At 63.2% G+C, this 55,156-nt stretch carries 54 protein-coding genes (1 of these 54 cut by a window edge); 25 read left to right on the top strand and 29 right to left on the bottom strand.

Annotated features, from left to right (window positions below; translation table 11 throughout):
* On the top strand, positions 1 to 657 hold the 3' portion of the coding sequence (rluF, locus tag ACNPAA_RS09245) for a 23S rRNA pseudouridine(2604) synthase RluF (RefSeq protein WP_323937911.1). Its footprint begins 357 nt before the window's first position; 657 of the gene's 1,014 nt are visible here — the last part of the coding sequence; its start codon lies beyond the left edge, outside the window; the stop codon is at positions 655 to 657.
* Between the two features lie 86 nt (positions 658 to 743).
* On the opposite strand, the gene ACNPAA_RS09240 is transcribed toward rluF, so the two are convergent.
* The gene (locus ACNPAA_RS09240) at positions 744 to 1,976 is read right to left on the bottom strand and encodes an MFS transporter (protein ID WP_182721805.1); all 1,233 of its coding nucleotides are present in this window, start codon (positions 1,974 to 1,976) and stop codon (positions 744 to 746) included.
* A complete protein-coding gene (locus tag ACNPAA_RS09235) occupies positions 1,969 to 2,478 on the bottom strand; it encodes a nucleoside deaminase (protein ID WP_041212766.1) in 510 nt (169 codons plus the stop codon). Before ACNPAA_RS09235 ends, ACNPAA_RS09240 begins: the two co-directional genes overlap by 8 nt.
* Positions 2,479 to 2,593: 115 nt before the next feature.
* On the opposite strand from ACNPAA_RS09235, the gene ACNPAA_RS09230 reads away from it, so the two are divergent.
* Positions 2,594 to 3,436, top strand: a complete 843-nt coding sequence (locus ACNPAA_RS09230) for a LysR family transcriptional regulator (RefSeq protein WP_201872754.1) — start codon at positions 2,594 to 2,596, stop codon at positions 3,434 to 3,436.
* A 16-nt stretch (positions 3,437 to 3,452) separates the two neighbouring features.
* Here ACNPAA_RS09230 and ACNPAA_RS09225 read toward each other — a convergent pair whose 3' ends face one another.
* The 3 genes from ACNPAA_RS09225 to ACNPAA_RS09215 all read right to left on the bottom strand — a co-directional run bounded on the left by ACNPAA_RS09225 (position 3,453) and on the right by ACNPAA_RS09215 (position 4,648).
* Positions 3,453 to 3,920: a GyrI-like domain-containing protein gene (locus ACNPAA_RS09225; protein ID WP_182721806.1), complete on the bottom strand. Its 468-nt coding sequence runs from the start codon at positions 3,918 to 3,920 to the stop codon at positions 3,453 to 3,455.
* Between the two features lie 20 nt (positions 3,921 to 3,940).
* On the bottom strand, positions 3,941 to 4,096 hold the full coding sequence (gene rsmS / locus ACNPAA_RS09220; RefSeq protein WP_010674200.1) for a pleiotropic regulatory protein RsmS: 156 nt from the start codon (positions 4,094 to 4,096) through the stop codon (positions 3,941 to 3,943).
* Between the two features lie 84 nt (positions 4,097 to 4,180).
* Positions 4,181 to 4,648: an acyl-CoA thioesterase gene (locus tag ACNPAA_RS09215; protein WP_010674201.1), complete on the bottom strand. Its 468-nt coding sequence runs from the start codon at positions 4,646 to 4,648 to the stop codon at positions 4,181 to 4,183.
* Positions 4,649 to 4,821: 173 nt separating this feature from the next.
* On the opposite strand from ACNPAA_RS09215, the gene ACNPAA_RS09210 reads away from it, so the two are divergent.
* Both ACNPAA_RS09210 and ACNPAA_RS09205 read left to right on the top strand, forming a co-directional pair.
* On the top strand, positions 4,822 to 5,472 hold the full coding sequence (locus ACNPAA_RS09210) for a tellurite resistance TerB family protein (RefSeq protein ID WP_042015902.1): 651 nt from the start codon (positions 4,822 to 4,824) through the stop codon (positions 5,470 to 5,472).
* Positions 5,473 to 5,627: 155 nt separating this feature from the next.
* The gene (locus tag ACNPAA_RS09205; protein ID WP_010674203.1) at positions 5,628 to 6,086 is read left to right on the top strand and encodes a GNAT family N-acetyltransferase; all 459 of its coding nucleotides are present in this window, start codon (positions 5,628 to 5,630) and stop codon (positions 6,084 to 6,086) included.
* A gap of 26 nt (positions 6,087 to 6,112) precedes the next feature.
* Here the strand turns inward: ACNPAA_RS09205 and ACNPAA_RS09200 are convergent, their stop codons facing one another.
* Positions 6,113 to 7,561: a PLP-dependent aminotransferase family protein gene (locus ACNPAA_RS09200; RefSeq protein WP_102948230.1), complete on the bottom strand. Its 1,449-nt coding sequence runs from the start codon at positions 7,559 to 7,561 to the stop codon at positions 6,113 to 6,115.
* Between the two features lie 120 nt (positions 7,562 to 7,681).
* Between ACNPAA_RS09200 and ACNPAA_RS09195 the strand changes: the two genes are divergently transcribed.
* From ACNPAA_RS09195 to ACNPAA_RS09185, 3 genes are read left to right on the top strand one after another with little or no spacing between them, the layout of a single operon-like run.
* The gene (locus ACNPAA_RS09195) at positions 7,682 to 9,253 is read left to right on the top strand and encodes a cytochrome ubiquinol oxidase subunit I (protein WP_128297048.1); all 1,572 of its coding nucleotides are present in this window, start codon (positions 7,682 to 7,684) and stop codon (positions 9,251 to 9,253) included.
* Entirely contained in the window at positions 9,253 to 10,380 is a 1,128-nt protein-coding gene (gene cydB, locus ACNPAA_RS09190) for a cytochrome d ubiquinol oxidase subunit II (protein WP_319895240.1), read from the top strand. The genes ACNPAA_RS09195 and cydB overlap by 1 nt, the downstream gene beginning before the upstream one ends.
* A gap of 28 nt (positions 10,381 to 10,408) precedes the next feature.
* Entirely contained in the window at positions 10,409 to 10,522 is a 114-nt protein-coding gene (locus ACNPAA_RS09185) for a CydX/CbdX family cytochrome bd oxidase small subunit (protein WP_010674207.1), read from the top strand.
* 64 nt (positions 10,523 to 10,586) lie between these two features.
* Here ACNPAA_RS09185 and ACNPAA_RS09180 read toward each other — a convergent pair whose 3' ends face one another.
* The 5 genes from ACNPAA_RS09180 to ACNPAA_RS09160 form a co-directional block, all read right to left on the bottom strand.
* Complete coding sequence (locus ACNPAA_RS09180) at positions 10,587 to 11,756, bottom strand: MFS transporter (protein ID WP_010674208.1); 1,170 nt, start codon at positions 11,754 to 11,756, stop codon at positions 10,587 to 10,589.
* 394 nt (positions 11,757 to 12,150) lie between these two features.
* Positions 12,151 to 12,954, bottom strand: coding sequence for a 2,5-didehydrogluconate reductase DkgB (gene dkgB, locus ACNPAA_RS09175; protein WP_043155262.1), 804 nt, complete (start codon positions 12,952 to 12,954; stop codon positions 12,151 to 12,153).
* 67 nt (positions 12,955 to 13,021) lie between these two features.
* Positions 13,022 to 13,312: a putative quinol monooxygenase gene (locus ACNPAA_RS09170; protein ID WP_417891703.1), complete on the bottom strand. Its 291-nt coding sequence runs from the start codon at positions 13,310 to 13,312 to the stop codon at positions 13,022 to 13,024.
* A gap of 153 nt (positions 13,313 to 13,465) precedes the next feature.
* Positions 13,466 to 13,831 (bottom strand): VOC family protein, encoded by a 366-nt coding sequence (locus tag ACNPAA_RS09165; RefSeq protein WP_043155266.1) that lies wholly within the window; start codon positions 13,829 to 13,831, stop codon positions 13,466 to 13,468.
* Between the two features lie 26 nt (positions 13,832 to 13,857).
* Entirely contained in the window at positions 13,858 to 14,244 is a 387-nt protein-coding gene (locus ACNPAA_RS09160; RefSeq protein WP_043155268.1) for a DUF6404 family protein, read from the bottom strand.
* Positions 14,245 to 14,439: 195 nt separating this feature from the next.
* Between ACNPAA_RS09160 and ACNPAA_RS09155 the strand changes: the two genes are divergently transcribed.
* The gene (locus ACNPAA_RS09155; RefSeq protein ID WP_069652739.1) at positions 14,440 to 15,342 is read left to right on the top strand and encodes a LysR family transcriptional regulator; all 903 of its coding nucleotides are present in this window, start codon (positions 14,440 to 14,442) and stop codon (positions 15,340 to 15,342) included.
* A 177-nt stretch (positions 15,343 to 15,519) separates the two neighbouring features.
* Here the strand turns inward: ACNPAA_RS09155 and glpK are convergent, their stop codons facing one another.
* Entirely contained in the window at positions 15,520 to 17,022 is a 1,503-nt protein-coding gene (gene glpK / locus ACNPAA_RS09150) for a glycerol kinase GlpK (RefSeq protein ID WP_201956426.1), read from the bottom strand.
* A 43-nt stretch (positions 17,023 to 17,065) separates the two neighbouring features.
* Complete coding sequence (locus tag ACNPAA_RS09145) at positions 17,066 to 17,914, bottom strand: MIP/aquaporin family protein (protein ID WP_039038615.1); 849 nt, start codon at positions 17,912 to 17,914, stop codon at positions 17,066 to 17,068.
* Positions 17,915 to 18,404: 490 nt separating this feature from the next.
* Between ACNPAA_RS09145 and glpT the strand changes: the two genes are divergently transcribed.
* The 6 genes from glpT to tyrA all read left to right on the top strand — a co-directional run bounded on the left by glpT (position 18,405) and on the right by tyrA (position 26,444).
* The gene (gene glpT, locus ACNPAA_RS09140; protein WP_417891702.1) at positions 18,405 to 19,760 is read left to right on the top strand and encodes a glycerol-3-phosphate transporter; all 1,356 of its coding nucleotides are present in this window, start codon (positions 18,405 to 18,407) and stop codon (positions 19,758 to 19,760) included.
* Between the two features lie 101 nt (positions 19,761 to 19,861).
* Positions 19,862 to 20,620 carry a DeoR/GlpR family transcriptional regulator gene (locus ACNPAA_RS09135; protein ID WP_010674233.1) on the top strand — a complete coding sequence of 253 codons (759 nt, stop codon included), beginning with the start codon at positions 19,862 to 19,864 and terminating at the stop codon, positions 20,618 to 20,620.
* A gap of 450 nt (positions 20,621 to 21,070) precedes the next feature.
* Complete coding sequence (gene glpD / locus ACNPAA_RS09130) at positions 21,071 to 22,558, top strand: glycerol-3-phosphate dehydrogenase (protein ID WP_244812282.1); 1,488 nt, start codon at positions 21,071 to 21,073, stop codon at positions 22,556 to 22,558.
* Positions 22,559 to 22,660: 102 nt separating this feature from the next.
* Positions 22,661 to 23,740 carry a glycerophosphodiester phosphodiesterase gene (glpQ, locus tag ACNPAA_RS09125; protein WP_417891701.1) on the top strand — a complete coding sequence of 360 codons (1,080 nt, stop codon included), beginning with the start codon at positions 22,661 to 22,663 and terminating at the stop codon, positions 23,738 to 23,740.
* A 372-nt stretch (positions 23,741 to 24,112) separates the two neighbouring features.
* Positions 24,113 to 25,186 (top strand): 3-deoxy-7-phosphoheptulonate synthase, encoded by a 1,074-nt coding sequence (locus ACNPAA_RS09120; RefSeq protein WP_010674236.1) that lies wholly within the window; start codon positions 24,113 to 24,115, stop codon positions 25,184 to 25,186.
* A 118-nt stretch (positions 25,187 to 25,304) separates the two neighbouring features.
* Positions 25,305 to 26,444, top strand: coding sequence for a bifunctional chorismate mutase/prephenate dehydrogenase (tyrA, locus tag ACNPAA_RS09115; protein WP_183148687.1), 1,140 nt, complete (start codon positions 25,305 to 25,307; stop codon positions 26,442 to 26,444).
* 114 nt (positions 26,445 to 26,558) lie between these two features.
* Here tyrA and hdfR read toward each other — a convergent pair whose 3' ends face one another.
* The 10 genes from hdfR to ACNPAA_RS09065 all read right to left on the bottom strand — a co-directional run bounded on the left by hdfR (position 26,559) and on the right by ACNPAA_RS09065 (position 39,963).
* On the bottom strand, positions 26,559 to 27,434 hold the full coding sequence (hdfR, locus tag ACNPAA_RS09110) for an HTH-type transcriptional regulator HdfR (protein ID WP_039038620.1): 876 nt from the start codon (positions 27,432 to 27,434) through the stop codon (positions 26,559 to 26,561).
* On the bottom strand, positions 27,434 to 27,790 hold the full coding sequence (locus ACNPAA_RS09105; RefSeq protein WP_010674239.1) for a DUF413 domain-containing protein: 357 nt from the start codon (positions 27,788 to 27,790) through the stop codon (positions 27,434 to 27,436). Before ACNPAA_RS09105 ends, hdfR begins: the two co-directional genes overlap by 1 nt.
* Positions 27,791 to 28,081: 291 nt before the next feature.
* On the bottom strand, positions 28,082 to 28,564 hold the full coding sequence (gene eco / locus ACNPAA_RS09100) for a serine protease inhibitor ecotin (RefSeq protein WP_010674240.1): 483 nt from the start codon (positions 28,562 to 28,564) through the stop codon (positions 28,082 to 28,084).
* A gap of 194 nt (positions 28,565 to 28,758) precedes the next feature.
* The gene (locus tag ACNPAA_RS09095) at positions 28,759 to 29,316 is read right to left on the bottom strand and encodes a DUF1566 domain-containing protein (RefSeq protein ID WP_043155288.1); all 558 of its coding nucleotides are present in this window, start codon (positions 29,314 to 29,316) and stop codon (positions 28,759 to 28,761) included.
* Entirely contained in the window at positions 29,313 to 30,680 is a 1,368-nt protein-coding gene (locus ACNPAA_RS09090) for a DUF1566 domain-containing protein (protein WP_103858821.1), read from the bottom strand. Before ACNPAA_RS09090 ends, ACNPAA_RS09095 begins: the two co-directional genes overlap by 4 nt.
* Positions 30,681 to 30,730: 50 nt before the next feature.
* The gene (locus ACNPAA_RS09085) at positions 30,731 to 33,142 is read right to left on the bottom strand and encodes a proprotein convertase P-domain-containing protein (RefSeq protein WP_102948246.1); all 2,412 of its coding nucleotides are present in this window, start codon (positions 33,140 to 33,142) and stop codon (positions 30,731 to 30,733) included.
* A gap of 29 nt (positions 33,143 to 33,171) precedes the next feature.
* Complete coding sequence (locus tag ACNPAA_RS09080) at positions 33,172 to 35,214, bottom strand: prolyl oligopeptidase family serine peptidase (RefSeq protein WP_417891700.1); 2,043 nt, start codon at positions 35,212 to 35,214, stop codon at positions 33,172 to 33,174.
* Entirely contained in the window at positions 35,214 to 37,364 is a 2,151-nt protein-coding gene (locus tag ACNPAA_RS09075) for a TonB-dependent hemoglobin/transferrin/lactoferrin family receptor (RefSeq protein ID WP_417891699.1), read from the bottom strand. Before ACNPAA_RS09075 ends, ACNPAA_RS09080 begins: the two co-directional genes overlap by 1 nt.
* A gap of 480 nt (positions 37,365 to 37,844) precedes the next feature.
* The gene (locus ACNPAA_RS09070) at positions 37,845 to 39,692 is read right to left on the bottom strand and encodes a DUF3413 domain-containing protein (protein ID WP_005328168.1); all 1,848 of its coding nucleotides are present in this window, start codon (positions 39,690 to 39,692) and stop codon (positions 37,845 to 37,847) included.
* A gap of 43 nt (positions 39,693 to 39,735) precedes the next feature.
* A complete protein-coding gene (locus ACNPAA_RS09065) occupies positions 39,736 to 39,963 on the bottom strand; it encodes a DUF1414 domain-containing protein (protein WP_011705556.1) in 228 nt (75 codons plus the stop codon).
* Positions 39,964 to 40,036: 73 nt separating this feature from the next.
* Between ACNPAA_RS09065 and yejK the strand changes: the two genes are divergently transcribed.
* From yejK to ACNPAA_RS09040, 5 genes are all read left to right on the top strand, one after another.
* A complete protein-coding gene (gene yejK / locus ACNPAA_RS09060) occupies positions 40,037 to 41,086 on the top strand; it encodes a nucleoid-associated protein YejK (RefSeq protein ID WP_417891698.1) in 1,050 nt (349 codons plus the stop codon).
* A gap of 395 nt (positions 41,087 to 41,481) precedes the next feature.
* Positions 41,482 to 42,663 (top strand): maltose/maltodextrin ABC transporter substrate-binding protein MalE, encoded by a 1,182-nt coding sequence (gene malE / locus ACNPAA_RS09055; RefSeq protein ID WP_010674249.1) that lies wholly within the window; start codon positions 41,482 to 41,484, stop codon positions 42,661 to 42,663.
* Positions 42,664 to 42,736: 73 nt separating this feature from the next.
* On the top strand, positions 42,737 to 44,392 hold the full coding sequence (malF, locus tag ACNPAA_RS09050; protein ID WP_043155301.1) for a maltose ABC transporter permease MalF: 1,656 nt from the start codon (positions 42,737 to 42,739) through the stop codon (positions 44,390 to 44,392).
* A 12-nt stretch (positions 44,393 to 44,404) separates the two neighbouring features.
* The gene (malG, locus tag ACNPAA_RS09045) at positions 44,405 to 45,295 is read left to right on the top strand and encodes a maltose ABC transporter permease MalG (protein WP_039038630.1); all 891 of its coding nucleotides are present in this window, start codon (positions 44,405 to 44,407) and stop codon (positions 45,293 to 45,295) included.
* 70 nt (positions 45,296 to 45,365) lie between these two features.
* Positions 45,366 to 46,502 (top strand): ABC transporter ATP-binding protein, encoded by a 1,137-nt coding sequence (locus ACNPAA_RS09040; RefSeq protein WP_010674252.1) that lies wholly within the window; start codon positions 45,366 to 45,368, stop codon positions 46,500 to 46,502.
* Positions 46,503 to 46,627: 125 nt separating this feature from the next.
* On the opposite strand, the gene ppk2 is transcribed toward ACNPAA_RS09040, so the two are convergent.
* The gene (gene ppk2, locus ACNPAA_RS09035; protein ID WP_010674253.1) at positions 46,628 to 47,458 is read right to left on the bottom strand and encodes a polyphosphate kinase 2; all 831 of its coding nucleotides are present in this window, start codon (positions 47,456 to 47,458) and stop codon (positions 46,628 to 46,630) included.
* 156 nt (positions 47,459 to 47,614) lie between these two features.
* Between ppk2 and ACNPAA_RS09030 the strand changes: the two genes are divergently transcribed.
* Entirely contained in the window at positions 47,615 to 48,436 is an 822-nt protein-coding gene (locus tag ACNPAA_RS09030) for an alpha/beta fold hydrolase (protein ID WP_417891697.1), read from the top strand.
* Positions 48,437 to 48,487: 51 nt separating this feature from the next.
* Here the strand turns inward: ACNPAA_RS09030 and ACNPAA_RS09025 are convergent, their stop codons facing one another.
* From ACNPAA_RS09025 to ACNPAA_RS09015, 3 genes are all read right to left on the bottom strand, one after another.
* Positions 48,488 to 49,297, bottom strand: coding sequence for a MipA/OmpV family protein (locus ACNPAA_RS09025; protein WP_043155304.1), 810 nt, complete (start codon positions 49,295 to 49,297; stop codon positions 48,488 to 48,490).
* Between the two features lie 173 nt (positions 49,298 to 49,470).
* Complete coding sequence (locus tag ACNPAA_RS09020) at positions 49,471 to 50,541, bottom strand: AI-2E family transporter (RefSeq protein WP_029314318.1); 1,071 nt, start codon at positions 50,539 to 50,541, stop codon at positions 49,471 to 49,473.
* A gap of 22 nt (positions 50,542 to 50,563) precedes the next feature.
* Positions 50,564 to 50,833 (bottom strand): sulfurtransferase TusA family protein, encoded by a 270-nt coding sequence (locus ACNPAA_RS09015; protein WP_069785094.1) that lies wholly within the window; start codon positions 50,831 to 50,833, stop codon positions 50,564 to 50,566.
* Between the two features lie 127 nt (positions 50,834 to 50,960).
* Between ACNPAA_RS09015 and ACNPAA_RS09010 the strand changes: the two genes are divergently transcribed.
* Complete coding sequence (locus tag ACNPAA_RS09010; RefSeq protein WP_223918331.1) at positions 50,961 to 52,415, top strand: M48 family metalloprotease; 1,455 nt, start codon at positions 50,961 to 50,963, stop codon at positions 52,413 to 52,415.
* 133 nt (positions 52,416 to 52,548) lie between these two features.
* On the opposite strand, the gene ACNPAA_RS09005 is transcribed toward ACNPAA_RS09010, so the two are convergent.
* A complete protein-coding gene (locus tag ACNPAA_RS09005) occupies positions 52,549 to 53,028 on the bottom strand; it encodes a TlpA family protein disulfide reductase (RefSeq protein ID WP_043155310.1) in 480 nt (159 codons plus the stop codon).
* A gap of 60 nt (positions 53,029 to 53,088) precedes the next feature.
* Here ACNPAA_RS09005 and arsC point away from each other — a divergent pair, with 60 nt between their 5' ends.
* The 4 genes from arsC to ACNPAA_RS08985 all read left to right on the top strand — a co-directional run bounded on the left by arsC (position 53,089) and on the right by ACNPAA_RS08985 (position 54,974).
* Positions 53,089 to 53,439, top strand: coding sequence for an arsenate reductase (glutaredoxin) (gene arsC / locus ACNPAA_RS09000; protein ID WP_043155313.1), 351 nt, complete (start codon positions 53,089 to 53,091; stop codon positions 53,437 to 53,439).
* The gene (locus tag ACNPAA_RS08995) at positions 53,436 to 53,810 is read left to right on the top strand and encodes a DUF2069 domain-containing protein (protein ID WP_043155315.1); all 375 of its coding nucleotides are present in this window, start codon (positions 53,436 to 53,438) and stop codon (positions 53,808 to 53,810) included. Before arsC ends, ACNPAA_RS08995 begins: the two co-directional genes overlap by 4 nt.
* A 248-nt stretch (positions 53,811 to 54,058) precedes the next feature.
* Complete coding sequence (locus tag ACNPAA_RS08990) at positions 54,059 to 54,682, top strand: linear amide C-N hydrolase (protein ID WP_234887569.1); 624 nt, start codon at positions 54,059 to 54,061, stop codon at positions 54,680 to 54,682.
* Positions 54,660 to 54,974: a linear amide C-N hydrolase gene (locus ACNPAA_RS08985; protein WP_257709804.1), complete on the top strand. Its 315-nt coding sequence runs from the start codon at positions 54,660 to 54,662 to the stop codon at positions 54,972 to 54,974. Before ACNPAA_RS08990 ends, ACNPAA_RS08985 begins: the two co-directional genes overlap by 23 nt.
* Here ACNPAA_RS08985 and ACNPAA_RS08980 read toward each other — a convergent pair.
* The coding region (locus ACNPAA_RS08980; protein WP_202041671.1) for a zinc ribbon domain-containing protein at positions 54,918 to 55,156 on the bottom strand (239 nt) is incomplete at its 5' end. The genes ACNPAA_RS08985 and ACNPAA_RS08980 overlap by 57 nt on opposite strands.

The raw sequence follows: 55,156 nt of genomic DNA, 5'->3' as shown, positions 1-55,156 counted from the left end.
GGGGATCTGGTGAACAAGATCCTGCGGGCGGGCAACGATCACGAGAAAGAGTACCTGGTGACCGTGGACAAGCCGGTGACCGACGAGTTCATCCGGGGCATGGCGGCCGGGGTGCCCATCCTCGGCGCCGTCACCAAGAAGTGCAAGGTGAAGCGAGAGGCGCCCTTCGTGTTTCGCATCACCCTGGTGCAGGGGCTCAACCGCCAGATCCGCCGCATGTGCGAGCACTTCGGCTTCGAGGTGACCAAGCTCGAGCGCATCCGCATCATGAACGTCAGTCTCAAGGGGCTGCCGGTAGGGGAGTGGCGCGATCTCACCGACGACGAGCTGATCGAGCTGTTCAAGCTGATTGAGGACTCCTCCTCCGAGGCCAAACCGGCCAAGGGGGCTCAGGTTGCCAAGCCCAAGGCGGCTGCGGCCGGCACCCCGGCCCAGGGCAAGAAGCCGCGGCGCAGCGACGATCACGAGATTGGCGGGCGCCCCAATGTGCCGGGTCCCGAGGCCTTCGAGAAGAAGAGCCCCGCAGGCAAGGGCGGGGCGGGCAAAGGGGCTGCCAGCAAAGGGGGGGCAGGTAAAAGCGCGCCCGGCAAGGGGGGCAAACCCGCCCCGGGCAAACCGCGGCCAGGGCAGGGCGGGCGCCAGAAGAAGGGGCGCTGAGCGCCAGGCCTTCCCGCACCCTGATGAACAACACCGGCCAAGGCCGGTGTTGTGCTTTCTGGCCCCCAAGGCCGGTGCTCGCCGGATCAGGCAGGCTTGTGGCCTGCCGTCTGCACAGCCATGGTCTGCTTCGGGGGCAGGCCCATGGCCCTTGGGTAGTGGCGCGGGTTGAGACGCACCACCAGCAGGCTCATCAGGACCAGGGCACCGAGCTGCCACTGCCAGGCGGCGGCGAAGTCACCGCTTGCATGGTGCAGGCGGGCCGCCACCCAGGGGCCGGTAGCCGCCACCATGAAGCCGACCCCCTGCATCAGGGCGCAGAGGGCGCCCGCCCGGCGCGGGTCGGGCAGGTGATCCAGCGCAATCACCATGATGAGGGAGAAGCTCCCCCCAAGCCCGGCGCCGCACAGCAAACACCAGAGCAGGGGGGCGGTCTGGGGAGCGAGCCAGAGGCCGCCAAAGCCCGCCAGCTGCATGGCGATGGCCAGCGCCATCCAGGGACGGCGGTCCAGCCGACCGGCTGCCAGCAGAGGCAGGCCAAGGCCGCTCGCGGTCTGGGCCAGGGCGAGCCAGGCCACCAGCTCGCCCCCTTGCTGGGCGCTCCAGCCCGCCGCCATGTAGGCCGGGGCCAGCCAGGCCACGACGATGCCGTAGCCGCTGTTGATGATGCCAAAACAGGCGATGAGCAGCCAGGTGCGGGGCAGGGGGAGCAGCCGCTGCTCCCCGGTGGGGGCGGGCGTGTTGGCCGGGGTGGGCAGGGGCACCCGCCAGGCCAGCCAGCCGAGGGCCAGCAGCACCGGCAGGCCCCAGAGCGCCAGCGCCCGAGACCAGTCCAGATACTCGGCAAGGCGCGGGGTGAGCACGGCCCCGAGCGCCCCGCCCCCCATCATGCAGGCGGAGAAGATCCCCATCACCAGGGGCACCTTTTGGGCGAACCCCTCCTTGATGAGGCCGGGCAGCACCCCCTGCACCAGGGCCGAGCCCAGCCCGCACAGGGCGGCGCTGGCGATGAGCAGGGCGCCGCTCGCGAGATCGAGGCGCAGGGCGCTGCCAAGGGCGAGCAGCAGCAGGGCCACCCCGAGCAGGGGGCGCGGGCCCGTGCGACCCAGGAGCGCCGGGGTGAGCAGCACGCCGACCCCGATAAGCCAGAGGGGCAGCAGGGTGACCCAGGCCAGGGTATCTACCCCCAGGGCCAGCCTCGCGTCGATGCGAGGGGCCAGGGGGCCGATGGCGGTGAGGAAGGGGCGCAGGTTGAGGGCGATGAGGATCACCAGCACCAGCAAGGCGCCGCTGCCCGGGGGGAGGCGGCGCTTATGCATGGGGCAGGGGACCGTAGAGGGTTTCGGCCGCGATGGGGCTCGCCAGCTTGATGAGGGGCAGGGGCGGCGGGCACAGGGGCAGTCGCAGGGCTGCGTAGGCCGCGCGGCTGTCATAGCCGAAGGGGGCGGCATCGTCGTTGTCAAAGGCGTAGTAGACCGCCTGGATGCCGTTCATCACCAGGGCCGACAGGCACATGGGGCAGGGGTGCCCGCTGGCATAGACGATGGCCCCGGCCAGCGGCCCCTGGCGACTCCCTTCCCGCAGCGCTTCCAGCTCCGCGTGACGGGTGGGGTCCCCCGCCTCCAGCATGCGGTTGACGGCGCTCGCCACCAGCCGGTTCTCCCTCACCAGCAGGGCGGCGAAGGGGCGCCCCCCTTGCTGGCGATGGGTCAGGGCCAGGTGCAGGGCCTGCTCCAGCCACTCCTGATGGCTGGGGGCCGAGGCGGCGGTGAGGGAGTTGAGGAGGCGGGCACCGGACTGGGAAGGGGGTGGCATGGTCATATCCTGGCAAAAAGGGGGAGGACAGCAGCCTAGAGGGTCGCCGCATCATTTGGAAATTAAATGATAAAATGACTTCCAGTGGTTTTATAAATGGAGATTACCCATGGAGCGCCCCCTGCTGGACCCCCAATTGCTGCAGAGCTTCGTCGCCATCGTCGAAACCGGCAGCTTTACCCGCGCCGCCGAGCGTATCCACCTCACCCAGTCCACCCTGAGCCAGCAGATGCGCCGCCTGGAGCAGCAGCTGGGCTGCACCCTGCTCGACCGATCCGGCCGCCAGGTGGTGACCACGGCCCAGGGGGAGACCCTGCTCGGGCTGGCGCGCCGCATCCTGGGGTTGCTGGCCCGGGCGGGGGAGCGGGTGAGCGAGGCGAGCCACCCCCTGCGCCTCGGGGTGCCGGAGGATTTTGCCGCGGGGGCCATGACCCCGGTGCTGGCCGCCTTCGCCCGCGCGCACCCGCAGGTGCGGCTGGAGGTGCAAAGCGATCTCAGCCATGCCCTGTGGCAAGCGTTCGAAGGGGGAGAGCTGGATCTGGCCCTCATCAAGCAGGGGCGCGGCCAGGGGGAGCCCATCGCCCGCTGGCGCGAGCCCCTGGCCTGGATTGACAGCCGGGAGTGGCCCGCCGCCGGGCGCGACCCTCTGCCTCTGGTGGTGTTTCCAAGCGAGGGGCTCTACCGGCGCCAGATGACCGACGCCCTGGATGCCGAGGGGATCCCCTGGCGCATCGCCTACGTGAGCGGCAGTCTCGCCAGCCTGCAAGGGGCGGTGAGCGCGGGGATCGGGGTCAGTCTGCTGCCGGCGCGCTTGCTGCAACCGGATCAGGTGGTGCTGGCTCACTGGCCTGCGGTGCGCTCGGTGGAGCTGGCCCTGCACCAGGGGCCGGGCACGAGCGAGCCCCTCGCCCGGCTGGGGGAGGCGCTGATCGCGCTCTGTGACGAGGTGATGGGGCCGAGGTAGCCCGGGCGGTCAGGGGTCAGGCCAGGGCCTGTTTTGGCACCACGGCGAGCCAGATTTCCACTTCGCCGCTGCCGGTGGCGGCGTCAAAGCGGGCGCCGTAGCGCTCGAAATCCGGCTGCTGGGCAGATTGATAGTCCGATTGCGCGAGCCACGCCAGGGCCTGCCTCCAGGTATGTGGCAGGGTCGCGACATGCCCCTGATGCAAGAAGATGGCGTAGGTCTGGGGGGCGATGCGCATGCGGCCAAGCCCGGGAGGCAGCACCTCCAGGGTGGCGACCTCCACCCCGCAGAGGTATTCGCAGTGGGTGTCGGTGGCGGCGCAGATGACGCCATAGGCGTGCTCCCCGAGCTGGCCCGGCAGGGGAAGCAGGGCGCTGAGGTCGCGCCACTGGCCGGCGAAGTCCCCCTGCTCGAAGGGGTGGTGACGGCGCAACCCCCCGAGGAGCATGGCGCGGCCTTGTTCGATGCGAATGGGGGCTGACATGGTGCCTCCTGCGGGGGCGCTCAGGCCTCCCGACCTTCCTCGAGCTTGCGCTCATAATCCCGGCGAACGATGGCGAGTGCCGCCAGGGCCAGCGCGGGGGCGATGTGGTTGGTTTCCAGCAGTTCAATCAGATCCACCGCGAGCTGGACCTCGGGGGGGGCATTTTCCAGAGACATCTTGGGTTCTCAAGGGCAAGGGTGGTCGCCATTATAGCGCCCGGCGGCGCGAAGACACGCCCCGGCTGCCCGGGGCGGGACGGGTCACATGTGCTGGCGCATCTCCTTGTCCAGCTCCTCGCGCAGGGCCATCAGCTTTTTGGCGTACTGCTGCAACTGCAGATCGCTCTCGCTCACCGGCTGCCACTGGGGCACCGGGGTGGGTTTGCCATGCTCGTCCATGGCCACGAAGATGATGATGCAGTGGGTGGTCTTGCGCCGCTCCGGGTCGGTGGGGTGGCGGCTGTAGACATCCACCGCCAGGTGCATGCTGGTGGTGCCGGTGTGGATCACCTTGGCGTGTACCTCCACCAGCTGGCCTATCTGGATGGGGCGCAAGAAGCGGATGCCCCCCACATAGACGGTGACGGCATAGCCGCCACACCAGCCGGCGGCGCAGGCGTAGCCGGCCTGGTCAATCCACTTCATCACCATGCCGCCATGGACTTTGCCGCCAAAGTTGACATCGGCGGGTTCGGCGAGAAATTGCAGGGTCAGTTCACGGGCGCTCATGGTACTTCCTTATGTCGAGGCAAGGGGGGACTCCTTGGCTGTCCCCCGGGGACAATAGCAGCGGTCGGGGCCTGCACTGATCCAACCAGCGCCTCTTCTTGTCTGCGTCGTCATTCACCTTGAGTTCAGCGCAGGCGGCCCAGCATGACTCATCACGCGAGCGAGGAGGCCCCATGAAACAGATGCTGGAGCAATTGATGGGAGCTGGCAAGGGCTGGCTCAACGACGGTGGTGACACGCGCAAGGCCCAGATGAAGGGCATGGCGCAGGGGGGATTGGCCGCCGGGGCCATGGCGCTGCTGCTTGGCAACAAGAAGATGCGCAAATATGGCACCAAGGTGGCGGCGGTGGGGGGGGCGGCAGCCCTCGGGGGGCTGGCCTACAAGCTCTATCAGGACTGGCAGACACAGCAGTCCACCCCGGCCCAGCCGACCCAGCCCCTTGACACCCTGGAGGGCAAGGCCTTGGATGCCCGCGCCAACCTGCTGGTGCGCGCCATGGTGGCGGCAGCCCGGGCCGACGGCCACATCGATGCCGCCGAGCGCCAGAAGATCCAGGAGTACCTGACCGAACAGGGGGAGCGGGATGCGGCCCGCTGGATTGACGCCGAGCTCTCCCGCCCCCTCGACCCCCATGTCCTGGCGCGAGAAGTGACCGACATGGAGCTGGCGACCGAGGTCTACCTCGCCTCTCTCCTCACCATCGAGGTGGATCACTTCATGGAGCGCGGCTATCTGGACGAGCTGGCGCGGGCCTTGAAGCTGGATGACAACCTCAAGGGGAGCATAGAGCGCCAGGTTGCCCAGCTGGGGGCGCCGGGCTGAGCCCGGGAGTCAGCGGATGCACAAGGCCCCGTTATGGGGCCTTGTCGTTGCCGGGGGGCTGTTGATTGCCGTGACGAGCCGATAAGATGCGGGTTCCAAAGGGTGACCGCCGAGCCTCTTTCCTCGCTGGCGACCCTCACTGCAAGGAGCATCAAGTGGACATTCGCAAGGCAACTGAACAGGATATCGACGCCATTCTGGCCCTGAACCGGCAGATAGGTCAGCTCCACTTCGAGCAGGTGCCCGAGGTGTTCTGCCCCCCGTCCCCGGAGGACAGGGCCTTCTTGCTCGGCGCCATAGCCGACGAGGCGCGTCTTTTCTGCGTGGCGGTGGTGGCGGGGGAGGTGGCGGGTTTTCTCACCGCCCGCATCGACCTCAACGAGAGCGTCCCCTTTCTCAGCAAGCTGCCCGTCTGCCGCATCACGACCGTGGTGGTGGATGAGGGGCTGCGCTCCCGGGGCATCGGCCGGGCGCTGATCGCCCACGGGGACCAGTGGGGCAAGGCGCGGGGCGCAAGCCAGCTGCGCCTGGAGGTGATGGCTTTCAACGAGCGGGCCAGGGCCCTCTACGAGCGACTGGGTTTCAAGGCCCAGTCACAGACCATGGCCAGGTAAGGCGCATTCGCTTGCAAAAGGGCCCGTTACGGGCCCTTGTCGTGTGAGGCGTCTGGGGGGCTCTGCCAGGTTTCCCGTTGCCGGGCGATGAGGCCCGCAAGCCGGTTGAGCGCCGCGTCCAGTTGCGGGCTCCAGGGATGGGAGCTGTTGAGGCGCAGGCAGTGGTTGTGCTGGCCCTGGCTGGAGAAGAGGGCCCCGGGGGCGATGGAGACCCCCTGCTCGATGGCGCTGGCATAGAGCGCCCTGCCATCGAGGCGGGCGTCAAATTCGAGCCAGAGAAAGTAGCCACCATCGGGGTTGGAGATACGCGCCTCGGGGAAGAGGCGCATCAGGGCTGCCCGCATCTGCTGCTGGCGCTGGGCCAGGGTGTGGCGCAGGCGGCGAAAGTGGGCGTCCACCCCGCCCTGGCGCAGCATGTCGGCCAGCGCCAGCTGACTGGGCACATTGGTCGACAGGGTCGACATCAGTTGCAGCCGCTGGATGCGCTCGGCGTGGCGCTTCGCCACCACCCAGCCGACCCGAAAGCCCGGCGCCAGACACTTGGTCCAGGAGCCGCACAGCAGGCTCTCTCCCCGCGCATCCCAATGGGTGATGGGCCTTGGCCGCTCGCGCCCGACATAGAGCTCCGCGTAGACGTCATCCTCCACCAGGGGGACCTGATGGCGGTTGAGCAGCCCCATCAGCGCCTGCTTGTGCTCATCCGGCATGGTGTGACCGAGGGGGTGCTGCACATTGCCCATCAGCCAGCACGCCTTGACGGGGCGCTGGGCGAGGGCCTCCTCCAGCAGGGCGAGATCGATGCCCACCCCGGGGATCACCGGGATCTCCACCACCTTGAGCTTGAGCCGCTCGATGGCCTGCAGGGCGCCGTAGAAGGTGGGGGACTCCACCACCACCCAGTCGCCGGGCTCGGTCAGCACCTGAAGACTGAGGGAGAGCGCCTCCATGGCCCCCGTGGTGATGATGATCTGCTGGGGATCCACCGCCATCCCCTCGCCGGCGTAGCGCCGGGCGATGGCGCGGCGCAGTGCCTCGTTGCCGGGGGGCAGATCTGCCACCGTGCTGAAGGGGTCGAGGCGGCGCATGCAACTGCCGAGGGCCCGACCGAGCTGGGGGTGGGGGAAGAGGGTCGGGTCCGCCACCGCCATGCCAAGGGGCACCAGCTCCCGTGACTTGCTCGCCTGCAGCACCTCGAACACCAGATCGTTGATGTCCACCGAGCCGCTGTAGCGGGCCTGCTGGGGCTGGCTCTCCCGCCGGGCCGTGCTCGCGGCCTTGACGTAGTAGCCGGACTGGGGCCGCGCCAGGATGAGGCCCCGGCTTTCGAGCAACTGATAGGCCTGGAGTACCGTCATGGGGCTGAGGCCGTGGGTCTTGCAGCTCTGGCGGATGGAGGGGATGCGCTCCCCCGGCTGCCAGAGGCCGCTCGTGATCTGCTGTTGCAGCTGGTCTGCCAACTGGCCGTAGCGGGACATGGTGGGCCCAAACTGTTATAGGTGTTTTTCACTATAACTGCATCTGTTATAGGTGTCATGGACCATGGTGTACTTGGCGGGCGAAAACCTGTCCGTTAAATGCAACATAGAGAGTCATGCATGATAAGCCTGGATGATGTGGTCAGCCTCTCCCGAATACAGTTCGGGGCGACGGCGATGTTCCACTTTCTGTTTGTGCCCCTCACCCTGGGGCTGTCCTGGATCCTGGTGATCGCCGAGTCGGCCTACGTGATGACCGGCAAGGTGATTTACAAGGACATCACCCGTTTCTGGGGCAAGCTGTTTGGCATCAACTTCGTCATGGGGGTGACCACCGGGATCACCCTGGAGTTCCAGTTCGGGACCAACTGGGCCTATTACTCCCACTATGTCGGCGATATCTTCGGCACGCCGCTGGCGGTGGAGGGGCTGATGGCCTTCTTCCTCGAATCCACATTGGTGGGCCTCTTCTTCTTCGGCTGGGACAAGCTCTCCCGCGGTCAGCACCTGCTGGTGACCATGCTGGTGGCGCTCGGCTCCAACCTCTCCGCCCTCTGGATCCTCATCGCCAACGGCTGGATGCAAAACCCGGTCGGCGCTGAGTTCAACCCCATGACCATGCGCATGGAGCTGGTGGATGTGGCCGCGGTCATCTTCAACCCGGTGGCCCAGGTCAAGTTCGTCCATACGGTGGCGGCGGGCTATGTGGCGGCCTCCCTGTTCGTGATGGGGGTGAGCAGCTGGTATCTGCTGCGCGGCATGGAGGTGCGCTTCGCCCTGCGATCCTTTGCCATCGCCTCGGGTTTTGGCCTCGCGGCCATCCTCTCTGTCATCGTGCTCGGGGACGAGTCGGGCTATCGCTCGGGGGAGGTGCAGAAGGTCAAGCTCGCCGCCATCGAGGCGGAGTGGGAGACGGAGCCCGCCCCGGCTTCTTTCACCCTGTTCGGCCTGCCGGATCAGCGTGCCGAGACCACCCACGCGGCCATCAAGATACCCTATCTGATGGGCATCATCGCCACCCGCTCCCTGGATGAGCAGGTGACGGGCCTCAAAGATCTGAAAGCGCAGCACGAGGCGCGCATTCGCAGCGGCATGCTGGCCCACGAGGCGCTCGAAGCGATGCGGGCAGATGGCAGCAACCAGGCGGCCCGCGCCACCTTCGAGCGCCACCGCAGCGATCTGGGCTACGGCCTCTTGCTCACCCCCTATGCCAAGGAGATTGGCAAGGCGGACGAGGGGGCCATCGCCAAGGCGGTGGATGACTCCATCCCTCAGGTGGCGCCGCTGTTCTGGAGCTTTCGCCTGATGGTGGGCATCGGCGTGGCGCTGCTGGCGCTCTTTGCCGCCGCCTTCCTGCAGCTGTGCCGGGGCAGGCTGGTGCAATCCCCGCGGCTGCTCAGGGCCCTGCTCTGGTCTATTCCTCTGCCCTGGATTGCCATCGAGGCGGGCTGGTTCGTGGCGGAGTTCGGTCGCCAGCCCTGGACCATCAGCGACGTGCTGCCGGTGTCGGCCTCCGTCTCCCTGCTGCAACCGGGGCAGCTCTGGTTCAGCCTCATCGCCATCTTCCTCATCTACAGCAGCCTGCTGGTGGTGGAGTTGTTCTTGTTGCGTCATGTGATCCGCAAAGGGCCTGCCAGCCTGCAGACGGGTCGTTATCAAGGTGAAGTGTTGCAAAACGGGAGTCCTGCCTGATGGATTACGAAACCCTGAAAGTGATCTGGTGGGGGCTGGTGCTCTTCCTGCTGGTCGGCTTCGTGGTGATGGATGGCTTCGATCTCGGGGTCGGCATGCTGCTGCCCGTGGTCGGCAAGACGGATGACGAGCGGCGGGTGCTGCTCAACAGCGTAGGGCCGGTGTGGGAGGGCAACCAGGTGTGGCTCATCGCCGGTGCCGGCACCCTGTTTGCCGCCTGGCCCCTGGTCTATGCCGCCGCCTTCTCGGCGCTTTACGTGCCCTTCATGTTCCTGCTGTTCGGTCTCTTTTTGCGCCCGGTGGGCTTTGACTATCGCAGCAAGCTGCCGGACCCGGTCTGGCGCCGCTGGTGGGATCGCGCCCTGGTGGTGGGCGGTCTGCTGCCGACCCTGGTGTTTGGTGCCACCCTTGGCCTGGTGCTGCAAGGACTGCCGTTTCGCTTCGATGCGGCCCTTCGCATCCACTATGGCGCCTTTGCGTTCCACTGGCCGCTGCTGTTGACCGCCATGGGGACGGCGCTGGCGCTGCTCTTGCTGCACGGTGCCAGCTTCCTGCAGTGCAAGACCCAGGGAGCCATAGCGGCGCGCAGCGCCCGCCTCGCCCTCTGGCTCGGCCCCCTGGCGAGCGCCCTCTTTGCCCTTGGCGGCGTCTGGCTTGGGGAGATGGCGGGGTATCGCATCACGGCTATCGGCGATCTCAACGGCGCCCTCACTCCGATGATGAAAGAGGTGGTGGCGGTGCCGGCGGGCTGGCTTGGCAACTTTGTCGCCCATCCGGTGCTCTGGGCCGTGCCTGTGCTCGGGCTCCTGCTGCCCCTGGTGTGCGCGCTGGCAAGCCGCCTCGGCAAGTCCGGGCTGGCGCTCGTTGCCAGCGGCGGTGCCTGCGCCGCCATGATGCTGACCGTGGCCATCGCGCTCTTCCCCTTCGTGCTGCCCTCGTCCCTGGATCCGGCCAGCAGCCTGACCCTGTGGGACAGCACCTCCAGCGAGCGCACCCTGCTTATCATGCTGGGGATCGTCGGGGTACTGATGCCGGTCAACATCGGCTACACCCTCTGGGTATACCGGGTGGTGCGCGGCAGGGTCAGCGCCGAGCAGGTGCGCCAGCACGGCCACAGCCTCTACTAATCCGCTTCAACACAAGGATCAACGCGATATGTGGTATTTCACCTGGTTGCTGGGGCTGGGGTTCGCCTTGCTCTGCGGGCTGGTCAACCTGCTCTGGCTGGAGGCGCGCTGGGCTGCCGATGAGGATCTCAAGGAGCCCTGAGCCTCGCATCTTGCCCATGAAAAAAAGGCCGACACAGGGTGTCGGCCTTTTGCTTGCCCGGGGGTCAGGCAAGGGCGGCGCGGCGCTCGCCCGCTTCGCTGACATGGGTGAGGCCGTAGGCCAGCAGCACGATGAGGGCGCCAATCCAGGGGGTGTGCATCAGGCCGAGGTGCTCCACCACGAAACCGCCGACCACGGAGCCCAGCGCAATGCCGACGTTGAAGGCGGCGATGTTGAGGCCGGAGGCCACATCCACGGCATTGGGGGTGTGGCGCTCGGCCTGTTTCACCACCAGTACCTGCAGACCCGGCACGTTGCCAAAGGCGAAGGCGCCCCACACCAGCACGGTCAGTACCGCCAGCACCGGGTGCGGTGCGGTGAAGGTGAGCACCAGCAGCACCACGGCGAGACCTGCAAACAGCAGCTTGAGGGCAGGCAGCGGGCCCATCCGGTCGGCGAGCTTGCCGCCCCAGATATTGCCGACGGCGACCGATACCCCGTACACCAGCAGAATGAGGCTGACCGCGCCGGCGCTAAAGCCGCTCACCTGTTGCAGGATGGGGGCGAGGAAGGTAAACGCCGTGAAGGCACCGCCGTAACCGAGCGCCGTCTTGGCGTAGACCAGCAGCAAGGGTTTCCTGGTAAGCACCGAGAGCTGCTCGCGAACGCTGGAGGCGGCCCCCTTCGGCAGGTTCCCCGGTACCAGCAGCAGGCTGCCCACCATGGCGACGAGGCCGAGCAGGCTCACCACCAGGAAGGTTTCGCGCCAGCCAAAGACCTGACCAATCCAGGTGCCAAGCGGGACGCCGGTCACCAGGGCGACCGTGAGGCCGCTGAACATGATGGCGATGGCGCTGGCCGCCTTCTCTTTGGCCACGAGACCCGTGGCGATGGTGCTGCCCACCGAGAAGAAGACCCCGTGGGCCAGCCCGGTGAGGATGCGGGCGACAATCAGGCTCTCGTACCCGGGGGCCTGCCAGGCCAGCAGGTTGCCGACGGTGAAGAGGGCCATCAGCCCCACCAGCAGCCACTTGCGCGGCAGCTTGCCGGTGAGTGCCGTGAGCACGGGGGCGCCGATGGCCACCCCAAGGGCATAGAGGCTGACCAGGAGGCCCGCCGAGGGGAGCGAGACATTGAGCTGCTCGGCGATGGTGGGGATGAGCCCCACGATCACGAATTCGGTGGTGCCTATGGCAAAGGCACTTAAAGTGAGGGCAAATAACGCCAGTGGCATAACAACTCCTTGGATTGGGACTCCCGACGGGAGAATGGCGCCAGTATGCCGAGGGTGTTTGTTGGTAAAAATGACGGCAACGTCAAATTACTTTTGCCAAATCAGCAGCAATGGAGCCATGGCAGAAGGAGTGGCTGAGGTTGCAGAGACAAGAGTGGGCCGTACAGCGCGAGTTGAATGCAGAGGCAAAGCGTACAGACCGAACTGGGAATAAAGAGGGAAGGGCAGCGGAAGGTTGCAGGGGAGGGGGCCAGCGGCGCGGGTGGCAGTGACGCGCGGTATTGGGGACAAAAAAAGCGGGAGGCATTGTGCCTCCCGCTGGTGCTGAAGAATGTTATTGAGCCTTATTTGCTCCCTTCTCCCCTTGCGGGAGAAGGGCTGGGGATGAGGGGGATCAATCCCAATCCGGCGCAAAGTCTGGGTTGGCGCAGCGCTCACCCCGATCCAGGGTGGCGATGGCGGCCATCTCATCGCTGCTGAGCCGTACCTTCAGCGCAGCCAGGTTGGCGGCCAGATTCTCCCGCTTGGTAGAGCTCGGGATCACCGTCATGCCCTGGGCCAGCAGCCAGGCTAGCGACACCTGGGCTGCCGAGACGCCGTGGCGCTGGCCGATCTCCATCAGCAGCGGCTCGGCGAGCACCTTGCCATAGGCGAGTGGCATATAGGCGGTGATGGCGATGCCGTGGGCCTGGCAGAATTCGACCACCTTGCGGTTTTGCAGCAGCGGGTGGATCTCCACCTGCTGGTGGGCGATGGCGCCCGGCCCCAAAATCTCGATGGCCTGTTTAAGCTGGGCCACGGTGAAGTTGGAGACCCCGATCTCCCGGGTCAGGCCCCGGGCTTTGGCCTCGGCGAGCTGCTCCAGATAGACCGCCATCGTCACCTCATCCTGGGGGGAGGGCCAGTGAATGAGCGCCAGATCCAGATAGTCGGTGCCGAGTTTTTCCAGGCTCACTTCCAGGCTCGGGATCACCTTGCCCGGACCGAACTCGCTGGTCCACACCTTGGTGGTCAGGTAGATATCCTGGCGGGGCACGCCGCTTTCGCTCATCAGCTGGCCCACTTCGGCCTCGTTGTCATAGATCTGGGCGGTATCGATATGGCGGTAGCCAAGTTCCAGCCCCTGGAGCAGGGAGTCGCGAAGGGGCTGATCTTTCAGGCGGAAGGTTCCAAGACCCAGGTTGGGCATCTTCATCATCAAATTCCTCAGGTTAGTGTTTCTACGCTCAAATGATGGGCTTTGCCTGCGCCGAGGGCGGAGGCAGTCAGGCGCGCCGGTAGCGGCTCACGACCCGGTTGGCAAACCAGGGGGAGGCGAGGCTGGCAAAGGCGATGTAGTGGGGCTGCTGCTGGTGGGCGAGCAGGGCGGCTTCACTCTCCCACTCCTCGTACAGCATCCAGCTGTGGAGGCTCTCCAGGCTCTGGTGCAACTGGTAGCGAAGGCACCCCGGCTCTTGCAGGGTAGCGGCGATCAGCGGCTCGAGGGCGGCGCGAAACTGGGCGGCGAATTCGGGTTTGGCGTCAAGCTGGGCAATCACAATCAGGGGGGATGGCATCTGAACCTCCTCGTTAAGACGGGAGTCAGTATGCCCGCCCCAGACTGGGGGATACAGGGCAGCAGTCGCAAAACACTATTGAGGTGAGTGCAGCAATGTGGCCTCCCCATGGCTGGTCGTGGTGCAGGTGGGCCAGGGGAGGGCGGAGTATTATCAGGCGCTGGCCGGTTCGGACCAGACCGCAAATTCATTGCCGCTGGGCTCGACAAAGTGAAAGCGGCGGCCACCGGGAAAATCGAACAGGGGGCGCACTATGATGCCCCCTGCGCCGGCTACCTTGCTCTGGGTCGCCTCGATATCGGCGCTGTAGAACACCAGGAGCGCCCCGCCCTGAGCACTCTGGCTGCACAGTTCTGCGCGGTAGAAGCCGCCATCCAGCCCTTCTCCCTCGAAGGCGCAGTAGTCGGGGCCGTAGTCGGCAAACTGCCAGCCAAAGACGGCCTGAAAGAAGGCCTTGGTGGCGGCAAGATCCCTGGCCGCAAACTCCACATAGTTCAGTTTTTCATGGGCCCTGGTCATAAGGGTTTCCTTGTCGATATCGGTGGTTATTTCGGTTGCCAGCGCTTTTGCGTGCGGCTCGTGGAGTGGGGCAAGGCGTCCCAGGGGGTCAGCTTGAGCTGCTTGCGCCGACACCAGAGCCAGGTCGCCATCAGCAGACCAACCCCTATGCCGAACAGCAGGCTCTGGCGCAGGGCGAATGCCGGGCTCACCTCATCCTGCCAGCCGAGGTACCACATCAACACCCCCCAGATGGCACCTGTTGGCAGACCAAAGGCAAGCAGGTTGACCATAAAACGTTCATAGTGGGGCGGTCTTAGCCGCAGGCCCAGCCTGCGCAGCAGTCTGAGCAAGGGGGGATTGTAGTTGGCGTGCCACACGCCTTTGCTTTCAAGCTCCTGGTGGGCTGCCGCCAACCGCTCTGCGAAGTTCATGATGTTCGTCCTTGTGATGGATTGGTGCCATACGATGCCTTCTTGGCGGCATTGTATCGGCAAAGTGTGGCGGCGGTTTGAGCTGGTTATCACGTTATTTATCTGTGGAAATAAAAAATTTGGTATCCTGCCGTCCTTGCCAACTCCCGGCCATTGCACCTATAAAGACCCATTACTCTTGCCAGGATGACAACAATGAAGACCCATTCCGATGAATTGACCCTGTTTGTGGCGGTGGTGGAGGCGGGCAGCTTTCGCCAGGCGGCGGAGAATCTCGGCATGGATAATTCCGTGGTGAGCCGCGGCATCAAGCGCCTCGAAGAGAAGCTCGCCACCGTGCTCCTCAACCGCACCACGAGGCGGGTCAGCCTGACCGAGGAGGGGAGCTGGTTCTATCAGCGGGCGGTGAAGATCCTGACCGAGATGAGCGAGGCGGAAGGGTTGCTGCTGATGCGCCGGGAGCAGCCGGAGGGCATATTGCGGGTGGACGCCGCCACCCCCTTCATCCTGCATAGATTGGTGCCCATCATCGGCGAGTTTCGCCGCCGCTACCCCGCCATCGAGCTGCAACTGCACAGCTCCGAGGGCTTCATCAACCTGATGGAGCGGCGGGTGGACATGGCCATTCGCATCGGCGAGCTGACGGACTCCTCCCTGCGGGCCCTGCCGCTGGGCCGCTCCAGGCTGCGGCTGCTGGCCTCCCCCGACTATCTGAAGGCACGCGGTACCCCGCGCCAGCCGGCTGACTTGCTGGCTGGCCACGAGCTGCTCGGTTTTTTGCACCCCGATCACCTCAATCATTGGCCCCTATTGAGCGAGGAGCAGGGGGACAGGTTCGCCATCACCCCGACCCTGCGGGCCAGCAGCGGGGAAACCTTGCGTCAGCTGGCGCTGGCGGGGCAGGGGATCGTCTGCCTGTCGGACTTCATGACGGGGGATGACAGGGCGAGCGGGGCGCTGGTGGAGGTGCTGGCCCGCAGCAACAGCGGCGCCTCGCGCCCCATCCATGCGGTCTTCTACTCCGATGCCCAGCGGGACATCCGGCTGCGGGTCTGGCTCGATTTCCTGAAAGAGCAGCTCGGCAACCACGCGCTCTAGGTGTGTTCCGACAGGGCCAATCCCCTCCCGCCCTTCCCCTCCACGAGAGGGAGGGGCCATCTTTTCCCACTCCTCAAGGGGAGGGGGCCGAGGGTCTTGCGAGCGCCAATAAAAAGAGGCCGACATCGCTGTCGGCCTCTTTGCTTTTTTCATCTCAAGGATGCGTCGGTTACCCCATCACTCCTCTTCGGCCCAGCGGCGTGAGCGTTCCACCGCCTTCTTCCAGCCGCTGTAGCGCTTGGCGCGATCGTCGCGGTCCATCTGCGGAATGAACTCGCGGTCTACGCTGAACTTGTCTTCCAGCTCTTCGGAGCTCTTCCAGAAGCCCACGGCGAGGCCGGCCAGGAAGGCGGCGCCCATGGCGGTGGTCTCGATGCGGGTCGGACGCACCACAGGGGTGTGCATCATGTCGGCCTGGAACTGCATCAGGAAGTCGTTGGCCACGGCGCCGCCGTCCACCTTCAGGGCTGCCAGCTTGATGCCGGAGTCCTGCTGCATGGCATCCAGTACGTCGCGGCTCTGGTAGGCGATGGATTCGAGCGCCGCACGGATGATGTGGTTGCGGTTGGCGCCACGGGTCAGGCCGACCATGGTGCCGCGAGCATACGGATCCCAGTAGGGGGCGCCCAGGCCCACGAAGGCCGGTACCAGGTAGACGCCGTTGGTGTCGCCTACCTTGCTCGCGAAGTAGTCGGTATCGCGGGCATCGTGGATGATCTTGAGCTCATCGCGCAGCCACTGGATGGTGGCGCCGCCCATGAAGACCGCCCCTTCCAGTGCGTAGTTCACTTCCCCTTTCGGGCCGATGGCGACCGTGGTCAGCAGGCCGTTGCTGGAGCGAACCGGCTCGGTGCCGGTGTTCATCAGCATGAAGCAGCCGGTACCGTAGGTGTTCTTGGCCATCCCTTTTTCGAAGCAAAGCTGGCCGAACAGGGCGGACTGCTGGTCACCGGCGATACCGGCGATGGGGATGCGGGCGCCGCCGCCACGGGTGGTGTAGCCATAGACCTCGGAGGAGGGTTTGACTTGCGGCAGCATGGAGGCGGGGATGCCCAGCTCGTCCAGCATGCGCTCATCCCACTTCAGGTCGCGGATGTTGTAGAGCATGGTGCGCGAGGCGTTGGTCGGGTCGGTGACGTGCACCTCGCCGTTGGTCATCTTCCACACCAGCCAGGTGTCGATGGTGCCGAACAGCAGCTCGCCGTTCATTGCCTTCTCGCGGGCCCCTTCCACGTTATCCAGGATCCACTTCACCTTGGTGCCGGAGAAGTAGGCGTCCAGCACCAGACCGGTGTTTTCACGCACGTACTCTTCCAGGCCGCGCGCTTTCAGTTCTTCACAGATGGCGGCGGTACGGCGACACTGCCAGACGATGGCGTTGTAGATGGGCTTGCCGGTGGCCTTTTCCCAGACGACGGTGGTTTCACGCTGGTTGGTGATGCCGATGGCGGCGATCTGCTCGCTGTGCAGGCCGCTCTTGGCCAGCACCTCGGTGAAGACGGAGGACTGGGTCGCCCAGATCTCCATGGGGTCGTGCTCAACCCAGCCCGCCTTGGGGTAGTGCTGGGTGAATTCGCGCTGGGAGGTCGCGACTATATTGGCATCCTGATCGAAGACGATGGCACGGGAGGAGGTGGTTCCTTGATCCAGCGCGACGACATATTTCTTTTCAGCAGACATGATGTTCTCCACGTTCTTATTTTCCACGTTGGGGGGACCGCTCTCAGGCGGCGGCCTCTTCTTTATTGGACAGCTTGGCGGCTTCTTCGGTGGCGACGCGGTTGCCCGGGACGCAGGGAGCCAGCACTTTCACATACAGGGCGGTACCGATCTGGGCGCCGACGATGGGGCCAAGGATGGGGACCCAGAAGTAGGGGTTGTCACGACCACCGGTCAGAGCCACGTCACCCCAGCCAGCCACGAAGGCGAACAGTTTGGGGCCGAAATCACGGGCCGGGTTCATGGCAAAGCCGGTCAAGGGGCCGAGTGAGGCGCCGATCACCGCGATCAGGATACCGATGAGCAGGGCGGCGGCGAAGCCTTTGGGGGCGCCGTTGTTGTTGTCACCCAGTGCCATGATGCCCAGCATCAGGACGGCGGTGATCACCATCTCGACCGCGAAAGCCTGCATGTTGGAGAGCAGGGCATTGGGGTAGGTGGAGAAGATGCCCGCAGTGCCGAGGCTCTCGACGCTGCCGCGCACCACGTTGTGGGTCAGCTCCCACTGGGTGAACAGGTTGCTGTAGAGGGCGTAGACCAGGGCGGCGGAGGCGAAGGCCCCGGCTATCTGGGCGATGATGAAGGGCACCACCTTGCGCTTGTCAAAGCCGCAGAAGGTCATCAGCGCCAGGGTTACGGCAGGGTTGAGGTGGGCACCGGAGATGCCACCGGTGACATAGATGGCGATGGCGACACCCAGGCCCCAGGTAATGGAGATTTCCCATTGCCCGAAGTTGGCGCCAGCCAGCACCAGGGCGGCCACGCAGCCGACGCCGAAGAAGATCAGCAGGCCGGTGCCGATAAACTCGGCGAGGCACTCGCCAAGCAGGGTATTGGGTCTTTGTATGCTCATAGTTGTTATTCCTTATATCCACCCACAGTAGGTTTGATGTTCCGTTTTGTTATCTTTCATTCCCATTCATTGCGCCCGAAAACGTTTCTTCTTGTTTTTTGAGCTTGCGCAAACGTTATGCTCGTTTGCGCTCGTTCTTGGACGAGAGAGAAAATAAACCTTCTGCGTCAATTCACCATACCCCCGCCACCGGAAATGTGGGCAAGATCCCATTCATTGCTAAGAAAATGTGACGAAAAGCAACAGTTGTCGGCAATATTACTCCTTAGTGAGTAGCCAAAAGCCACGCCATGCGTGGGCTGACCCTGGATGCGCGTTCACTCACTGCGTCACAATTTTTGTAATAAAACTGCAATATTTTAGCACTCATCACAGATTGAATGTTCACAAATGAGCACAATAGGCTCGCTTGCGAATCAAGACGCGTCTGATCGCCGGCATGAGCGGGGCGTCCTCAACCGCCCAGAACAACAATAAAAGGAAGCAGAACATGCTTAGTCTCTTCAGGCCTGCACCCCATATCGCCCGGCTGCCGGCCGACAAGGTGGATCCCTTCTACAAACGCATGCGTTGGCAGGTGTTCTTCGGGATCTTCTTCGGGTATGCGGGTTACTACCTGGTACGGAAAAACTTCAGTCTGGCGATGCCCTACCTCATCGAGCAGGGCTTCTCCCGCGGGGATCTGGGTCTGGCCCTCTCCGGCGTCTCCATCGCCTACGGTCTCTCCAAATTCCTGATGGGGAACGTGTCGGACAGATCCAACGCGCGCTATTTCCTCTCCGCCGGTCTGCTGCTCTCGGCAGGCATCATGTTCATGATGGGGACCATGCACTGGGCTACCTCCAGCATTGGCATCATGTTCGTGCTCCTGTTCCTGAACGGCTGGGCACAGGGCATGGGCTGGCCTCCCTGCGGCCGTACCATGGTGCACTGGTGGTCACAGAAGGAGCGGGGTGAGATCGTCTCGGTCTGGAACGTGGCCCACAACGTGGGCGGCGGCATGATAGGCCCCCTGTTCATCCTCGGCATGGGCTGGTTCAACGACTGGCGCAGCGCCTTCTATGTGCCTGCGGCGGCGGCGGCGGCCATCGCGGTGATCGCCTTCTTCGTGATGCGCGATACCCCGCAATCGGTCGGTCTGCCCCCCATCGAGGAGTACAAGAACGACTACCCGAAGGATTACAACGAAAGCCACGAGCAGGAGTTCTCCGCCAAGGAGATCTTCATGAAGTACGTGCTGCACAACAAGCTGCTCTGGTACATCGCCATCGCCAACGCCTTCGTCTACCTCATCCGTTACGGCGTGTTGGACTGGGCGCCCACCTATCTGAAAGAGGCCAAGGACTTCAGCGTGGATCACTCCTCCTGGGCCTACTTCCTCTATGAGTGGGCGGGGATCCCGGGCACCCTGCTGTGCGGCTGGATCTCCGACAAGATGTTCAAGGGCCGCCGTGCCCCGGCAGGCATCCTGTTCATGGTGCTGGTGACCCTTTCCGTGCTGGTCTACTGGTTCAACCCGGCGGGCAACCCGACCATCGACATGATGGCCCTGGTCGCCATCGGCTTCCTCATCTATGGCCCCGTCATGCTGATCGGCCTCTACGCTCTGGAGCTGGCGCCCAAGAAGGCGGCCGGTACCGCGGCGGGCTTCACCGGCCTGTTCGGTTATCTGGGTGGCGCGGTCGCGGCCAACGCCATGCTGGGCTACACCGTTGACCACTTCGGCTGGGACGGCGGCTTCATGGTGCTCACCGTCTCCTGCGTGCTCTCCATCATCCTGCTGGCCATGACCCTCAAGCACGAGAACGAGTCGATTGCCGCCAAGGCGGCTGCCCATAAGGCATAAAACGTGATCCTGCCCTTATCGATTGGAAAAGGGATCAGGTACACTGCCAAAGGCCCCGCACCTGCCGGGGCCTTTTTTCGTCTCATCTGCGGAGTGCAAGCGTGAAGCAAACCCAACGACATCTGGAGATCCTGGACGTCCTGACCCGGCAGGGTTTCGTCTCGACCGACGATCTGGTGACCCATTTTGACGTCAGCCCCCAGACCATTCGCCGGGATCTCAACGATCTCGCCGAACAGAACAAGATCCGGCGCCATCACGGCGGGGCCTCACTGCATTCGAGTACCGTCAACACCGCCTACAGTGCCCGCAAGGTGATGCAGCTCAAGGAGAAGGAGCGCATCGCCCGGGAAGTGGCCGCCAACATCCCCGACGGCTCGTCGCTCTTTATCGACATCGGCACCACCACCGAGGCCATCGCCCGGGCCCTGCTCGACCACCGGGAGCTGCGCGTGGTCACCAACAACCTGAACGTCGCCAGCATCCTGACCGCCAAGGATGACTTCACCGTCATCATCGCCGGCGGCGAAATTCGCAACCGGGATGGCGGCATTGTCGGGGAGGCGACCCGCGACTTCATCGGCCAGTTTCGCATGGACTACGGCGTCATCGGCATCTCGGGCATCGACAGCGACGGTTCCCTGCTCGATTTCGACTATCACGAGGTGAAAATCGCCCAGGCCATCATCGCCCACTCCCGCCAGGTGTTCCTGGCCGCCGACCACACCAAGTTTGGCCGCAACGCCATGGTCAACCTCGGCAACCTCAACCAGATCCACGCCCTGTTCACGGATCAGGAGCCGCCGGAGAAGCTGATGCGACTGATGTCCCAGCATCAGATCGCCTGCCATATCTGCTGAGCTTCCCTGCACAGGCATCAGGCCGCCTCGGGGCGGCCGCTTTTTTTCCTGCCCCCTCCCGTCCTGCGGCGTCTCCCTTGCGGCGCCTAAGCGGCCAGTTCCTGGCGCTGATACTCCTTCTTTGACCCCCTGATGTTGCCCCCGCACTCGGGCACCCGGTTTGCACCGATGCTAGGCGCCTGCGAGGGATTCACGCCATCGCGTTCATCACCTTGCCCCATGGGCGCCCCCATCCGGGACTCTTTGTTCTCCTCCCTGCCCGAAATGGCTGTTTCCGGCAGACCTTAGCCTTGCCAGGCCGTCACCGACTGGCAGCATTTTTAGCATTGTGAAAACAATCGCGATCACATTTCTCTCACGAAATGTTCGTTTATTGGTTTTTCATGTTCTAATATGAGCGAAATCAAACATTGCTGTCATGGCAAACACAAAATAAGAAAGTAGGTGAACATGAGCGAACATTATGATCTGGTCGTCGTCGGCGGCGGCATCAACGGGGTCGGCATCGCGGCAGATGCGGCGGGGCGGGGGCTGAAGGTGGCGCTGTTCGAGGCGAGCGATCTCGCCTCTGCCACCTCGTCCAACTCCAGCAAGCTGATCCACGGCGGCCTGCGTTACCTCGAACATTACGAATTCCGGCTGGTGAAAGAGGCGCTGGCGGAGCGGGAGGTCCTGCTCGGCATGGCTCCCCACATCGCCCGTCCCATGCGTTTTCGTCTGCCTCATCGCCCGCACCTGCGTCCGGCCTGGATGATCCGAGCCGGTCTCTTCCTTTATGACAACCTGGCCAAGCGGGACAAGCTCAAGGGGAGCTGCGGCCTGCGCTTCCTGCCGCAGGACGGTCTCAAGAGCGGCATCAACAAGGGCTTTGAATACTCGGACGCCTGGGTCGACGACGCCCGGCTGGTGGTGCTCAATGCCATGCTGGCGCGGGACAAGGGCGCCGATGTGCAGACCCGTACCCGCTGCGTCAAGGCGGTGCGCGGATCCAAGCACTGGACCCTGACGCTGGAGCGGGAAGGGGGCGAGCAATTCACCGTCAGCTGCCGTGGTCTGGTCAATGCGGCGGGCCCCTGGGTCAAGACCTTCTATGACGAGAGCCTGAGCGAGAAATCCCCCCGCGGCATTCGCCTCATCAAGGGGAGCCACATGATAGTGCCGCGCATCCATGAGCGCGAAGAGGCTTACATCCTGCAAAACGAGGACAACCGCATCGTCTTCGTTATCCCCTACCAGCAGGACTATTCCCTCATCGGCACCACGGACGTGGAGCACAAGGGCAGCCCGCGGGAAGCCAAGATCAGCGATGCCGAGATCAACTACCTGTGCAAGGTGGTCAACGCCCACTTCACCAGGCAGATAAGCCCGGCAGACGTGGTGTGGACCTATGCCGGGGTGCGCCCCCTGTGTGACGACGAGTCCGATTCACCCCAGGCGGTGACCCGGGACTACACGCTCGAGCTCAGTGGTGAATCCGACGGCGCGCCGCTCTTGTCGGTGTTTGGCGGCAAGCTCACCACCTACCGCAAGCTGGCCCAGGCCGCCTGCAACAAGCTCAAGCCCTGGTTCAGCCAGATGGGAGAGGACTGGACCGCCTCCTGCCGGCTGCCCGGTGGCGAGTTCGACTGCTCGGTGCGTGAACTGGCGCGTGCCTTTGCGCTGGAATTCGACTGGCTCGACGATCGCAGCGCCCTGCGCATCGCCGAAGCCTACGGCAGCCATGCCCGGCTCTGGCTGAAGGAGGAGCGCGGCCAGCACTTTGGTGCCGGCCTGTATGAATCCGAAGTGCGTTACCTTATCGAGCGGGAGTGGGCCTGCAGCCTGGAAGACATTCTGTGGCGCCGCAGCAAGCTGGGGCTGCGCCTGTCGGAATCCGAACAGCAGCAGCTCGGTGCCTGGCTGCTCGAACACCACCACGCCCTGCCCGAAGCCTGCTGATGACCCATGGCGGGCGGCCTTTGCCGCCCGCCGTCAAACTGCAATAAACCCCTGCTATAACAATTACCTGCATCTTAGACACCATAACAACGAGACCTCTTGATGAAGCAACCTCACCGTACCCTGATAGCCCTTGGCCTCGGGGCTGCCCTGGCGCTGCCCGCACTGGCGGCCGACGAAGGCAAAATCGTGATCGCCCACCGTGGTGCCTCCGGTTACCTGCCGGAACACACCCTGGAATCCAAGGCCCTGGCCTATGGCATGGGCGCCGACTATCTGGAGCAGGACCTGGTGATGACCAAGGATGACCAGCTGGTGGTGATGCACGATCACTTCCTTGATGGCATCACGGACGTGGCCGAGCGCTTCCCCGGCCGGGCCCGCCCGGACGGACGCTACTATGTGGTGGATTTCACCCTGGACGAGGTGCGCTCCCTGCGCATGACCGAGCCGTTCCAGCTGGTGGACGGCAAGCAGGTGCCGGTCTATCCGGCGCGCTTCCCGCTGTGGAAGTCGAGCTTCAGGATCCACACCTTCCAGGAAGAGATCGAGATGATCCAGGGGCTCAACAAGAGCACCGGCAAGCACATCGGTATCTACCCGGAGATCAAGGCTCCCTGGCTGTTCCGCCACGAGGGCAAGGACATCTCCAGGGCGGTGCTGAACGTGCTCAAGGAGTACGGCTACACCAGCAAGAGCGACAAGGTCTATCTGCAGTGCTTCGATGCCAACGAACTCAAGCGCATCAACGGCGAGCTGATGCCCGCCATGGGCATGGATCTCAAGCTGGTGCAGCTGATGGCCGAGACCGACTGGAACGAGACCATGGTCTATGACGCCAAGGGCAAGGCAACCCCCTATGACTACGACTGGATGTTCAAGCCGGGGGCCATGAAGACCATCGCCACCTATGCCGAGGGAATCGGTCCCTGGAAACCCATGGTGGTGAACGAGCCGGGCACTCCCGGCAAGCCGGTCTTCACCGGCATGGTGAAAGAGGCCCACGCGGCCGGTCTCAAGGTGCATCCTTATACCTTCCGTCAGGATGAGGGGCAGATCCCGGCCTATGCGAAAGACTTCACCGACCTGCTCAACATCTTCCTCTACCAGGCCGATGTGGACGGGGTATTCAGCGACTTCCCCGACAAGGCGGTCGAGGCTATCAAGGCCCACGGCAAATAATAAAAAGAAGAGCAACACGGGAATGCAAGCGGGGCCAGGTGCCCCGCTTTTTTATGCCCGGCATTATCGCCGGGATGAGGGGCCGGATAAGGGGTCATGAGAGGGGGCAGAGAGATGATATTGAAATGGGTTGGTGTAATCTAATGTTTACGATTCGGGGCTGATTTGGCCTCGCGAGTCGCTACTTTTGAGTTGTTTCACTCTGCATTCTTGGTCATTTATCCATCTATCAGCGTGCGAAGACGCTAGTTTCACTTGATTGTTTGTTTTTCCTTGGTAAGGTGGTGGCGGTTGCGTAACAAAGTGCTGACTTGTGTAAACATAAATGAACGATCAGCACCCTTGGCTTGAAACAGTAGAGAGAATGAGAAAATGCAAAGAGATCCCCTGAACAACATCCATATCCAGTCCGAACAAGTGATGATCACGCCTGCCCAGCTCAAGGAGAAACTGCCCATCTCCGATCGCGCGCTGGCATTCGTGCAAGGGGCCCGCAATACCATCGCCGACATCATCCACCGTCGCGATCACCGCTTGCTGGTGATCTGTGGTCCCTGCTCCATCCACGACATGGACGCCGCCAAAGAGTACGCAACCAGACTCAAAGCGCTGCATGACGCCTATCAGGACTCTCTCTACATTGTCATGCGGGTCTACTTTGAGAAGCCGCGCACCACGGTCGGCTGGAAGGGCTTTATCAACGATCCGAACCTGGACGGCACCTTCGACGTGGAGCTGGGTCTGCACCGCGCCCGCGAGCTGCTCTGCTGGCTGGCCGAGCTGGAGTTGCCGCTGGCCACCGAGGCGCTCGACCCCATCAGCCCGCAATACCTGGCGGAGCTCTTCTCCTGGTCGGCCATCGGTGCCCGCACCACCGAATCCCAGACCCACAGGGAGATGGCCTCCGGCCTCTCCATGCCGGTCGGCTTCAAGAACGGCACCGACGGCAACCTGGGCACCGCCATCAATGCACTGCAGGCCGCCTCCAGCCCCCACGCCTTCATGGGGATCAACCAGCAGGGCCAGGTCGCGCTGCTGCAGACCCAGGGCAACCCGGATGGTCACGTGATCCTGCGCGGCGGCAAGCACCCGAACTACGACTCGGTCAATGTATCGCTGGCGGAAGAGGCGCTGGAGAAGGCGGGCCTGCTGCCCGGTCTGGTGGTGGATTGCAGCCACGGCAACTCCAGCAAGGATCACCGGCTGCAGCCCAAGGTGGCCGACAACGTCATTCACCAGATCCAGGAGGGCAACCGCTCCATCATCGGGGTGATGCTCGAATCCAACCTGTTCGAAGGCAACCAGTCCAGCGAGCAGCCCAAGTGCGAGATGCGCTACGGCGTCTCCATCACCGATGCCTGCATCGACTGGGAGACCACGGATGCGCTGCTGGCCCGCTGCCACAGCCAGCTGGCGGCACCACTTTTGGCCAGAACATCGGCATAAGCCGTGGTATCTTGTTGTAACTGATTGAACCATCGAGGTATCACTGCCCACGCAGTGATACCTTGTTGCCTCTTGAATGACAGGGCGTCGCTGCGGGCGGCGCCAGCAGGGACTGGACATGGCGGAAGAGTTGAATGCCCTCAGGGACAAGATAGATGCGGTGGACAAGCAGCTGATTGATCTGCTGGCTGCCCGTCTCGCCCTGGTGGGGGAAGTGGGGGAAGTGAAGAGCCGGCACGGCCTGCCCATCTATGCACCGGATCGGGAGGCGAGCATGCTGGCCCGCCGACGCGCCGAGGCCGAGGTACTGGGGGTGCCGGGGGACCTTATCGAGGACGTGCTGCGCCGGGTGATGCGCGAGTCCTATATTCTGGAGTCCGCCAGCGACAAGGAGCACCACTTCAAGTGCATGAAGCCTGAGCTCGGCAAGGTGGTGATCATCGGTGGCCAAGGGCAGCTTGGGCGCCTGTTCGGCAACCTGTTCAGCCTCTCGGGCTACCGGGTCGAAACCCTGGGTCATGCCGATTGGCCACGCGCCGACGAGATCCTGCACGGCGCCGGGCTGGTGATGGTGGCGGTGCCCATCGACGTCACCTGCCAGGTGATCGACCGGCTCGGCAACCTGCCGGCGGACTGCCTGCTGGTGGACGTGACCAGCGTCAAGAGTGAACCGCTTGCCCATATGCTGGCGGTACACCAGGGGCCGGTGCTGGGGCTGCACCCCATGTTCGGGCCGGACGTGGCGAGCCTCGCCAAGCAGGTGATTGTCTGCTGTCAGGGGCGCGAGCCCGCCGCCAGCCAGTGGCTGCTGGAGCAGATGACCATCTGGGGGGCGCGTTTGCAGCAGGTGGAGGCCAGGGCCCACGACGAGGCGATGACCTTCATTCAGGCGCTGCGCCACTTTGCTACCTTCGCCTACGGCTGGCATCTCTCCCGGGAGCAGGCCAACATCGACCGCCTGCTTGCCTTGAGCTCTCCCATCTACCGGCTGGAGCTGGCCATGGTGGGACGGCTGTTTGCCCAGGATCCCCATCTCTACGCCGACATCATACTGTCGTCGCCCCAGAACCTCGCGATGATCCGCCGCTACTACCAGAACTTCGGCGAGGCGCTGGGCCTGCTGGAGCGGGGAGACAGGGAGGGCTTCATCGAGGCCTTCAGCCAGGTCTCCGGCTTCTTCGGCGAGCGGGCGGAGGAGTTCCTGCGCGAGAGCCGCACCCTGCTGGCCCAGGCCAACGATCGTCGTCATCACGGCTGATGCACAAAGATATCCATACAAAAGGGGCCTGATGGCCCCTTTTTCATGTTGTTTGTGCTGCACCGATAACCACGGCAGATGAAAACACAGGTCTGGGCGTGAAATCGCCCTGTTTCATTCGGCAGGCGGTTGACGCAAGTCGGCGTCATGCCAGCCCAGCGGCAGGGTCAGCAGCTGATCGATCAGCTCCCGGCGGTCGGATTTCTCCAGATAGGCGAGGTAGAGCGGGCGGCTCAGGGATTGGCCCCCTTCCACCAGATGAAGCTGCCCCTGCTCCAGGAAGGGGCTCACCATGCGCCTTGGCAGGTAGGCGGCGCCGCCGTTGGCCAGCACGAATTGCAGGGCCATGCTGGCGGAGCTCGAATGCAGAACTGGGGTCTTCTGCAGGCTTTGCAACCGGCTCGATGGCGGTTCGAAGCTGGTGCCCCAGTCGAGATGAATGTGGGGCATCTGCATCAGGCTGTCGGCGTTTGCGGCCGGCTCCCGGCTTACCAGTTCGAACACCAGCTCGCCGATGGGGTGCAGGGCAATCTCGTCGATCTTGGTCGGCTCGGAGAGCAGGGCCAGATCGAGGGAGCGCTCCAGCAACTGGCGACAGAGGTGCTCGCGGGAGGCCGTTTCGAGGCGCACCGCGAGGCCGGGGGCCAGGGCATAGACATGGTTCAGCCAGTCGTTGAAGTCGAGCTCCCAGAAGACGGCGGGGGCACCGATGGCAAGCTGCTGGCTGAAACCGGGTGAGAGGGCCACGTCCTGCTTGGCGCGCCCCAAAGTATGCAGAATGGCGTCTGCGTAGGGCAGCAGACGCTCACCGGAGGCAGTCAGGCGGATGTTGTTGCGATGACGGGCAAACAGGCTGACCCCGAGTTGCTGCTCGAGCTGGCGGATCCGGAAGCTCACCGCCGACTGGGTCAGGTAGAGATTTTCAGCCGCCCGGCCAAAGTGCCGGGTCTTGCTGACCTCGATGAAGGTCCGAAGCAGCTCGGTATCCATTAATCGAGGGACTCGTCGCTGCCGCCACCGCCGCCTTCAAAGCTGCCACCCGCATCTTCATTGGCGCCGCCTGCGACGGTGCACAGACGGTGCACGCGCTTGGGACCAATCACCTTCAGGTATTTGAACCACACCTTGGCGTGGGGGTTGTTGCCGGCTGCGCCGGATTTGACCTGTTCGATAAAGGCACTTTCTACGTCATCGCGCGGGGCCAGGTTGCCCTGATAGAGCGCCAGCATCACGGTGCCATATTTTTCCAGACTGTCCGCTTCTGCCACGGTGAATTCGCCACTGCGACGCAGGCCACGGGGAAAATGTTTGAAGTCGTTGAAACGCTTGTCTGATTCGAAGCTCATAGTGCTCTTGTTCTGGTTAGTTTGACCTTTGCGGGCAAGTATCATCAGGCCGTCGCAGAGTGCAAAATCAATTTTCTTACTATGTTAATAAATATCTTTTATCGAACAGGGTTTGTCGCATCCCGAGGGGGCATTTTGCGGTGCGCTGCACAAAAAAGCCTGAAAAATAGTGGAGTTATGTCAGATTTTGTACAGGAAAAACCGCTCAAGAACGGGCTCGGAAGCTAAAAATAAGGCGCCGTATGGCGCCTTTTTATCATCATGACTGAGCTGAACCCGAGTGCGCGGCACTCACTCAATCATGGCTGGCTGTGCCAGGTTGTCGGCACGCCACAGACGATAGCGCACCTCGTACTCCTGGGGCACATAGATGACGAAGGGCAGCTTGGAGTTGTAGTTCACGAAGAAGCCCTGACCGTAGATCTGGACGAAACTCTCCTTCTTCTGGCCGTCTGGGCAGGCCATCAGGGTGCTGACGGGGCCGGTGACCTGGCCCAGGGTCAGGTAGTTGTAACCCCAGCCCTTGACGCTGTGCTGTTCCAGATTGCCCGCGAAGCGGGGCAGGTTGCAGTCGACCAGCATCTTCTTGCCGACTTGCAGCTCGACCATCATGTCGGCTTCGTTCTCGACTTCCGGCAGACGGATCACGACACGTTCCTGGTTCACTTCGGCGGCGGGGAACATGCTGATATCAAATTTTTTCGGTTCGGCGGCGAAGGCATGGCCACCCAATAACAAGGCGCCCAGCAGGCTAAAACGCAACACGGTTTTCATCTGTACCTCTTGGGATTGGTTCAACGCCGCTAGACTAACCGCTCTGCCGGTTTCATGCCAGCGCTGCGGCGTGCAAAACCGCCCTGAACAGGCATCACATGACGCAATTTGATGCTTTTTTGACGGTCAGGGTCACCCTGGCGCTTCTTGCATCGTGTCAAACAGGGGGCCGGGTGGCCCCCATGTCCAGGCTGTCACCTCACCAGCAGGACCTGTTTCGCCCAGGCGCGGGGGGCGCGCTGGGCGACGGAGCCGCTGGTGATGTCCAGGTAGGCGACGCCCTGAAGGGCCGGCACCGGGGTGGAGGACCAGAGATAGACATAGCCGTCGTTCACCTCCTTGCCATCCCCGGCCATGGCGCGGGGGAAGATGGTTTCGTTCAATGCCGGTTTGTAACAGGCGGACTCCAGAATGCTGGCGAGCTCCTTGATGGTGGGCAGGCGCCAGTCGTGATGACCACCAAAGCCATACAGGGCATGGCTCGGTTCGGTGCGGATCCGTTCCGCCGTCTGCAGTGCCTGTTGCCAGTAGAGGCGGGTGGGTTCCCCCTCGCAGCTCTGGTTGCGCCAGGTCTGGCCGAGCTGGCAGCGCATCCAGGTCAGACCGGTGCCCCTGTCGGTGACGGTGCCGTTGCCGTGATCCTGGAAACGGGCGGTGGGGCTGGTACGGGGCAGGGCGTCGTCGCAGATGGCGATGGCCAGTGCCAGGGGGCTGCACAGGGTGAGCAGCAGGGTCAGAAGATACTTGTTCATCGGGTTACCTCGGCCACAAGGCGCAGTTGTATGGCATTGATTTCATTTTCGTTCTGGACGCCATAGGGGTAATCGGTGCCCGCATCCTCCCCCAGGAACTGAGGGCTGATGACGGCGATGGGGACGCTCTCGAGGCGCCGGGATGGGGTCAGGGTCTGGGTCCAGTAGCTGCCATCGAAGTCGCCGCTCGAGGGACCGACGTCGGGGAAGTAGCGCACATCCAGGGTGACGAGCTGGCCATCCTGGCGGGCGAGGGAGCCGTAGTGTTGCAGGCTGCCTAGCTCCTGGGCCGTGGGCAGGCGCCAGTGCCCTATGCCGCAGAGTCGTTGTCCATTTAGCCATTGGCGATACTGCTCGGTGGAGCAGATAGCTTCCCCCTCGGGGCAGGCATAATCCAGCTCCGCCTGACTGGGGTGATAGTTGCCAAACTCCCAGGCGAAGACTTTGTGCAGATCCCGCGGACTGTCCGGATCATCGAGCTTCTTCTCCCAGACGAGGCCGGTATTGAGATCCTCCACGCACTCCCACTCGTCGGCATTGTCCGCCAGGGGTTGCCCCTTGCCGTCCAGCTTGCGATAGCGCAGGGGCGCCTGGCCCAGGCTCGCCTCCTGGCCCGGGTGATCCGCAGGCTCCTGGGTCAGCAGGTAATCCACCCCGTCCGTGTAGGTGGTGACGCCGCTGGCGGTCACCAACGCCCTAGGTTGCTGCTGCATCAGCACGGCGGCGAGTCTGGCCTGCTGGCTCAGTAGCTCGGGGCTGGCGGCAAAGTGCCGGGCGAGCTCGGGCAGCAGGGTGACCAGCCCCTGCCAGATCTGCAGGCGGCGTTCGCTGGCGGCCAAGGTGGGCAGGGTGGCCTCGTCATCGAAGGCGGCGAGGGCCAGCTCGGCGAGGGCGCGGTTGAAGTCGCCCAGCTGCGCCAGTGCCGCCAGATCTGGGCCGGGGTGAAGGGGGGCCAGGGCGAGCAGCACGTCCGTCAGGGCCTGAGCCGGTGGCAGCCCGTCCGAGATACGCGTCTGCAGCAGGGTGCTGAGGGGGCTGGGGGTGAGGTGCTGGTTGTCCTGGCGCGCCGCCGGGTGGGCCAGGGGCAGGGCGGCGGGATCCGCCGGAATGAACAGCAGAGGAGTGGTGAGCAGATCAGGGTGGCGCCGGGTCAGGGAGTGGGCACCGGCCTCGCCGCTGACGGCGGGCTCATTGGCTTCGCAGCCGTCGTTCTGGTTCAGGTTGATGCACAGGGTGCCCGCAGCGGGCAGGCTGACCGTCAGGCGGTAGTCCGGCGCGGTCAGGGGAGCCTCGTCCGAACCGCCGCCACAGGCGCTGAGCAGGGGGGCCAGCAGGCAGACGATCGGGGTCATTCTCATGGTCATGGTGTGTCCTTGGAGGGGCCTTGGCCCCTCTCTTCTTTATATAGGGAGAGTCAGAGGCGACGCAGACGGCGCCACAGGGCCAGCGGCAGCAGCCAGAGCAGGGGGAAGGCTCCCCCGCCACTGCTGTCCGAGGTATCGAAGCGGATGATGCCGTCATCCGGCACGGGCACGGTGTTGCCGCACTGGGCGCCGGTACGCTGACTGATGCTCCACCCGTTCAGGAAACCCTGATTGCCCGGTTTGCTGTCCACCACCTCCAGGGTCCAGCGACCGGCCAGGGGTTCTCCTTCGAAGGCGCTGAAGGGTTGCAGGGACTGCAACTCGGTGGGGAAGACCCCTTTCAGGCTCGGCAGGGGGCTGTAACCCTTGTCCCAGATCTGGACCCGGGTGCCGGCGGGGGAGCTGAGCCAGATCTCCAGCTCATCCAGCGCCTCGTGCTGCAGATCCAGGCTCAGTTGCAGCCTGTCGCTCACACGGGCATCGCTCTTCTCCAGCAGCAGGCTGGTTTCGCTCAAGCCGCGCACCTCCTCGCTCTGGGCATCGTTCAGTCGCTGTGACCGACCACTGGCCCGGCTGATGACGGGGGTGCCGATGGGTAGGGTCAGGGATTGCTGCCACTGGCGCTCGGTGGGGCTGGTACCGCTCATGGCGAGATTCACCGAGAGGCTCGCCTCGTCGCCGCAGGCGAGCGGGCTCTGGGCCAGCAGGCGCAGGGTGGTGGTCATGCTGGCACCGGCGGCCAGGGTTGCTGGTTGCCAGCTGTCAGGATCGGCCTGCAACCCGGTTGGCAGGGTGAGGGCCAGCTCATTGAGGGTCACTTCCCCTTTGCCCGGGTTGCTGAGGGTCAGCTGCACCGACTGGCGCTGCCCCAGCGGGATGGCGCTCCCCTCGGCGAGGGCAATATTGACGGGAGCTTGCAGCAGCCCGTGCTGGCGAAATGCCTGCTCCAGCAGACGGGCATAGGCTCGCGTCGGGTAGAGACGGGCTGCAGTATCCACGGTGATCCGGGCCAGTTGCGGCATGCGAATGGCCGGCCCCAGGCCGAAGTGGGATTCGATGATGACGCGATCAAACTCGTCCCTGGCCGCCTCACCGTGCTCGGCCACCGCCGTCAGCAGGGCCTGGAACAGCGGGGTGCCCCAGAGCTGATCCCCGTTGCTGCCGTTGATGGTGCGGTGGGCCGGGTAGCGGTAGTCCGGATGGTAGCGGGCGCGCAGATCGTCGAGCTGGCGCGGGGTGCGGTCGGTGAAGCGGGCATCCCAGTTGAACACCATGGCGGGTTCGAATTGGCGACCGGCTTCGCTGCGCTGGCGTTGACTGGCGGCCAGGTAGTCGCCAAAGCCCTCGCCGATGGCTCCCCAGTCACCCTCTTCCCCGAGATCCGGCAGGATGTGGTGCTGTACCCCGTGGCCGAACTCGTGCCAGATGACCATGGGATCCTCGGCATCGGGCACGCCGCTGCGACCCAGCTCCAGCCTGCGTTCGAACGGATCGTAGAGGGAGTTGTCCTGATAGCCCGCGTCCGTGTCGATGTCGAGCGCCCCGGGGATGAGCTCGGTGAAGCCGAGCGCCTTGAGGTGGCGCTGGGCGAGATCCAGATGGTAGTAGGCGTTGATGTCCGCAAAGCCGCGATCGTCCCGGGTCAGGCGAAAACCCTGCACGTCACTGCTGCTGTAGGGGGCCGATTCGGGGGCCATGACATCCACCACCCTGGCATGGGGGCCGCTCAGGCGATACTGCCCGGCTTGCAGGCTCACCGGCAGGGGAACCGGATCCTGGTAGGCGGCCTGTGCCAGCACCAGCTCATCGTGCCAGACCAGGCTGGCGTCCTGCAGGCGGGTGCGGGGATCGGGGTCGAACACCCGTGCCTGAACCTTCATATCGCCTGCATCGGCGACATGCAGAGGGTGGGTAGTTGCCTGATCCCCGAGACGGCCAAGCTCCTGCTCCCCGTCGCAACGGGCAAACAGCTGCACCTGGCTGGCCTTGGCATTGCCTGCCTTGTGCTCGCGCACCCGCTGGCGCAGGGCAGGCACCAGGGTATCGCCGTCTCGCCAGTACCAGGCTTCGACCGGCCCCAGCGTCTCTATCTGGTTGTCGTCGGTGCGCAGGGTGGCGAGCAGGGGATCCAGGGTGCCGCTGGCATCGCAGCCGGGCGCTGTGCTCTGCAAGGGGCGCAGGTTGTGATAGAGGCGCCAGGGGCGGCCGTCCCCGTCGACACTGACGGCGGCCTGGGTGGCGGCCACCGGCAGGCCGTTCACCAGCTGGCGAAAGCTGTAATGGTGGCCGAGCAGGCTGGCCCTGTCGTAATCGGGGGCGAGGAGCACACCGAGGCGCTGCTCGAGCCAGCGCTTCGGCGTCGTGGTCAAGGGTTGTTCATCGACAAACTGCAGATCGGCCGCCAGCAGCGGCGATGAGATCAGGGTTGCCGCCAGCCAGAGGGCCAGGGAAGAGGGTTTCATGGTTCACTCCAGAAAAAGAGGACAAGGGGTCAGTGGTTGACGCCCGCCAGGGTGAGCAGGAAGGCATACTCCTGCGCCGCACGCAGCGCCGCCGTTCGGGGGGCGCCCAGGTGGCCGCCGTCGAGTTCGGTGCGCAGCAGATAGGGGCCTGTTCCCGTGCTATGGGATCGCAGGCGGGCTATCCACTTGAGGGGTTCCCAGTAGGGCACCTGACTGTCGTGCAGGCCGCCCGTCACATAGACGGGGGGATAAGGGGCCTTGTGCAGGTTGTCGTAGGGGCTCAGGCGGCGCATGGCGGCATAGTCACTCGGGATGGCCGGATTGCCCCACTCGGCGTACTCCTGCCGGGTGAGGGGCAGCTCGGGATCCTGCATGGTGCCCAGCAGGTCGACGAAGGGAACTTGCAGCACGGCCCCGGCGAAACGGGTGGGCGCCTGGTTGAGTGCCGCAGCCACCAGCAGGCCGCCGGCGCTGCCGCCCATGGCGAACAGCCGGTCCGGATCGATGGCGGGATCCTGGGCCAGGCTGTCTGCCACCGTCAGGAAATCGTCCACGCTGTGTTGCTTCTGCTGGCCGCGCCCCTCCTTGTACCACGCCTCCCCCAGCAGGCCCCCGCCGCGCACATGGGCGATGGCGTAGACGAAACCGCGATCCAGCAGACTCAGCACCTGGGGCTGGTAGTAGGGGCGCATGGGGGTGCCATAGGCGCCATAGCCGTAGAGCAGCAGCGCCTTGGGCGCAGTGATGTCTTTGCGCCACACCAGAGAAACCGGCACCCGGACGCCGTCCTTGCCCACCACCCAGCGCCGTTCGCTCCGATAGAGGGGGTTCGCGACCGGTTTGTCAGCGGCTTGCCATTGACCGGAGGCGAGATCCAGCCAGCGCTGGTGCGGCGCCTCGGCCATGCCCTGGCGGCGGATCAGGATCTGCTGGCTGGCGGGATCATGGGCCCCCTGGATCCAGGCCGTGCCGGCTCCTTCGGTGAGCGGGAGGCTGTGGGTCAGCTTGCCGCCTGCATCCAGCACATCGAGCCAGTCGTCCCCTGCCTTGCGGTATTGCAGCACTGTGTAGCCGGCAAACAGGCGCCACTTCTCGAGCTCCCGGCCCTCGCCGGACCAGAGGGGTTGCCAGGGACCAGCCGCCAGGCTCGTCAGGCTGGGCGCCTGATAAAGTCCCATGGCCCCGTCCTGGTTGCTCTTGACAAGCACCCTCTCCCCCTGGGTATCCAGGTAGTATTCGAGCCCACGCTCACGGGCCCTGAGCAGGGTCGGGCCGCCCTCATCCAGCAGGTATTGCTCCGAGCCGTCGTGGTTGTTGCTCTGCAGCACCAGGTGGCGGTTGTCCGTGGTGCGATAGAGGCTGAGCAGCCAGGCGGGATCGGCCTCCTGGTGCACCAGCGCCTCCTTGCCGGCCTGCCAGGCCCACAGCTGCCAGGGGCGCAGGGTGTGGCGCTCGTTGGCGATGGTGTAGAGGATCTTGCCATCCAGGCTCCAGAGCAGATCGCTGGCCCGGTGCGCCAGGGTGGTGAGCGTCTCGCCGCTCGCCAGATCCAGCACTGTGATGCGGTAGTCCCTATCCCCACGGTTGTCTTCGGCCAGGGCAAGCAGGCGGCCATCCGGGTGCAGGGCCCAGGCGGCGATCTCGTAGTAACCCTCGGCGGGCTGACGGGGGGCCTGCCGCTGGCGGGAGGCGGAGCGGGCGTCGCTGCGCTGCCACAGGCTGCCGTCCGCCTCCATGCGCCATTGGCTGCCCGCCTGAGTCAGCCACTCCTTTGGCAGGGGCTCGCCCCGCTCCCTGGCCTGCCACTCGCCTTGCAGCGTTGTTTCGAGGGGCTTTTGGGCGGCGAGTTGCTCGTCGGTCCAGCGGTTCTGCTCGCGCAGCAGCGCCAGCAGCTCGGGGGCGCGGCGACTGTTGTCACGCCAGCCGCCATAGGGATCGAGGCGGGCTATCTCCCCCTTCATCAGTTGTGGACGCTCGGGGATAAGGGGCGCTGCCACCTGGGTTGCCTCAGGAAGCGGGGCGGCAGGGGCCGGGGTGGCCAGTAGGCTGGCCAGTACAAACAGGCTGTGCATCAGATCCCCACGAAGGTGTAGCGCAGGCTGGCACTCAAGGTGCGCCCGCTCTGGGTGAAGAGGGAGGCGTCGGTACCGGCTTCCAGCCCGGCCACGTCCTGATAGCGGGTGTAACGGGTGTCGAACAGGTTATCGAGCTTGAGGTTGACCTTGAGGGCATCGGTGACCAGCCAGTCCGCCGTCATGGCGAGACTGAACCAGCCTGCGCTCGTGAGGCAGGCATCCTGGCTCTTGGTCAAGCTGTTGCCGCAGGTGGGCACTCTGTCCATGGCCGCGGCGTAGTCCGCCTGCACCCCCAGGCTCCAATCATGGGTCTGGTAGCTCAGGCGAGTGTTGCCCTCCAGCGGGGTCAGAGTGCGCAGCGCCTCGCCCTGGCTGTCTTCCCCGTCGACCCAGCCGAGCTTGGTGGCCAGCTCCCACTCCTGGGTCAGCCAGTAGCTGGCGGCGATTTCCGCGCCCCAGGTCTCGGCCTTGGCCACGTTGCGGTACTGGCGCAGGATGACGCTGTCACTCAGGCGCAGCCCCACCTCGCGCCAGTCGATGAAGTTGTTGTAGCGGTTGTAGAAGAGGGCCGGCTTGATGCTCCAGTTGTCCCCCTCGCCGCTGAGCCCCCACTCAAAGCTGTGGCTGGTCTCCTCCTTCAGATCCGTGTTGGCGATGATCTGGAATGGCGGCAGGGCGAAGTAGTGGGGAATGTTGCCGTAGACCTTGTCGTAGGAGGGGGCCCGAAAGCCGTTGGCATAGCTGAGCCAGCTGCGCCACTGCTCGTTGACGCGGTAGCTGGTGGCAAGACTCGGGGAGAGATGCCAGCTGTGGTTCTCGCCCTGGTTGCCATCTTGCGGGCGCAGCCACTGGTGATCCATGCGCAGGGTGGGGGTGAACTGCCACCGGCCCAGGGTCGCCACATCGCCGAGCCAGACGCCGGCCCGGTCGGTGCGGGCACTGCTGAAGGGCTCGGACTGGCTGGGCTGGGGCACTCCCGCCTCCAGGCTCAGCTTCTCCACCGGCCGCTCGTGGCGGGTACGCTCCAGCTCGACGCCGTAGCTCAGCTTGTGGGCGATGTCGCCGGTGACGAGATCCCGGCGCACGTCCAGCTCGCTGCCGACCCTCTCTTCGGTGAAGGTGGAGAGCTCCCGCTCGCTGCGGTAGCGGGGATAGCCGCTCAGCAGGTCGTTTTGCAACAGGCTGCGCTTGTTGGCGCTGTTCTTGGAGTGGTTGCCATAGAGGCTCCAGATGAACTGATCCGCCAGCAGACTGCCGAGATCGTTCGCCTCCCAGCCAAGCTTGCCCCCCTGGGTGCGCTGGCTGCCCTGTTCGCTGTACTGGCGCACCTGCCACTTGCCGTCGGGCTGGGGCACTTCGCGCGGCCCCTGATCCCGCTTCGCATTGTCTTCGAAGTAGTCGAGCTCGAGGCGCAGCAGGTGGTGATCGCTTAGCGGGAAGCGGGAGCTGGTGGAGGCGCTGAGGCCGTCCAGATCCGCCGGGATGCGGCTCTCGTCATAGTTGGCGGTCTCGTGCCCCTGCCAGCCGGAGACCCGCAGCAGGTGCTCGCTATCCAGCAGCCGGGCGGCGCCGGTGGCGCTCAGCTTCTGCTTGTCGCTGCTGCCGTCCTGCAGCACCTTGCTGCCCAGATAGGCATCCTGCCCCTGCAGGTAGTCCTCTGGCTGCTTGGTGCTGATGACGATGGTGCCGCCGATGGCGTCCGAGCCATGGAGGGAGGAGCCGGCCCCCTTGGCGACCTCAATCTGCTTGACGTCATCGAGATCGAAGCTGAAACGGCCCACCTTGTCGTTGAGGTCGTCGGCGCCGAAGCCGTCGCTGACCCGCACCCCATCCTTGATGATCAGCACCCGGTTGCCGCCCATGCCGCGGATGATGATGTTCTGCGGCCGGCCGGCGGAGCCGGTCACCGAGACCCCGGGCTCGTTCTTGAACACGTCGGTGAGCTCGGTGGCGATCTGGCGATCCAGCTCTACCTCCGTGATGACGGTGATGGAGCCGGAGACATCGGACAGCTTCTGCTCGATGCGCTGTCCCTTGACCACTATGGTCTCGTGGGCCCTGGGTTCGGGATCTGTCCCGGCGGGATCGCTGGCGGCCAGGGCTGTACCGGACAGCAGCATGGGCCAGTAGTGAAGCAGTGTTTTCATTGTTGATAATGATTTTTATTTAAGCCTGAAGGGCGCGGATTATTGCAGATGAATCCCTTCGTATCAACGATTGATAATCATTATCATCTTTGTTTTATGATCTTGATCAGACTGCATTTTTTTGAGAGATGAATCAGTAGTTGCAGGGCATACGTTTGTGAAGGGCACTGACCGGGGGAGGGGAAGTGGAGTGTCCCGCCTGGATCTTGAGACAATAAAAAGCCCGCCGAGAAGGCGCAATGCTGTTCAGATAAGCACATTTTTGACTAATTATTCATAAATGCGACTTGAGTTGGGGGAGCAAGGCTGTTTCCAGTCGATGTTCCTTCAGCCTTTATCCAGCGTGGCTTGCAATAGAAAGAGGGAGGCATCATGCCTCCCTCATTTTTTAGCCCTGATACTACGTGGACTGGAACTCAAATTCTCTTAAGTGAACAGCATTGCGCCGAGAAGGCGGGCTGGTTGGATGCGTGCGAGCACCTATGGGGTGCGATAGAAGCGGTTGAGCTCGTTCATCACCTGGATCATGGCCCCCATGTCCGGGGTGCCGTGCTTGATGGGGCGATAGGTGGCGCGATCCAGCAGTTCGAAGTCACCCTGCTTGTTGAACTGGGTGATGGTGTTGTCCTGATAGATGGCAAAGTCATTCTGATCGCCGGCCAGCAGCCAGTTGCGCGGGCTGTTGTCGAACAGGCTGCGCCCCGTGCTGTAGTCCCGAGGGGGGTTACGTACCCCCAGCATGCCCTTCATCAGGGTCGGCACCAGATCCAGGTGGCTGCTTGCCTGCTCCTGTGGCTGGCTCTCGACACCGGGCCAGGCGAGCACCAAAGGAACCTGCACCTGATAGGGGGAGTAGTTGCTGCCATAGCCCCAGCTGTTGCTCTGGGTTTCGTTGAACTCCTGGCCGTGATTGGAGGTGATGACGACTATGGTCTGTTCACTCAGCCCCTGCTGCTGCAGCCGGGAGAGCATCTGCTCCAGCAGTTGGTCGGTGTAGAACACCGAGTTCTTGTAGCGATTCTCCAGCTTTTGCAGGTTCTCGGGTCTATAGGCGGTGGCCGGGTTGAAGCGCGTCAGCTCGGGCTGGAAGGGGCCCTTGAGGCTGGCGGGCACCTGATAATCCCCCGGGCTCGAGAGATAGACCAGGGAGAACCAGGGCCTGTCCGCGGTGCGTGTGCCAAGCCACTGCTGCCAGTCGCCGATGAGGCGAGTGTCATCACTCTGGCGGGAGACAAACACCTGCTTGCGCAGGCCAGCGAGCAGGCTCTGCTGATATTGCTGGGCATCTTCCAGCGCACCGAACAAGCCGAACTGGTAGTCCTGGCGCAGCATCTCGTCGAACAGCACCGGCGGGCGCTTGTCGGCACGGATATCGCCATAGTAGTGGCCCGGCAGCCCGTAGAAGAGGCTGAACATCCCCATGGCGTCATCGTTGCCGCCACTCATGTGGTTGGCAAAGTTGAGGTGTTGATCCGCATAGCGCTGCAGATTGGGCATGTTGATGTTGTTGAGCATGTCGGCCCGCAGGGAGTCGACCACCACCACCAGCAGGTTCTTGTGCTCGGCCGGGGCACTCACGCTGAGGGGGCGCAGGGGGTAGAGCAGGCGATGCTCGGCGCTACCCTGGTTCTCGGCCTTCTTCTCATACTGCTCGAGATCGAGCCAGCCATGCTTGGCCAGGAAGCTTCTGGCTGTCATGGGGTAGGAGAGCGGGAAGTTGGCGCGCTGCATGGTGATGGGCTGATACAGGGTTGCATCGGCCCAGCTGTTGACGAGGTGAGTCAGCATGAAGCAGACCAGCAAGGCCAGTCCCACCTGATTGCCGTACTGGCGGCGTTTGCGCTTGTTGATCTTGCGCCACACATAGGCCGACAGCAGCAGTTGCAGCAGGAAGATGGTGGGCACGGCGACGAAGATGATGCTCCAGATCGAGCCCTCTTCGGTCTGGGCCTGATCCAGCAGCAGTTGCCACACCTGGCCATTCAAGTGGAACTTGAACAGCTGGAACACCTGGGTGTCGATGAGCAGCAGCACCTGCGCCAGGGTGGCGATGATGGCCGAGATGAAGCGCAGTGGCTTCTCTCTGGGCAGCACGAAGCTCAAGGGGAAGACGGTCAGCAGATAGGTGACGAAGCTCAGGAACGAGAAATGACCTATCCAGCTGATGATGAGATAGGTGACCCCGAGCGTGGTCGATGGCCAGCTGATGGAACCCAGATAGCGGGTCGCGATCAGCATGGCCAGGAGGATGTTGAAGAAGGAGAACCAATGCCCCCAGGTGATCAGGCGAGAAACGTTATCACGATAGGGGTTGCCGGTTTCGACCATAATGATCCATCTGCTTGAAAAACATCAAAGAATGCGAAGAAACTCAGTGAGCATCGTGGCGATGATCCACCGAGGCGGTGAGCGCCTGGATGTACTTCTCGGTGATCGCCTGACGCTGGGCCGGGGCCATACCGTTGATGATGTTGGTGGTCAGGTTGCCAAGCACCATGAGACTGAGATCCACCGGCGCCTTGTGTTTCTCCAGGGCGGTGATCAGGTCGTTCATCAGGGCGTCAAACTGCTCGTTATTGTACTTTGATACGATGGGCATAATCTTGGGTTCATCTCGGTTCAAAGCGCCTTATAATACTTCACCCTTTCGGCTAACACTATGGCTTTGTGACATGAGTCTCGATATCGACAAGATCATTCTTCACTCCCTGCGCGCCGGCAATGACGGTCAGCCGCACGCCGATACCCGCAGTCAGACTCTGCCTGCCGACGAGGCGGTGCAAGGGCTGATGGCAGAACTGCATCGCATCTACAACGGCAAGGGTGGCAAGGGCTTCGGCTTCTTTGCCGACCCGGAAGCCGACGTCGCCGAGCTGGCAGAAGGTGAAGAGGCTCCCAGACAGCCGTCACCGGCCTTTCGCATCGCCCTCGAACAGCTGCTTGGCGAGCAGACCGAATTCGTCCCCTTCTCTATTACCCTGACCCAGATGCTGGTCAAACAGTTGGTGGAGCACGCCTTGGACGAGCAGGGGGTGTTGCTGATTGCCAAGTACAACTATGTGGGGGTGGATTACCTGATGATCGCCCTGCTGGAAGGCAAGGAGAGCGTCACCGTGAGCGAGGCGCTGGAGCTGCACCACATCCAGTACCTGGATATCGGCAAATTGAACCTGGTGGCCCGCATCGATCTCACCGAGTGGAAAACCCAGGGGGATTCGCGTCGTTATATCACCTTCAGCAAGGGCCGGGTCGGTCGCAAGCTGGGGGATTTCTTCATGGATCTGCTGGGGGCCCGGGAGGGCATGGATGCCAAGATCCAGAACAAGGGGTTGCTGCAGGCGGTGGACGATTACTGCGACAGCCGCCAGCTCGAACCGGCCGAACGCAATGACTACAAGAAGCAGGTCTTCAAATATTGCACCGAGCAGGCCAGCGCCGGCGAGGAGATCGAGATCAAGGAGCTGTCGGCGGAATTGCCCGGTGATGGGGACCTCGATTTTTACAGCTTCATCGGTCAGGAGTACGAGCTGGAGGAGCGCTTCCCGGCGGACCGTTCCACCCTGCGGGGCCTGACCAAGTTCGTCGGTTCCGGCGGCGGCCTGACCTTGAGCTTCGAGCAGAAGCTGTTGAACAGTCGGGTGTTTTACGATCCCCAGACCGACACGCTGACCATCCGTGGTGTGCCGCCCAACCTCAAGGATCAGCTGCTGCGCCAGTCATAATGTGATCTACTCGCCATTTCTGGCAAAAAGGCATCGGAGTCCGCTCCGATGCCTTTTTATTTAAGGGGGAGATGAACTTGGAATCCGGCTTGGTACTTTTGTTAACACATTAAACCAAATAATGGAGATGAAAGGGTTTTCATTGAGGTGAAACCCCTTTCATTGGTGTAAATTTATTTCTTTTTGGTAATTAGTTTTCTGTGCAAGGCCAAAAATATGGCGATAAATCCCGATAAGTCGCTGAAATAAGAAAATGTTTTCATAACTTTCTGGAAGAAAATACGTAATTGCATTTCAAAAATGCGAGGCGTGTCATGTGAGGCATTGACTGCTTGGGATAATATTCATCTGCACACAATGCTCTTACAGCGCGGAACTAATACAAGGAAAGGCTCATGAAAAAGAAATTGCTGTCATCCCTGATCGGTCTGGCTACCCTGGGCGTGGCCTGCTCTGCCACTGCTGCCATTGATGAAGGTCAGCTGACCATCTGGATCAACGGTGACAAGGGCTACAACGGCCTGGCCGAAGTCGGCAAGAAGTTTGAAGCCGAAACCGGCATCAAGGTCACCGTCGCCCACCCGGATCAGGTTGAAGTCAAATTCCAGCAAGCCGCCGCCACCGGCAACGGCCCGGACATCTTCTTCTGGGCTCACGACCGTTACGGTGAGTGGGTCAAGTCCGGTCTGCTGGTTCCCGTGACCCCGAATGCCGCCACCAAGGCCAAGTTCGAGCAATTCGCCTGGGATGCCATGACCGTCGATGGCAAAACCTATGGCTACCCGGTCGCGGTAGAAGCCGTCAGCCTGATTTACAACAAGGATCTGTTGCCCAACCCGCCGAAGACCTTCGAAGAGATCGCCAAGATCGACGAAGACCTGAAGAAAAATGGCAAGCGCGCCATCATGTGGGCCTATGACACCCCCTACTTCAGCTACCCCCTGGTGGCTGCCAACGGTGGTTATGCCTTCAAGAAGACCGCCACCGGCTATGACGTCAAAGACACCGGCGTGAACAACGCAGGTGCCAAGGCCGGCGTCGGCTACATCTCCGAGATGATCAAATCCGGTCACCTGGAGAAGGGCATCGACTACGGTGTGATGGACGCCAAGTTCAACAAGGGCGAAGTGGCCATGATGATCAACGGTCCCTGGGCCTGGAGCAACCTGGACAAGAGCGGCATCAAGTATGGCGTAGCCCAGCTGCCGACCCTGAAAGGCAAGCCGGCCAAGGCCTTCGTTGGCGTACTGGGTGCCACCATCAACGCCGCCAGCCCGAACAAGGATCTGGCCATCGAGTTCCTCGAGAACTACCTGCTGACCGATGCCGGTCTGGCGCCGATGAACGCCGACAAGCCGCTGGGTGCCGTGGCTCTGAAGTCCTTCCAGAAGACCCTGGAAGCCGACCCCAACATCAAGGCCACCATGCTGAACGCCCAGAACGGCGAACCGATGCCGTCCGTGCCCGAGATGAGCCGTTTCTGGTCCTCCTTCGAAACCGCCCTCAAGAACGTCACCTCTGGCCGTCAGGGTGTTGACGAAGCCCTGGATACCGCTGCCAAGCGTATAGTCCAGTAAGCATGCACTACCCGGGAGGCCTTCGGGCCTCCCACTCTCTCAATCTCTCTTGGCGCAATAAAGGTTAATTGGCATGGAAGTAGTACCTTCTATCGAATCCTATGCCGGTCCGAAGAAAGACAAGTACGTCTGGCTGAAATGGACCATGGCGGCACTGATCGCAGTGCTTAATGGTTATGCGGCCGTGATGATGTATGCCAGCGGCGAGTGGGTATTTGCCCTGCTCGATCTGGTGGTCGTATCCGTCGGTCTCTATGTCTTCATGAACAAGAAGACCTATGCCCACCGTTATATTTTCCCCGGTGTGGCAGGCATGGTTGTTTTTATCATCTTCCCTCTTGCCTACACGATCGGCATCGCCTTCACCAACTATTCGGGATCCAACTTGCTCTCCCTTGAGCAGGCACGGGATTACCATCTGAAAAAAACCTACAAGGTGACCGGCGGTGAATTCGATTTCACCCTCCTGGGTGGTGAGAACAATCAGTTTCAGCTGCTGCTGAAACAGGACGAGCAATCCTTTATCAGTCAACCCCTTACCTTGCTGAACAACAAGGCGCGTACCCTGGCCGTCCGTGAAGGACGGGTCCGTGACGAGCCCCAGGTTGTTCAGTTGCAGCCTCTGGACGGGGCCACGGTCGGCGAGGCGGCACCCATTCGTGCCATCGTTGATCACCGCACCCACCTGAGTGCCCTGGATGTGGTACTGCCCGAAGGCAATATCCATCTGACCCTGAGCAGCCTGCGCAAGTTTGCCGCCCAGAAACAGCTCTATACCCAGCTGGTCGACGGCGCCGTGCTCAAGTCCGGCGTCATGATCAAGGACAGCAACCTGCTGCGTGACAACCAGAGCGGCGAGCTGATGCTGCCCAACGGTGACACCGGCTTCTACCAGTACATCGATGCGGAAGGTCACTTCGTCGGCAAGGGCGTTGCCCCCGGTTTCGTGGTGAGCGTGGGTTGGAAAAACTTCATGCGCATCATGACGGACCCGGGTATCCAGAGTCCCTTCATGCAGATCTTCGTCTGGACCGTGATCTTCTCCGCCTGTTCGGTGGCGTTCACCCTGGCGATCGGCATGGTGCTGGCGTGTCTGGTGCAGTGGGAGCAGCTCAGGGGGCGTGGTTTCTACCGGGTCATGCTGATCCTGCCCTATGCGATACCGGCGTTCATCTCCATCCTGGTGTTCAAGGGCTTGTTCAACCAGAACTTCGGTGAAATCAACCTGTTCCTGGAAGCGGCCTTCGGCATCAAGCCGGACTGGTACACCAATCCCTTCCTGGCCAAGGTGATGATCCTCATCGTCAACACCTGGCTCGGTTACCCCTACATGATGATCCTCTGCATGGGCCTGCTCAAGGCCATTCCGGAAGATCTCTACGAGGCGTCCGCCATGGACGGGGCGGGGCCGGTACAGAACTTCTTCAAGATCACCGTACCGCTCTTGATGAAGCCGCTGACACCGCTGTTGATTGCATCCTTTGCCTTCAACTTCAACAACTTCGTACTTATCCAGTTGTTGACGAACGGGGCGCCGGACATCATCGGGGCCACCACGCCGGCCGGGACCACCGACTTGCTGGTGAGCTACACCTACCGGATCGCGTTCCAGGGCTCGGGTGGTCAGGACTACGGTCTGGCCAGTGCCATCGCCACCGCCATCTTCCTCATCGTGGGTGCGCTGGCCTTGCTCAACCTGAAATTGTCCAAAGCCGACAAGCAACTGTAAGGAGGCTTCAACATGGCAATCGTACAACCCAAATCAGTCAAATACCGGGTGTGGGCAACCCACCTGGTGATGTGGGGCTTCCTGGCACTGATCATCTTCCCGCTGATCATGGTCATCGCCATCTCGTTCCGTAACGGCAACTTCTCGGTGGGGGAGATCATCCCCACCAATCCGACCCTGGATCACTGGAAGCTGGCGCTGGGCATCTCCATCACCAACGCCGATGGCAGCATCACGCCGCCGCCGTTCCCGGTGCTGACCTGGCTGTGGAACTCCATCAAGGTGGCGGGCATCACCGCCCTGATGATAGTGGTGCTCTCCACCACCTGTGCCTACGCCTTCGCCCGTCTGCGGTTCCGTGGCAAGTCCACCATCCTGCAGGGCATGCTGATCTTCCAGATGTTCCCGGCGGTGCTGGCACTGGTGGCCATCTACGCGCTCTTCAACAAGATCGGTGACTACATCCCCTGGCTGGGTCTCAACACCCACGGCGGCCTGATCCTGGCCTACATGGGGGGCATTGCCCTGCACGTCTGGACCATCAAGGGCTACTTCGAGACCATCGACTCCTCCCTGGAGGAGGCGGCGGCCATCGATGGCGCTACTCCGTGGCAGGCGTTCCGCCTGATCCTGCTGCCCCTGTCGGTGCCCATTCTGGCGGTGGTGTTCATCCTGGCCTTCATCGGTTCCATCACCGAGGTGCCCATGGCCTCCATCCTGTTGCAGGATGTGAACAATCTGACCCTGGCGGTCGGGGCCCAGCAGTACCTCTATCCGCAGAACTACCTGTGGGGTGACTTCGCCGCAGCCGCCGTGCTGTCAGGCTTCCCCATCACGGTCGTCTTCCTGCTCGCCCAGCGCTGGCTGGTGGGCGGTCTGACCGCAGGCGGCGTGAAAGGTTAACGGTTCATGGCCGGGGGAGCTGGCTCCCCCCGTCATCACGATTTGCAAAGATTCAAGAGCGGAGCTCGACATGGCTGAAGTAGTACTCAACAACGTTCGCAAAAATTACGACCCGGCTGTCCACAAGGACACCCTGCGCAGCATCAACCTCGACATCAAGGAAGGGGAGTTCATCGTCTTCGTCGGCCCGTCCGGCTGCGGCAAGTCCACCCTGCTTCGGATGATCGCGGGTCTGGAAGACATCACCAGCGGCGAGCTGACCATCGGCGGGCGCTACATGAACGACGTGCCGCCGGTGGAGCGCAACGTCGGCATGGTGTTCCAGTCCTACGCCCTCTACCCGCACATGAACATCTACGAGAACATGGCTTTTGGCCTCAAGCTCAAGAAGATGGACAAGGAGAATATCCACAAGCGGGTGATGCGCGCCGCCGAGATCCTGGGTCTCGAGCCGCTGCTGGACCGTAAGCCCAAGGCCCTTTCTGGCGGTCAGCGTCAGCGGGTCGCCATCGGCCGCTCCATCGTGCAGCAGCCGCAGGTGTTCCTGTTTGACGAACCGCTGTCGAACCTCGACGCCGCCCTGCGGGTCAAGATGCGCATCGAGATCGCCAAGCTGCACAAGGAGCTCAACTCCACCATCATCTACGTGACCCACGACCAGGTGGAGGCCATGACGCTGGCCAACCGCATCGTGGTGCTGAGCCCGCTCAAGGGCGAGGCGGCCACCAACCTGGAGCAGTTCGGCACCCCCCTCGAGCTCTACCACAACCCGGACAACAAGTTCGTGGCGGGCTTCATCGGCTCCCCCAAGATGAACTTCCTGGCGGGCGAGCTGGTGGAGATCGGGGAGCAGGAGTGCGTGGTCAAGCTCACCTCCGGCGATACCGTGCGTGCCCGGGTGGATGCCCGTCGCGGCGCGGTGGGCGACAAGGTGGAGCTGGGCATTCGCCCCGAGCACCTGGTGCCGCTGGGTCATGCCCATGCCGACAGCCGCGTGAGCGGCGTGGTGCAGGTAGCCGAACACCTGGGGGCCGAGTCCTTCGTCTACATGGACGTGGATGGTCACGACTTCACCGTCAAGGCGAGCTCCGACATCGACGTGGCCACCGGCCAGGAGTACAGCGTCGGCATCCCGGCCGAAGCCTGCTACCTGTTCGATGCCAAAGAACAGGCGTTCCCGCGCACGGCCAAATATATCCGCGCCTGAGAGGGCGAGAGTGCCAGGTTTTCCTTTCTATACGTTCAATGCCTTTTGCCGGTCGCAAGACCGGCTTTTTATTGCCCGTCATCCGAAGCCCGGGTTTCGGCCAGCGGGCGGCTGGCCGGGGCCCGTCACTGCCCGTGCTTGTCTGACTCGAGGGCGGCGGTGACGTCCGGCACGAAGTGCTGGCTGGTGAGCGGCGGGCGCTCATACCCTTCGGTCTTGATGGGGGGCAGGGTGATGGGCTCGTAGTGGATCGCCTCGTAGGGCACCTTGCCAAGGAGGTGGGAGATGCAGTTGAGGCGGGCGCGGCGCTTGTCGTCGGCGTCCACCACGAACCAGGGGCAATCCTCGGTATCCGTGTAGGTGAACATGTCATCCTTGGCGCGGGAATACTCGACCCAGCGGGAGCGGGATTGCAGATCCATGGGGCTGAATTTCCAGCGCTTGATGGGGGTGTTGATGCGCTCCTTGAAGCGTTTCTCCTGCTCTTCGTCGCTGACCGAGAACCAGTATTTGATGAGGGTGATGCCGGAGCGGATCAACATCCGCTCGAATTCGGGGCAGGCGCGCAGGAATTCGCGATACTCGTCGTCGCTGCAAAAGCCCATCACCCGTTCGACCCCGGCCCGGTTGTACCAGGAGCGGTCAAACAGCACCATCTCGCCCGCCGAGGGCAGGTGCGCCACGTAGCGCTGGAAGTACCACTGGGTGCGCTCCCGATCCGAGGGGGCGGGCAGGGCGGTGACCCGGCAGACCCGGGGGTTGAGGGGCTCGGTGATCGCCTTGATGACGCCCCCCTTGCCCGCGGCGTCGCGCCCCTCGAACAGCACCACCACTTTGAGCCCCTCCTGCTTGACCCACTCCTGCAACTTGACCAGCTCCTCCTGCAGGTGGGCCAGGTGATGTTCGTAGGTCTTCTTGTCCAGACGGGGGCGTTTCTTGCTCTTTTCCTTGGCCATCATCCTCTCCTTGGTGACTCCTCGTTGTGAGTCTCTCCAGCTTGCACCAGGCGGGCACCCCTGCCAAGGGTGGCGTGTTACACTGCCGCCTCATCAGCCGCTGGCAACAGAAAAACAGGAAAGCCAGTTTCATCGCCGCTGGCAACAGGAGAAAACATGAAGCAGTTTATGGAGATAGCGGGCCGCCGCATGGCCTATCTGGACGAGGGGCAGGGTCCGGCACTGCTCTTTGGCCACAGCTACCTGTGGGACAGTGCCATGTGGGCACCGCAAATCGAGGCCCTCAAGGGGCAGTATCGCTGCATCGTGCCCGAGCTTTGGGGTCACGGGGATTCCGATGTGCTGCCCGAGGGGCCCTGCACCCTGGCGACCCTGGCCCGGGATCACCTGGCGCTGCTCGATGCCCTTGGCATCGACGAGTGCGTGCTGGTGGGGCTCTCCATCGGTGGCATGTGGGGCGTGGAGCTGGCGCGCATGGCGCCTGCTCGCCTCAAGGGCCTGGTGCTGATGGACAGCTTCGTCGGCCTTGAACCCCAGATCACCTGCGAGCGCTATCTCGGCATGCTGGCGATGATCGAGCAGGTCGGCGCCGTGCCTGCGCCCATCGCCGATCAGGTGGCGCCGCTCTTCTTCGCCCATCAACCGGACGCGGCCCTGATGGCCGGTTTCAAGGCACGGCTGGCCCAATGGCCCGCCGACAAGGTGGCGAGCCTGGTGGCGGTGGGGCGCAGCTTCGTGACCCGGGAGGATCGCATCGACTGGCTCGAAGAGATGAGGCTGCCCGCACTGGTGATGACGGGGTGCGAGGACAAGGCTCGCCCTGTGCTGGAGGGGTATCTGATGGCCGAGGTGCTGGGGTGCCCGTTCAGGGAGATCCCGGGGGCCGGTCACATCTCGACCCTGGAGAACCCCGCGTTCATCAACCGGGCGCTCGCCGAATTTCTCGCCGAAGTGGCAGGGTGGCGCTGCGCCGGATAGCCGTAAAAAAGGAGCCATGGGCTCCTTTTTTGTTGTCGAGCCCGGATGGGGCTACCAGATGTAGCCCACCCCGAAGCCTGCATAGAGTTCTCCCTGATGCTGGACGATGGGGCTGTCCGCGATGTCGTCGTCGTAGCGCTCGTAGTTGATGCCAAAGCCGCCAATCCAGTTGGCGCTGAAGCGATAGCTGCCGATGAGGGAGACCATGGGGGAGAGGGTGGTGCCCGTGTTCCACGCCGGCCTGTCCGCCCTCGCTTCGTCTTGCGAGACACCGCCGAAGTAGTAGTTGGCGAGGTTGTGGCTGCGCAGCATCACGCCGGCTCCCGGCATCAGCAGCAGGGGGCCGCGGATGATGGGGAAGTTGGCCCACAGCATCAGCTCCTGACCGTTGCTGGTACCGGTCACATCCGTGGTGGCCCGCACGCTCCAGAGGGCGTAGGGAGTGATGAGATCGGCCCCAACACCGGCCTCGAACTGCCCCTTGCGCTTCTCCATGCCATGGAGGAAGGGATCGTCGTCCGGGTCCAGGTTGCCAAAGCGCATCCGGCCGAAGGCATAGGTCGAGAGGTTGCCATCCCGGCTCAGGTAGTAGCGGGCCCGATCCCCCAGATACATCAGGTTGTCACCAAAATAGAGGGCCCCCGGGATGGGCATCAGGGTATCGTCCTGGTGCTGGTAACGGGCCTGACCGCCGATGACGGCCCCGCCCAGCACCAGCCCCTTGGGAATGGGGCTGTCAGGGCTGTCGCTGGAGAAGGCGCTGAGGGCCCCGATATCGAGGTCTGCCCGGACGGGAGAACAGAACAGCAGTGCCAGAAAGGCACCCAAAGAGGCATGGCGCAGGGCAGGGACTGGGGACATGACACATCCTTGTCGGTGGGTGGGCGTGGGAACGAATCAGACCGGCGTAGCAAGTCAAACGGATGTCGGTTTTCAATTAAACCCGACAAGGCAAGCATGAGCCAGCGTCACGGAGGTGCTGCTGGTGGCCGGTATCTGGAAGGGGCGAGACCCGGCCTCGCCCCTTGCCAGGGTCAGGGGGCGGGGCGGGGGAGATCTTCCCGCTTGGGCCAGGCATTGAGCACCGCTTTGACCAGGGTGGCGAGGGGAATGGCGAAGAAGACGCCCCAAAAGCCCCACAGACCGCCAAACACCAGCACGGCGATGATGATGGCCACCGGGTGCAGGTTGACCGCCTCGGAGAAGAGCAGGGGGACCAGCAGGTTGCCGTCGAGGGCCTGGATCACGAAATAGGCCACCATCAGCCAGGCGAAGTCGGGGGTCAGCCCCCACTGGAACAGGGCCACCATGGCCACCGGCACGGTCACCGCGGCGGCACCGATATAGGGGATGAGCACGGAGAAGCCCACCGCGACCGCCAGCAGGGCGGAGTAGCGCAATCCCATCAGGGCGAAGGGCACATAGGTGGCGATGCCGACGATGACGATCTCGATCACCTTGCCGCGGATGTAGTTGATGATCTGGTCGTTCATCTCCACCCAGACCCGGTTCACCAGGGTGCGGTTGCGGGGCAGGAAGCGGCGCAGGCCTCCCATCAGCACCTGTTTGTCCTTGAGCATGAAGAAGACCATCAGGGGCACCAGGATGGCGTAGATGAGGATGGCCACCACGTTGATGAGGGAGCTCAAAGAGGCGCTCACCAGTTGTTCGCCGCCGGTCAGGATGCGCTGGCGAATGTTGTCGATGATGGTTTCCACCAGGCTGACGTCGATGATCTCGGGGTATTTTTCCGGCAGGGTGCGCACATAGTCCTGGGCATGGGCCAGCATGGCGGGGGCCTCCTTGGCCAGGTTGACCCCCTGGCTCACCAGCGTCGGGATGAGGCCCAGCAGCATCAGGGTCGTCACCGTGATGAACAACAGCAGGACCAGGCTGGTAGCGACGGTGCGAGAGAGGCCGCCTCGTTGCAGGCGACTCACCGGCCACTCCAGCAGATAGGCCATCACCAGGGCCACCAGCAGCGGTGCCAGCAGATCCCCAAACAGCCAGAGCACGGCAAAGCAGAAGACCAGCAGCAGGAAGAGGGTGACGGCATCGGGGTCGGAAAAACGGGTCTGATACCAGCGCTTCAATACATCTAACATCGAGGCTTCCTTGAATGGCGGCTCACGGGGTGGGTGGCATGGGCTCGGGGGCGAGCAGGGCGTCCCGGGGGGGACGGGCAACGACGAGCAGCAGGGAGAGGCGGGTAGCTGACTCTTCCCGGGTCTGGACATGGTGACCCTGACGGTGCAGATAGGCGGGAATATCCTGCCGGGAGCCTGCATCCCCGAGCTGGATGCACACGGATTGACCGGGCCGGGCCTGGCGCAACCAGAGCTTGAGCCGGATGAGGGGCTCGGGACAACGCCAGGGGGTCAGGTCGAGCTGTTCCATGAGAACTCCATCGCGTGCGTGGCGGTCATTATGGCCGTGATGAGAGGATGAAACAACGCTTGTGGGCCTTGAATGGCAAGGGTATTCTGCCGATGCCCGCTGGGGTCTGATTGGAGATAGAGATAACGTGGCACGTTTTTCCCCCCTGATAGCATCGCTTCCCCTGTTGGTCACCCTGATGGGGGCGACCTTCCACGCCCAGGGGAGCAACCAGTTGCCCGACATCGGTACCGCCGGGGTCGCCGCACTGCCCATCGAGCAGGAGGTGCGCTACGGCAACGCCTTCATGCGTTTTGCCCGGGCGGGCCTGCCCATCATCGATGACCCCGTGCTCAACGAATACATCGACGATCTGGGCCAGCGGCTGCTGACCAATGCCGACGGGGTGCGCTTCCCGTTCACCTTCTTCCTCATCAACGATCCCAGCATCAACGCGGCGGCCTTCCTCGGTGGCCGGGTCAAGGTGCACACCGGCCTCTTCCTCTACGCCGAGAGCGAGAGCGAGCTGGCCTCGGTACTGGCCCACGAAATCACCCACGTGACCCAGCGTCACATCGCTCGTTACATGGAGGCACAGGCGAGCAGCTCCGCCATGACCCTGGCCGGCCTGGTGGGCTCCATTGCACTCGCGGTGATCAACCCCACCGCCGGCATCGCGGCCTTGCAGACCACGCTTGGCTTGTCGATGCAGTCGGCCATCAACTACACCCGGGACAACGAATACGAGGCGGATCGCATCGGCATGAAGACGCTGTATGACGCCGGATTCGATCCCATGGGCATGGCCAACTTCTTCCAGAAGCTGGCGGCGGAGTACCGCTATGCCAGCAAGCCGCCGGAGATGCTGCTGACTCACCCCCTGCCGGAGACCCGGATCAGCGAAGCCCGTGCCCGGGCCGGGAGCTATGGCGCGCGCGCCCTGCCGCCGAGCCTGGACTTCTGGCTGGCCAAGGTGCGCATCCAGGTGCGCTATGGCACCGAGACGCCCCAGGCGCTGCTCACCTACTTCGACAGCCGCCTGCAGAAGGGGGATTACCCCCTCAAGGATGCCGCCATCTATGGCAAGGCGCTGGCCCTGTTGCAGCTCAAGCGCACCGACGAGGCCGACACCCTGATGCAGGAGCTGGCGACCCGTCACCCGGAGGATCTCTTCGTGGTGGATGCCCTGACCGACATCGATCTCGCCAAGGGGCGCAGCGCCCAGGCCATCGCCAGACTGGAGCGCTTCCGCACCCGGATGCCGGACAACGAGGTGGTGGTGGTGAACCTCGGCAACGCCTATCTGGAGGGGGGCAACTACAAGAAGTCCATCGCCATCCTGGACCCTTATGCCCGGGAGCACGACGAGAACAGCCTGGCCTGGAGCCTGCTGTCGGACGCCTACCGCAAGGCGGGCAGAATGACGGACCTGCACATGGCACGGGCGGAGACCCTTTCCCTGCGCGGGGACTATCAGGCGGCCATCGACGAACTGATCGTGGCGCGGGGCACCACTAGCGACAAGCTGACCCTGGCCCGCATCGAGGCGCGTATCACCCAGCTGGAGCGGGCCAAGAAGGATCTGGACAGCCTCAAGGGCTGAGTCCGGAGCGGGTTGATGGCAGGCGGGGTGCTCCTTTGGGGGCACCCCGCCTTGTTTTGCAGGCTAAAATAGGGCCTTTCATCGGTTTCAACGCATCTTGATGATGAAGAAATGAATGTATTGGATGGCTCTGCTATGGGGCGCTCGCCAGGCGGCGTTTTATCTCGCTTATCTTCTGCTCGTCCAGCTCCCCCACCAGGGTCTCCAGCAGCGTGCCCCTGGCATCGAGCAGATAGCTGGTGGGCAGCGCCCCGGGCCTTGGGAACGGGAGGCGGGCGTCGTCATCCGGGATCATCAGGGGAACCCTGATGGCGTGGCGCCGTGCCAGCTCGGTCAGTTCGGCGGGAGAGGCGGGGTCATAGTGGATGGCGATCACCCGGATCTGACCTTCCTGGTGCAATGTTGCCAGCAGGGGCATCTCCCGCAGGCAGGGGGCGCACCAGGGAGCGAAGTAGTTGACCAGCAGTGGTTTGCCACCGAGCTCCGCGAGGCTGACCTTCTTTCCCGCGCCGTCGGTAAAGTCGGGTGCCGGGCTGCAGGCCCCCAGCAGGGTTGCCACAATCAGCCAACAGATCCGTTTCATTTCCATAGCCTTCCCGCTTACCCTGACCATCCGTTTCCCCTACAATAGCGCCATTTCTTGTCCCATCTTGCGATTAATCAGGGAGTTATCATGAGCGAGACCCAAATCTACCACAATCCGCGCTGCTCCAAGAGCCGTGAAACCCTGGCCTTGCTGGAACAGCACGGGGTCGCCCCCGAGGTGGTGCTCTATCTGGAGCAGGCCCCGAGTGAGGCACAGATCCGCACCCTCCTGAGTCAGCTTGGCTTCACGGATCCCCGACAGCTGATGCGCACCAAGGAAGAGCTCTACAAGGAGCTGGGGCTCGGCGAGGTGAGCGGCGATGATCTCATTCGTGCCATGCACCAGCACCCCAAGCTCATCGAGCGCCCCATTGTCATCAAGAACGGGCAGGCCCGCATAGGTCGTCCGCCCGAGCAGGTGCTGGAGATCCTCAAGTGAGCACCCGCTTCGCTCGCCTGCTGACCCTGGCCGGTTTTTTCGGCCTGCTGGCCTGGGTGCTGCTCTGGCACCTCTGGCTCTCGCCCCACCCGGATCTCGCCCCCTGGCTGTTGCCGGTGATCTGGACGGTGCCGCTGCTCTTCCCCCTCAAGGGCATAGTGCAGGGCAATCCCTACACCCACGCCTGGGGCAATTTCGTGCTGATGCCCTACTTCCTGCACGCCCTGACCCTGATCACCACGGATGAGGGGGAGCGGTGGCTGGCGGTGGTGGAGCTGGTGCTCACCACCCTGGCGTTTGTGGGCACCATCTATTATGCCCGCCTGCGTGGCCGCGAGCTGGGGCTGAGTATCCGCAAGAAGGAAGGCTGAGCCCCTCCCTGTCCGCCTGCTGGCGGGCAGGGTATGTGTCTGAAACCGACGCAAGCCAGCGAATGGCATCTGGCGGTATCGCCCCGAAGTGGCTTGCTTATCTTTTTGATTAATTTATGGATATTGATCGCTGATTGGCAGGGCAGCACCTCTGTTGATAGATCTGTCACCTGGTTTGCCAGCCTCAGTCAGCCCCTGTTATGCAAAAAGGGGTATGCTTGTGTTTTCAACAGACTCGAGTGATCCATATGACAATCCTGCGTTCCCCCCTGTTGCATAAGACCCTGCTGGCCCTGACCGTCTCCCTCTCCGTCAGTTCCCTCGCCGATGCCTGTACCCGCGCCGTCTATCAGGGGGAGGGAGCGCTGGTGGTGACCGGTCGTACCATGGACTGGCGCAGCGCCATGCCGACCAATCTCTGGGCGCTGCCCCGTGGCATCGCGCGGGAAGGGGAGGCCGGTGCGCACTCCATGACGTGGACGTCGCGCTACGGCTCCGTGGTGGCGGCAGGCTTCGATGCGGGCACCGCCGACGGCATGAACGAGAAGGGGCTGGTGGCCAACCTCCTCTATCTGACCGAGTCCGAGTATGTGACCCCGAGCGACAAGGATCCGCGCAAGACTCTCTCCATCTCGCTCTGGGCCCAGTACGCGCTGGACAACTTCGCCACCGTGGCCGATTCGGTCGCCGCCCTGTCGAAGGACGAGTTCTATGTGGTGACCACCCTGACCCCGGATGGCAAGCCGGGCCAGCTGCACCTCTCCCTCTCCGATGCGAGCGGCGATTCCGCCATCTTCCAGTACGTGGGGGGCAAGCTGCAGAGCTACCAACGACCGCAGCTATCAGGTGATGACCAACTCGCCGACCTTTGACAAGCAACTGGCCCTCAACGACTACTGGGAGGAGATTGGCGGTCTCACCATGCTGCCCGGCACCAACCGCTCGGCGGACCGTTTTGCCCGCGCCTCCTTCTACATCAAGACCCTGCCAAAGACCGACCAGGCCAACGAGGCGGTGGCCGGGGTGATGAGCGTGATGCGCAACGTCTCGGTACCCTTGACATCCTCCCCCACCTTAGCGCTTCGCGTCACAGGAGGGGGATTCCCATTACTGGGTGATAGCTGCTCGCGCAGTACCGGGTTCCTGCTTCATCGGGCGGCCTGATTGCACCGCGCCTCCACAGGCTAAAACGGCGTGTCCCGCCGCTAAAATATTGCGAGCGCCATTCACATCGGCGTTCGCCTCATAACCACACGCAGCGCATTTAAACTGGCTTTGCGTCTGGCGGTTATCCTTCGCAGTATGCCCACAACAGGCGCACTGCTGGCTGGTGTAGGCCGGGTTTA

This window comes from Aeromonas sp. PS2Canimalfood6 (assembly GCF_048276795.1).
Taxonomy (GTDB): Bacteria; Pseudomonadota; Gammaproteobacteria; order Enterobacterales; family Aeromonadaceae; genus Aeromonas; species Aeromonas caviae.
Note: the sequence above shows the minus strand (reverse complement) of the source record. Positions and strands in the feature narration are given on the sequence as shown.

Coding starts and splice junctions, on each gene's coding strand:
- ACNPAA_RS09240 (WP_182721805.1), bottom strand. CDS start 1,976: ATGCATAAGCGCCGCCTCCCCCCGGGCAGCGGCGCCTTGCTGGTGCTG.
- ACNPAA_RS09235 (WP_041212766.1), bottom strand. CDS start 2,478: ATGACCATGCCACCCCCTTCCCAGTCCGGTGCCCGCCTCCTCAACTCC.
- ACNPAA_RS09225 (WP_182721806.1), bottom strand. CDS start 3,920: ATGTCAGCCCCCATTCGCATCGAACAAGGCCGCGCCATGCTCCTCGGG.
- rsmS (WP_010674200.1), bottom strand. CDS start 4,096: ATGTCTCTGGAAAATGCCCCCCCCGAGGTCCAGCTCGCGGTGGATCTG.
- ACNPAA_RS09215 (WP_010674201.1), bottom strand. CDS start 4,648: ATGAGCGCCCGTGAACTGACCCTGCAATTTCTCGCCGAACCCGCCGAT.
- ACNPAA_RS09210 (WP_042015902.1), top strand. CDS start 4,822: ATGAAACAGATGCTGGAGCAATTGATGGGAGCTGGCAAGGGCTGGCTC.
- ACNPAA_RS09200 (WP_102948230.1), bottom strand. CDS start 7,561: ATGTCCCGCTACGGCCAGTTGGCAGACCAGCTGCAACAGCAGATCACG.
- ACNPAA_RS09195 (WP_128297048.1), top strand. CDS start 7,682: ATGATAAGCCTGGATGATGTGGTCAGCCTCTCCCGAATACAGTTCGGG.
- cydB (WP_319895240.1), top strand. CDS start 9,253: ATGGATTACGAAACCCTGAAAGTGATCTGGTGGGGGCTGGTGCTCTTC.
- ACNPAA_RS09185 (WP_010674207.1), top strand. CDS start 10,409: ATGTGGTATTTCACCTGGTTGCTGGGGCTGGGGTTCGCCTTGCTCTGC.
- ACNPAA_RS09180 (WP_010674208.1), bottom strand. CDS start 11,756: ATGCCACTGGCGTTATTTGCCCTCACTTTAAGTGCCTTTGCCATAGGC.
- dkgB (WP_043155262.1), bottom strand. CDS start 12,954: ATGATGAAGATGCCCAACCTGGGTCTTGGAACCTTCCGCCTGAAAGAT.
- ACNPAA_RS09170 (WP_417891703.1), bottom strand. CDS start 13,312: ATGCCATCCCCCCTGATTGTGATTGCCCAGCTTGACGCCAAACCCGAA.
- ACNPAA_RS09165 (WP_043155266.1), bottom strand. CDS start 13,831: ATGACCAGGGCCCATGAAAAACTGAACTATGTGGAGTTTGCGGCCAGG.
- ACNPAA_RS09160 (WP_043155268.1), bottom strand. CDS start 14,244: ATGAACTTCGCAGAGCGGTTGGCGGCAGCCCACCAGGAGCTTGAAAGC.
- ACNPAA_RS09155 (WP_069652739.1), top strand. CDS start 14,440: ATGAAGACCCATTCCGATGAATTGACCCTGTTTGTGGCGGTGGTGGAG.
- glpK (WP_201956426.1), bottom strand. CDS start 17,022: ATGTCTGCTGAAAAGAAATATGTCGTCGCGCTGGATCAAGGAACCACC.
- ACNPAA_RS09145 (WP_039038615.1), bottom strand. CDS start 17,914: ATGAGCATACAAAGACCCAATACCCTGCTTGGCGAGTGCCTCGCCGAG.
- glpT (WP_417891702.1), top strand. CDS start 18,405: ATGCTTAGTCTCTTCAGGCCTGCACCCCATATCGCCCGGCTGCCGGCC.
- glpD (WP_244812282.1), top strand. CDS start 21,071: ATGAGCGAACATTATGATCTGGTCGTCGTCGGCGGCGGCATCAACGGG.
- glpQ (WP_417891701.1), top strand. CDS start 22,661: ATGAAGCAACCTCACCGTACCCTGATAGCCCTTGGCCTCGGGGCTGCC.
- ACNPAA_RS09120 (WP_010674236.1), top strand. CDS start 24,113: ATGCAAAGAGATCCCCTGAACAACATCCATATCCAGTCCGAACAAGTG.
- tyrA (WP_183148687.1), top strand. CDS start 25,305: ATGGCGGAAGAGTTGAATGCCCTCAGGGACAAGATAGATGCGGTGGAC.
- hdfR (WP_039038620.1), bottom strand. CDS start 27,434: ATGGATACCGAGCTGCTTCGGACCTTCATCGAGGTCAGCAAGACCCGG.
- ACNPAA_RS09105 (WP_010674239.1), bottom strand. CDS start 27,790: ATGAGCTTCGAATCAGACAAGCGTTTCAACGACTTCAAACATTTTCCC.
- eco (WP_010674240.1), bottom strand. CDS start 28,564: ATGAAAACCGTGTTGCGTTTTAGCCTGCTGGGCGCCTTGTTATTGGGT.
- ACNPAA_RS09095 (WP_043155288.1), bottom strand. CDS start 29,316: ATGAACAAGTATCTTCTGACCCTGCTGCTCACCCTGTGCAGCCCCCTG.
- ACNPAA_RS09090 (WP_103858821.1), bottom strand. CDS start 30,680: ATGACCATGAGAATGACCCCGATCGTCTGCCTGCTGGCCCCCCTGCTC.
- ACNPAA_RS09085 (WP_102948246.1), bottom strand. CDS start 33,142: ATGAAACCCTCTTCCCTGGCCCTCTGGCTGGCGGCAACCCTGATCTCA.
- ACNPAA_RS09080 (WP_417891700.1), bottom strand. CDS start 35,214: ATGCACAGCCTGTTTGTACTGGCCAGCCTACTGGCCACCCCGGCCCCT.
- ACNPAA_RS09075 (WP_417891699.1), bottom strand. CDS start 37,364: ATGAAAACACTGCTTCACTACTGGCCCATGCTGCTGTCCGGTACAGCC.
- ACNPAA_RS09070 (WP_005328168.1), bottom strand. CDS start 39,692: ATGGTCGAAACCGGCAACCCCTATCGTGATAACGTTTCTCGCCTGATC.
- ACNPAA_RS09065 (WP_011705556.1), bottom strand. CDS start 39,963: ATGCCCATCGTATCAAAGTACAATAACGAGCAGTTTGACGCCCTGATG.
- yejK (WP_417891698.1), top strand. CDS start 40,037: ATGAGTCTCGATATCGACAAGATCATTCTTCACTCCCTGCGCGCCGGC.
- malE (WP_010674249.1), top strand. CDS start 41,482: ATGAAAAAGAAATTGCTGTCATCCCTGATCGGTCTGGCTACCCTGGGC.
- malF (WP_043155301.1), top strand. CDS start 42,737: ATGGAAGTAGTACCTTCTATCGAATCCTATGCCGGTCCGAAGAAAGAC.
- malG (WP_039038630.1), top strand. CDS start 44,405: ATGGCAATCGTACAACCCAAATCAGTCAAATACCGGGTGTGGGCAACC.
- ACNPAA_RS09040 (WP_010674252.1), top strand. CDS start 45,366: ATGGCTGAAGTAGTACTCAACAACGTTCGCAAAAATTACGACCCGGCT.
- ppk2 (WP_010674253.1), bottom strand. CDS start 47,458: ATGGCCAAGGAAAAGAGCAAGAAACGCCCCCGTCTGGACAAGAAGACC.
- ACNPAA_RS09030 (WP_417891697.1), top strand. CDS start 47,615: ATGAAGCAGTTTATGGAGATAGCGGGCCGCCGCATGGCCTATCTGGAC.
- ACNPAA_RS09025 (WP_043155304.1), bottom strand. CDS start 49,297: ATGTCCCCAGTCCCTGCCCTGCGCCATGCCTCTTTGGGTGCCTTTCTG.
- ACNPAA_RS09020 (WP_029314318.1), bottom strand. CDS start 50,541: ATGTTAGATGTATTGAAGCGCTGGTATCAGACCCGTTTTTCCGACCCC.
- ACNPAA_RS09015 (WP_069785094.1), bottom strand. CDS start 50,833: ATGGAACAGCTCGACCTGACCCCCTGGCGTTGTCCCGAGCCCCTCATC.
- ACNPAA_RS09005 (WP_043155310.1), bottom strand. CDS start 53,028: ATGGTCAGGGTAAGCGGGAAGGCTATGGAAATGAAACGGATCTGTTGG.
- arsC (WP_043155313.1), top strand. CDS start 53,089: ATGAGCGAGACCCAAATCTACCACAATCCGCGCTGCTCCAAGAGCCGT.
- ACNPAA_RS08990 (WP_234887569.1), top strand. CDS start 54,059: ATGACAATCCTGCGTTCCCCCCTGTTGCATAAGACCCTGCTGGCCCTG.
- ACNPAA_RS08985 (WP_257709804.1), top strand. CDS start 54,660: ATGACCAACTCGCCGACCTTTGACAAGCAACTGGCCCTCAACGACTAC.